The sequence below is a fragment of the Actinoplanes sp. NBRC 103695 genome (assembly GCF_030269485.1).
Classification (GTDB): Bacteria; Actinomycetota; Actinomycetes; order Mycobacteriales; family Micromonosporaceae; genus Actinoplanes.
The window spans coordinates 111176-168142 of record NZ_BSTL01000013.1 but is presented as its reverse complement, the minus strand read 5'-3'; the positions used below and the strand labels follow the sequence as shown (position 1 = coordinate 168142).

Annotated in this window: 48 protein-coding genes, 4 tRNA genes and 2 pseudogenes (2 of these 54 only partly in view); 28 read left to right on the top strand and 26 right to left on the bottom strand. The window is 72.4% G+C overall.

Annotated elements, in window-relative coordinates; all coding sequences use genetic code 11:
* On the bottom strand, positions 1–712 hold the 5' end (the start) of the coding sequence (locus QSK31_RS24270) for an NPCBM/NEW2 domain-containing protein (RefSeq protein ID WP_285686594.1). The gene continues 1778 nt to the left of window position 1, outside the view; the window shows 712 of its 2490 coding nt (coding positions 1–712); its start codon is at positions 710–712; its stop codon lies beyond the left edge, outside the window.
* Between the two features lie 143 nt (positions 713–855).
* On the bottom strand, positions 856–2184 hold the full coding sequence (locus tag QSK31_RS24265; RefSeq protein ID WP_285686593.1) for a DUF1996 domain-containing protein: 1329 nt from the start codon (positions 2182–2184) through the stop codon (positions 856–858).
* 192 nt (positions 2185–2376) lie between these two features.
* On the opposite strand from QSK31_RS24265, the gene QSK31_RS24260 reads away from it, so the two are divergent.
* A complete protein-coding gene (locus tag QSK31_RS24260) occupies positions 2377–4110 on the top strand; it encodes an AfsR/SARP family transcriptional regulator (protein ID WP_285686592.1) in 1734 nt (577 codons plus the stop codon).
* A gap of 68 nt (positions 4111–4178) precedes the next feature.
* Here the strand turns inward: QSK31_RS24260 and QSK31_RS24255 are convergent, their stop codons facing one another.
* Entirely contained in the window at positions 4179–6305 is a 2127-nt protein-coding gene (locus QSK31_RS24255) for a PKD domain-containing protein (protein ID WP_285686591.1), read from the bottom strand.
* Between the two features lie 70 nt (positions 6306–6375).
* Positions 6376–7542: a glycosyltransferase family 4 protein gene (locus QSK31_RS24250; protein ID WP_285686590.1), complete on the bottom strand. Its 1167-nt coding sequence runs from the start codon at positions 7540–7542 to the stop codon at positions 6376–6378.
* An 89-nt stretch (positions 7543–7631) separates the two neighbouring features.
* Here QSK31_RS24250 and QSK31_RS24245 point away from each other — a divergent pair, with 89 nt between their 5' ends.
* Positions 7632–9017, top strand: coding sequence for a S28 family serine protease (locus QSK31_RS24245; protein ID WP_285686589.1), 1386 nt, complete (start codon positions 7632–7634; stop codon positions 9015–9017).
* Here QSK31_RS24245 and QSK31_RS24240 read toward each other — a convergent pair.
* From QSK31_RS24240 to QSK31_RS24225, 4 genes are all read right to left on the bottom strand, one after another.
* Complete coding sequence (locus tag QSK31_RS24240; RefSeq protein ID WP_285686588.1) at positions 9001–9660, bottom strand: response regulator transcription factor; 660 nt, start codon at positions 9658–9660, stop codon at positions 9001–9003. The two genes, QSK31_RS24245 and QSK31_RS24240, sit on opposite strands and share 17 nt — an antisense overlap.
* A 15-nt stretch (positions 9661–9675) precedes the next feature.
* A complete protein-coding gene (locus QSK31_RS24235; RefSeq protein WP_285686587.1) occupies positions 9676–10275 on the bottom strand; it encodes a helix-turn-helix transcriptional regulator in 600 nt (199 codons plus the stop codon).
* Positions 10275–11165 (bottom strand): hypothetical protein, encoded by an 891-nt coding sequence (locus QSK31_RS24230; protein ID WP_285686586.1) that lies wholly within the window; start codon positions 11163–11165, stop codon positions 10275–10277. The genes QSK31_RS24235 and QSK31_RS24230 overlap by 1 nt, the downstream gene beginning before the upstream one ends.
* Before the next feature lie 446 nt (positions 11166–11611).
* Positions 11612–12889, bottom strand: coding sequence for an AfsR/SARP family transcriptional regulator (locus QSK31_RS24225; protein ID WP_285686585.1), 1278 nt, complete (start codon positions 12887–12889; stop codon positions 11612–11614).
* Positions 12890–12960: 71 nt separating this feature from the next.
* Here QSK31_RS24225 and QSK31_RS24220 point away from each other — a divergent pair, with 71 nt between their 5' ends.
* The 6 genes from QSK31_RS24220 to QSK31_RS24195 all read left to right on the top strand — a co-directional run bounded on the left by QSK31_RS24220 (position 12961) and on the right by QSK31_RS24195 (position 20983).
* On the top strand, positions 12961–13617 hold the full coding sequence (locus QSK31_RS24220) for a response regulator transcription factor (RefSeq protein WP_285686735.1): 657 nt from the start codon (positions 12961–12963) through the stop codon (positions 13615–13617).
* Entirely contained in the window at positions 13614–14867 is a 1254-nt protein-coding gene (locus QSK31_RS24215; protein WP_285686584.1) for a sensor histidine kinase, read from the top strand. Before QSK31_RS24220 ends, QSK31_RS24215 begins: the two co-directional genes overlap by 4 nt.
* Positions 14868–14943: 76 nt before the next feature.
* A complete protein-coding gene (locus tag QSK31_RS24210) occupies positions 14944–16836 on the top strand; it encodes a fibronectin type III domain-containing protein (protein ID WP_285686583.1) in 1893 nt (630 codons plus the stop codon).
* Positions 16833–17774, top strand: coding sequence for an AAA family ATPase (locus QSK31_RS24205; protein WP_285686582.1), 942 nt, complete (start codon positions 16833–16835; stop codon positions 17772–17774). The genes QSK31_RS24210 and QSK31_RS24205 overlap by 4 nt, the downstream gene beginning before the upstream one ends.
* A gap of 3 nt (positions 17775–17777) precedes the next feature.
* Positions 17778–18884 (top strand): DUF58 domain-containing protein, encoded by a 1107-nt coding sequence (locus QSK31_RS24200; RefSeq protein WP_285686581.1) that lies wholly within the window; start codon positions 17778–17780, stop codon positions 18882–18884.
* Positions 18863–20983 carry a transglutaminase TgpA family protein gene (locus QSK31_RS24195; RefSeq protein WP_285686580.1) on the top strand — a complete coding sequence of 707 codons (2121 nt, stop codon included), beginning with the start codon at positions 18863–18865 and terminating at the stop codon, positions 20981–20983. Before QSK31_RS24200 ends, QSK31_RS24195 begins: the two co-directional genes overlap by 22 nt.
* On the opposite strand, the gene QSK31_RS24190 is transcribed toward QSK31_RS24195, so the two are convergent.
* Positions 20940–22190 carry a protein kinase domain-containing protein gene (locus tag QSK31_RS24190; RefSeq protein WP_285686579.1) on the bottom strand — a complete coding sequence of 417 codons (1251 nt, stop codon included), beginning with the start codon at positions 22188–22190 and terminating at the stop codon, positions 20940–20942. The genes QSK31_RS24195 and QSK31_RS24190 overlap by 44 nt on opposite strands.
* 130 nt (positions 22191–22320) lie before the next feature.
* Between QSK31_RS24190 and eccD the strand changes: the two genes are divergently transcribed.
* A complete protein-coding gene (gene eccD / locus QSK31_RS24185) occupies positions 22321–23640 on the top strand; it encodes a type VII secretion integral membrane protein EccD (protein WP_285686578.1) in 1320 nt (439 codons plus the stop codon).
* A gap of 1 nt (position 23641) precedes the next feature.
* Positions 23642–25048 carry a type VII secretion protein EccB gene (gene eccB, locus QSK31_RS24180; protein WP_285686577.1) on the top strand — a complete coding sequence of 469 codons (1407 nt, stop codon included), beginning with the start codon at positions 23642–23644 and terminating at the stop codon, positions 25046–25048.
* Between the two features lie 19 nt (positions 25049–25067).
* Here eccB and QSK31_RS24175 read toward each other — a convergent pair whose 3' ends face one another.
* Positions 25068–25889 (bottom strand): alpha/beta fold hydrolase, encoded by an 822-nt coding sequence (locus QSK31_RS24175; protein WP_285686576.1) that lies wholly within the window; start codon positions 25887–25889, stop codon positions 25068–25070.
* Positions 25890–25938: 49 nt separating this feature from the next.
* Here QSK31_RS24175 and QSK31_RS24170 point away from each other — a divergent pair, with 49 nt between their 5' ends.
* Positions 25939–26523 (top strand): nucleotidyltransferase family protein, encoded by a 585-nt coding sequence (locus QSK31_RS24170; protein ID WP_285686575.1) that lies wholly within the window; start codon positions 25939–25941, stop codon positions 26521–26523.
* 142 nt (positions 26524–26665) lie between these two features.
* Positions 26666–28564 (top strand): substrate-binding and GGDEF domain-containing protein, encoded by a 1899-nt coding sequence (locus QSK31_RS24165; protein ID WP_285686574.1) that lies wholly within the window; start codon positions 26666–26668, stop codon positions 28562–28564.
* Positions 28565–28570: 6 nt separating this feature from the next.
* Here QSK31_RS24165 and QSK31_RS24160 read toward each other — a convergent pair whose 3' ends face one another.
* Positions 28571–29236 (bottom strand): M15 family metallopeptidase, encoded by a 666-nt coding sequence (locus QSK31_RS24160; RefSeq protein ID WP_285686573.1) that lies wholly within the window; start codon positions 29234–29236, stop codon positions 28571–28573.
* Between the two features lie 78 nt (positions 29237–29314).
* Between QSK31_RS24160 and QSK31_RS24155 the strand changes: the two genes are divergently transcribed.
* Positions 29315–30142 carry a PhzF family phenazine biosynthesis protein gene (locus QSK31_RS24155; protein WP_285686572.1) on the top strand — a complete coding sequence of 276 codons (828 nt, stop codon included), beginning with the start codon at positions 29315–29317 and terminating at the stop codon, positions 30140–30142.
* A 569-nt stretch (positions 30143–30711) separates the two neighbouring features.
* Here the strand turns inward: QSK31_RS24155 and QSK31_RS24150 are convergent.
* On the bottom strand, positions 30712–31446 hold the full coding sequence (locus QSK31_RS24150; RefSeq protein ID WP_285686571.1) for a phosphotransferase enzyme family protein: 735 nt from the start codon (positions 31444–31446) through the stop codon (positions 30712–30714).
* Between the two features lie 23 nt (positions 31447–31469).
* On the opposite strand from QSK31_RS24150, the gene QSK31_RS24145 reads away from it, so the two are divergent.
* A complete protein-coding gene (locus tag QSK31_RS24145) occupies positions 31470–32213 on the top strand; it encodes an SAM-dependent methyltransferase (protein WP_285686570.1) in 744 nt (247 codons plus the stop codon).
* Positions 32214–32311: 98 nt separating this feature from the next.
* Here the strand turns inward: QSK31_RS24145 and QSK31_RS24140 are convergent, their stop codons facing one another.
* The gene (locus tag QSK31_RS24140) at positions 32312–33187 is read right to left on the bottom strand and encodes an alpha/beta fold hydrolase (protein WP_285686569.1); all 876 of its coding nucleotides are present in this window, start codon (positions 33185–33187) and stop codon (positions 32312–32314) included.
* A gap of 14 nt (positions 33188–33201) precedes the next feature.
* On the opposite strand from QSK31_RS24140, the gene QSK31_RS24135 reads away from it, so the two are divergent.
* On the top strand, positions 33202–33819 hold the full coding sequence (locus QSK31_RS24135; RefSeq protein ID WP_285686568.1) for a TetR/AcrR family transcriptional regulator: 618 nt from the start codon (positions 33202–33204) through the stop codon (positions 33817–33819).
* On the opposite strand, the gene QSK31_RS24130 is transcribed toward QSK31_RS24135, so the two are convergent.
* Positions 33813–34388, bottom strand: coding sequence for a dihydrofolate reductase family protein (locus QSK31_RS24130; protein WP_285686567.1), 576 nt, complete (start codon positions 34386–34388; stop codon positions 33813–33815). The genes QSK31_RS24135 and QSK31_RS24130 overlap by 7 nt on opposite strands.
* 226 nt (positions 34389–34614) lie before the next feature.
* Here QSK31_RS24130 and QSK31_RS24125 point away from each other — a divergent pair, with 226 nt between their 5' ends.
* Positions 34615–35061 carry an O-methyltransferase gene (locus QSK31_RS24125; protein WP_285686566.1) on the top strand — a complete coding sequence of 149 codons (447 nt, stop codon included), beginning with the start codon at positions 34615–34617 and terminating at the stop codon, positions 35059–35061.
* Here QSK31_RS24125 and QSK31_RS24120 read toward each other — a convergent pair.
* Genes QSK31_RS24120 through eccCa form a run of 3 tightly spaced genes read right to left on the bottom strand, consistent with a single transcriptional unit; the run spans position 35036 to position 40502 of the window.
* Positions 35036–36307, bottom strand: coding sequence for a hypothetical protein (locus tag QSK31_RS24120; RefSeq protein WP_285686565.1), 1272 nt, complete (start codon positions 36305–36307; stop codon positions 35036–35038). The genes QSK31_RS24125 and QSK31_RS24120 overlap by 26 nt on opposite strands.
* Positions 36294–36602 carry a hypothetical protein gene (locus tag QSK31_RS24115; RefSeq protein WP_285686564.1) on the bottom strand — a complete coding sequence of 103 codons (309 nt, stop codon included), beginning with the start codon at positions 36600–36602 and terminating at the stop codon, positions 36294–36296. The genes QSK31_RS24120 and QSK31_RS24115 overlap by 14 nt, the downstream gene beginning before the upstream one ends.
* Positions 36603–36629: 27 nt before the next feature.
* On the bottom strand, positions 36630–40502 hold the full coding sequence (gene eccCa / locus QSK31_RS24110) for a type VII secretion protein EccCa (protein ID WP_285686563.1): 3873 nt from the start codon (positions 40500–40502) through the stop codon (positions 36630–36632).
* Positions 40503–40630: 128 nt separating this feature from the next.
* On the opposite strand from eccCa, the gene QSK31_RS24105 reads away from it, so the two are divergent.
* Together QSK31_RS24105 and QSK31_RS24100 are read left to right on the top strand one after the other, a co-directional pair.
* The gene (locus QSK31_RS24105; RefSeq protein ID WP_285686562.1) at positions 40631–40975 is read left to right on the top strand and encodes a WXG100 family type VII secretion target; all 345 of its coding nucleotides are present in this window, start codon (positions 40631–40633) and stop codon (positions 40973–40975) included.
* Positions 40976–40977: 2 nt separating this feature from the next.
* The gene (locus QSK31_RS24100) at positions 40978–41283 is read left to right on the top strand and encodes a hypothetical protein (RefSeq protein WP_285686561.1); all 306 of its coding nucleotides are present in this window, start codon (positions 40978–40980) and stop codon (positions 41281–41283) included.
* 4 nt (positions 41284–41287) lie between these two features.
* Here the strand turns inward: QSK31_RS24100 and QSK31_RS24095 are convergent, their stop codons facing one another.
* The 3 genes and pseudogenes from QSK31_RS24095 to QSK31_RS48860 form a co-directional block, all read right to left on the bottom strand.
* Positions 41288–41782 carry a hypothetical protein gene (locus QSK31_RS24095; RefSeq protein ID WP_285686560.1) on the bottom strand — a complete coding sequence of 165 codons (495 nt, stop codon included), beginning with the start codon at positions 41780–41782 and terminating at the stop codon, positions 41288–41290.
* A gap of 5 nt (positions 41783–41787) precedes the next feature.
* Positions 41788–42261, bottom strand: coding sequence for an MFS transporter (locus tag QSK31_RS24090; protein ID WP_285686559.1), 474 nt, complete (start codon positions 42259–42261; stop codon positions 41788–41790).
* Positions 42262–42325: 64 nt separating this feature from the next.
* Positions 42326–42466, bottom strand: a pseudogene (locus QSK31_RS48860) (hypothetical protein); the annotation flags it as partial.
* A gap of 240 nt (positions 42467–42706) precedes the next feature.
* On the opposite strand from QSK31_RS48860, the gene mycP reads away from it, so the two are divergent.
* Positions 42707–43921: a type VII secretion-associated serine protease mycosin gene (gene mycP / locus QSK31_RS24080; protein WP_285686557.1), complete on the top strand. Its 1215-nt coding sequence runs from the start codon at positions 42707–42709 to the stop codon at positions 43919–43921.
* Positions 43922–43938: 17 nt separating this feature from the next.
* Here the strand turns inward: mycP and katG are convergent, their stop codons facing one another.
* Both katG and QSK31_RS24070 read right to left on the bottom strand, forming a co-directional pair.
* Positions 43939–46203 carry a catalase/peroxidase HPI gene (gene katG / locus QSK31_RS24075; RefSeq protein ID WP_285686556.1) on the bottom strand — a complete coding sequence of 755 codons (2265 nt, stop codon included), beginning with the start codon at positions 46201–46203 and terminating at the stop codon, positions 43939–43941.
* Positions 46200–46691: a Fur family transcriptional regulator gene (locus tag QSK31_RS24070; protein ID WP_285686555.1), complete on the bottom strand. Its 492-nt coding sequence runs from the start codon at positions 46689–46691 to the stop codon at positions 46200–46202. Before QSK31_RS24070 ends, katG begins: the two co-directional genes overlap by 4 nt.
* A gap of 260 nt (positions 46692–46951) precedes the next feature.
* On the opposite strand from QSK31_RS24070, the gene QSK31_RS24065 reads away from it, so the two are divergent.
* Positions 46952–47686, top strand: a complete 735-nt coding sequence (locus QSK31_RS24065) for an FkbM family methyltransferase (protein WP_285686554.1) — start codon at positions 46952–46954, stop codon at positions 47684–47686.
* Positions 47687–47695: 9 nt separating this feature from the next.
* Positions 47696–48589 carry an HAD hydrolase family protein gene (locus tag QSK31_RS24060; protein ID WP_285686553.1) on the top strand — a complete coding sequence of 298 codons (894 nt, stop codon included), beginning with the start codon at positions 47696–47698 and terminating at the stop codon, positions 48587–48589.
* 192 nt (positions 48590–48781) lie between these two features.
* Here QSK31_RS24060 and QSK31_RS24055 read toward each other — a convergent pair.
* Positions 48782–48854: transfer RNA gene (locus tag QSK31_RS24055), tRNA-Gly, on the bottom strand.
* Between the two features lie 13 nt (positions 48855–48867).
* Positions 48868–49080, bottom strand: a complete 213-nt coding sequence (locus tag QSK31_RS24050) for a hypothetical protein (RefSeq protein ID WP_285686552.1) — start codon at positions 49078–49080, stop codon at positions 48868–48870.
* Positions 49081–49193: 113 nt separating this feature from the next.
* Here QSK31_RS24050 and QSK31_RS24045 point away from each other — a divergent pair.
* Positions 49194–50114, top strand: a pseudogene (locus QSK31_RS24045) (glycoside hydrolase family 5 protein); the annotation flags it as partial.
* A 15-nt stretch (positions 50115–50129) separates the two neighbouring features.
* Here QSK31_RS24045 and QSK31_RS24040 read toward each other — a convergent pair.
* Both QSK31_RS24040 and QSK31_RS24035 read right to left on the bottom strand, forming a co-directional pair.
* Positions 50130–51698, bottom strand: coding sequence for a VWA domain-containing protein (locus tag QSK31_RS24040; RefSeq protein ID WP_285686551.1), 1569 nt, complete (start codon positions 51696–51698; stop codon positions 50130–50132).
* A gap of 139 nt (positions 51699–51837) precedes the next feature.
* On the bottom strand, positions 51838–53010 hold the full coding sequence (locus QSK31_RS24035; RefSeq protein ID WP_285686550.1) for a GNAT family N-acetyltransferase: 1173 nt from the start codon (positions 53008–53010) through the stop codon (positions 51838–51840).
* Between the two features lie 399 nt (positions 53011–53409).
* On the opposite strand from QSK31_RS24035, the gene QSK31_RS24030 reads away from it, so the two are divergent.
* The 6 genes from QSK31_RS24030 to QSK31_RS24005 form a co-directional block, all read left to right on the top strand.
* A tRNA-Gly gene (locus QSK31_RS24030) sits at positions 53410–53482 on the top strand.
* A 40-nt stretch (positions 53483–53522) separates the two neighbouring features.
* Positions 53523–53593: transfer RNA gene (locus QSK31_RS24025), tRNA-Cys, on the top strand.
* Positions 53594–53609: 16 nt separating this feature from the next.
* A tRNA-Val gene (locus tag QSK31_RS24020) sits at positions 53610–53681 on the top strand.
* Positions 53682–53914: 233 nt separating this feature from the next.
* Positions 53915–55183: an ATP-binding protein gene (locus QSK31_RS24015; RefSeq protein WP_285686549.1), complete on the top strand. Its 1269-nt coding sequence runs from the start codon at positions 53915–53917 to the stop codon at positions 55181–55183.
* Between the two features lie 59 nt (positions 55184–55242).
* Positions 55243–55551 (top strand): hypothetical protein, encoded by a 309-nt coding sequence (locus QSK31_RS24010; RefSeq protein ID WP_285686548.1) that lies wholly within the window; start codon positions 55243–55245, stop codon positions 55549–55551.
* A gap of 934 nt (positions 55552–56485) precedes the next feature.
* Positions 56486–56967: the 5' portion of a hypothetical protein gene (locus QSK31_RS24005; protein ID WP_285686547.1), read on the top strand. Its footprint extends 382 nt past the window's final position; the window shows 482 of its 864 coding nt (coding positions 1–482); its start codon is at positions 56486–56488; its stop codon lies beyond the right edge, outside the window.

Genomic DNA, 56967 nt, shown 5'->3' with positions numbered 1-56967 from the left:
AGGGTGGGGCCAGGTCGTCGGTGAGGGTGCTCTCGGTGATGGTGGCGAGGTCGCCGACGACGGCGACCCGCCACGGGGTGCTCAGCGGTCCGGTCGCGGTGATCGTCGGGTCGGCCAGCCTGATCTGGTACGAGCCACCGCCCGCGTGCGTGAGCCGGCTGCCGTCGTAGCGGCCGTCCACGTCGGACTCGCTGAGCATGGCGTAGGTGTCGCCGATCCGGAACAGCGACGGGTATCCGTAGTCCGCGGCGGGTGCGGCCCCGGCCGTCGTCTGGATCCGGGTCTCCTCGTAGTTGGGGGAGTACGGCAGCAGCCATGCGCTCGCGTCCGGGGGGATGCTCCAGGAGGAGGCCTCGCCGGTGACCGTGCCGCCGTCCGGCAGCACGTACCGGTAAGCCGCGCCCTCGGCCGAGACCCGCACGACCACCTGGAGTTTCGCGCCGCCCGCGCCGGTGAAGTCGAAGGCCGACTCGCGCAGCGTGGTGTCGCGCTTGAGCTGCTTGCCCGTGGTCATCGTGTACTTCTCACGCACCGTGCGGTTGGTGCGCTTGGTGAAGGTGAGGCCGCTGCTGAGGTCGGCCGCCGTCGTGCGGATGCCGATCGGCGCGGGGGCGAGCGGGCCGACGCCGAAGCTCAGCCGTCCGCTGTCGAGGGTGAGCCGTGCCGCCCCGATCTCCCAATCGTGTGGTGTTGCTGCTGGAACGGAGGTCATGGGGAGGAGAAGGGCGGCGGTCAGCAGCACGTGCACAGGAAAAGCCTCCAACGATGTACGTCGATGACCATCCTCAGCCCCACCGCCGCCCTTGACAAGACTTAAGGCAGAGCTAGCCGTTGTGCGGACCGCCGCCCTGATTTCTAGTAGTTACCGGCCGAGTTACATTTTGCGTTCTGGACCACGCAGTTCTTCACGCGCTGGCCCAGAGCCGCGTTGTCCCACGCCATCCACGAGTCGCCGTGCATCGAGGACGCCATGCCGGAGGCCAGCTGGAAGCCGTCCGCGCTGCCCGCGGTGGGGTAGGCGATGAGGAACGACACCGACGGGATGGCCACCGGGAACTGGCCACCGCAGTTGCCGTACGCCACGTGTTCCTTGTGCGACGGGCTGTCCAGGTGGATGCCGTCCCAGCAGTCCGGGAAGACCAGCTGGAACATCAGCGTGGCGCCCGGCGCGCAACGCGGCCAGTTGCCGTCCGTGCTCCGGCCGATCTCGCCGCCCGGTCCGGCGCAGTAGAACGCGTTCACCGAACCGGCCGGGGTCGGTGTCTGCAGCCGGGCGTCGCCGGCGATGTACCGGAAGCCCTGCGGGAACGGCTTCGTCCGGGTCGGGTCGGCCAGCCGCGATCCGTAGTAGACCACCACGTCCTTGGGCTCGACCACCTGGCCGCGCTCGTAGAGGCTGGGGATCCAGTACGCCGACAGGTCCTGTCCCGGCCGGCAGGTGGTGCCGGCGTTCTGCAGGAGCGTCTGCGTCGTGGTGGCGGCGTTGGTGCTGGGGTTGCCGAGGAAGCTGTGCATGTGCGAGGCGCCCGGCATGTTCGGGAACACGATCGGGTCGTCCGGCCTGGAGTGGCTGTACGAGCAGGTGGCGTTGAACTCCGGCACGCGGACCGCGCCCGGCGGGATGGTCCGGTTGGGGATGGCGTCGAACTGGGCCAGCTGCTGCTGCCAGACGCCCTGGTCCATGACGACCCAGCCGGCGCCGCCGGGCTGGCCGTCGCCGAACGAGAACCAGTTGATGTTGACGAAGTCGCCGCCGCCGTTGCGCAGCAGCGCGAACACCGTCTGCGCGCCGGTCGGATGGCTGGCCACCGAGGTGCTCAGCGTGGTCCAGGCCTGCCAGCCGCCGGTGCCGGCGACCGTGAACTGGGTGAGCAGCGGGCCGGTGGCCGACCCGGTGCGCAGCTCGATCGAGCCGCCGCCGGGCACCGATGCGATCCGGGCCTGAATCGTCAGGCTGCCGGCCGCGCCGAGGTCGACGTTGTCGTACCGCATCCAGTCGCCGTTGGCGAGATAGGAGACGTTCTGGCCGCCGCCGGTGTCGGCGGTCTGCTCCAGCACGACGCCGGACTGTGCGGCGTACGCCTCGGCCTGGACCGTGCGGGTGGCCGCCGACGCCGGGGATGCGGCGGTGACCACGGTGACGCTGACGAGCAGGGAGATCGCCAGCAGGGCTGTTCTCTTCATTTTTACCTCCGCGGGAACGGGTGCCGGGAGTATCTCGCGTGGGGAAGCGCTTTCTCGCTGTCAATGCACGTCAATGTGCTGCATCTGCATAAAGATGGCTCTCAATGGTGAAGCGGTTACCCGGGCCAAAGCCTTCAGGTCGGGCGGCGGATGCCGATGTGAGCTGTACTCAGACCGCGGTTTGGAGGTCCCATGCGGGTACGTGTGCTCGGCCGGCTCGACGTGGCCGGAGACGACGGCGTCAGCCTGCCCGCCACCGGGCTGCCCCGCCGGGCCCGGCAGGTACTCAGCGTGCTCGCCGCCCGGTACGACCGGATCCAGTCCAAGGACGCGCTGGCCGACGCCGTCTGGGGCCGTGACCTGCCCGGCAACCACGTGGCCGCGCTCGAGCACTACGTCTCGGTGATCCGCCGCCGCCTCCAGCCCGACGGCAACGCCGCCACCCAGTTCATCGTCACCCGGGCCGGCGGATACCTCTTCGACACCGGCCGCGCCTGGCTCGACCTCGCCGACCTGCACCACCGGATCCGCGGGCTGGACCTCACCACCTCCGGCACGGCCGAGCGCCTCGGCCTCCAGCAGGAGATCTCCGCACTGGCGCACGAGCTGCCGTTCGCCGACGACCCGTACGCGGACTGGGCCGAACCGGTCCGCAACGAGGTCCGCGTCGCGCTGCAGAACGCCCACCTGGAGATCGCCGACGGGATCATGGACCGCGACCCCGCCCGGGCGCTGCGCCTTGCACTCGCCGCCATCGAACTGGACCCGTTCCTCGAGGCCGCCTACCAGACCGGCATGACCGCCGCCGCCGCGCTCGGCCGGCCGGACGACGCGCTGCGCCTCTACGAGCGCTGCCGCAAGGCCCTCGACGACGAACTGGGCGTCGCGCCGTCCGCCCGGACCGCCGAACTCCAGCGCAACGTGCTGCTCAGCCGGCAGTCCACACCAACGCCCGCGCCAGCGTCCTCGGCCTTCACCGAGGAGCCACGCAGCGCCCCGAATCCCGCCCCCGCGCCCCTCCGGCGCCACTTCCTCGGCCGGCCCGCCGAGATCGAGCTGCTGCTCAGCGATGACCACATCCCGGTCGTGCACCTGGTCGGGCCCAGCGGCGTGGGCAAGACCGCGCTGCTGGACGAGCTGCGCCGCCGGTCGCCCTCCCGGGTCGGCGTCGGGCACGGCTCGGCCTCGGCCGGTGCGCTACGGCTCACCTGGCTGCACAGCGCCCTCGCCGACCTGGGCGTCCGCGGCGTCGTACCGGCCACCGTCGAGGCGGCGATGACCGAACAGCGTCCGCTGCGCCGCGAGGAACTGGCCGCCGTCGCTGACGCGCTGTGCGGCCCGGAGCCGCTGCTGATCGCGGTCGACGACGCCCAGGCCCTGGACGAGGTGAGCGTGGCCGAGCTGGCCTGGCTGGGCGGGCACTGCGCGCGGCTGCGGGTGGTGCTGACGTACCGCTACCCGTCGGAGATCCGGGACCGGCCGATCGCCGGCCTGGGCAGCCCGCTGGTGCTCCGCCTGGGCCCGCTCACCGAGACCGACCTGGACCCGCTCGGCGAGAAGCTGAACGAACGGACCGGAGGCATCGCCGCGCTGGTCGCGGTCGCCGACCGGAGCCCCGAGGTGACCGCCGCGGTGGCCATGCAGGTGGCCCGCACCCGGACCGGCTGGATGCCCGAGCCCGGCTGGGAGGTGCTGCGGCTGTGCGCGGCGCTCGGCGAGCTCACCGTGGACGACCTGGCGCGGCTCACCGGTCGGCCGGTCATCGACGTGCTGGGCTGCATCGACGGGCTGGTGCACGCCCACCTGCTGGCGGAGGACGCCGACGGGCATGTGCGGCATCGCAGCTCGCTGATCCGCGACGCGGTGGCCGAGCAGGTGTCCAGTGCCTCCAGCCGGCATCTGCGCTCACAGCTGACGAGCGCCTAGTCCGGTCACAAAGAGAACGAACGTTCTTTCCGTCAGGTAAAGAACGTTCGTTCTCTTCATGAACCGCGTCAGTTGGTGACGGTCACCGGTGCGGCCAGGGCGATCGCTCCGGTCGAGGAGACCACGCTGACCGTGCGGATCGTGCCCGGCGCCGGGCCGGTCACCCGGACGCTCCACGCTCCGGCCGCGTCCACCGCGACCGCCGAGCCGATGGTCCGGCCGGTGAGCGTGCTGCCCAGGACCACCTGCACCCGCTGCCCGGCGAGCAGGCTGTTGGTGCCGGAGATCCGCCACTCGTTGTTACCGGTGCGGTAGCGGGTGGTGATGCCACCGATGAAGGCGTCCGCCGACGGCCGGACGACGATCTGGTCGGTCGCGATGCCGGCCGGGTTGCGGACCGTCAGCTCCAGCACGACCGGCGCGTTGTTGTAGACGAACGCCGCGTTCGGGCCGGGCGTGGCCGGCAGCGCCTGCACCGGGTAGGTGAAGGTCGGCCGGGCGCTGGTCGCCCCGGTCAGCGTCACCGCCGGGCCGGACACCTGCCGCCAGGAGTACGTCTCCACCGCGCGGGACCGGGTGCCGTCCAGGGCCACCGCACGTCCCCGCACCACCGTCTGGTCGACACCCGCGTCGGCCGTCGGCGCCTGCACGCCGATCACCTGGGTCGTCACCGTCACCGGTGGGCTCACGCCGCCCGGACCGGTCGCCACCAGGGTGAACGCGTAGGTGCCGACCGCGGTGGGCACGAACGACGCCGTCGCCTGGTCCGCGTTGGTGAGCGTCACCGCCGGGCCGGACACCTGCGTCCAGGCGTACGAGTCGATCTCGCCCGTGGACCCCGAACCGTCCAGCTGGACGTTCTGGCCGACCACCACCGGGTTGCCCGTGGTGCCCGCCGCGACCGGTCGGTCCGGCAGGAACAGGTGGCCGCTGCCGGTCACCGCCGCCGTCGCCGAGCCGCCGCCCGAGGAGCGCACGGTGATCGACGGCGGGGGCGCCTGCACGCCGGTGAACGGCGAGCCGGTGATCGGGCCGAAGCCGTCGACGGACAGCACGCCGGGGCTGGTGTCGCCGTCCGAGGAGGTGGCGGCGACCTGCAGCCTGCCGTTGTCCGCGTTGTACTGGACGTTCGTGACGCGCACGACGTCCACCAGCTTCGCGGTCTTGCGTGCCACCGGGCGGTCGCTGTTGTTGATCACCTCGATGGTCGCGCCGTCCGGCACCGAGCCGGTCACCGGGAAACGGCCGTAGTACCTGCCGTTCTGACCGCGCAGCCGGGTGCCGCGGAAGCCGAGCGCCGGGTTCGAGGCGACCTCGATGGCCTGGCCGGGCTCGCTGCTGGCGAAGACCTCGACGAAGCCGGTGCCGTCCGCGTCGGTGGTGTACGTGGCCTGGTCGATGTCGACGCCGGCGTTGGTCGCGTACCGGCCCTGGACGCTGAACAGATCGGAGAAGCCGAGCTGGCCGATCACCGCCCCGGAGGCCGGGTCGAGCTGCTCGATCCGGATGAAGTTCGTGTTGTACGGGCTGCCGACGATCTTGTGGTCGACGCCCGGGTCGCCGATGTAGCCCGCCGGGGCGGCCGGCAGCACCGCCGGATCCCACTTCAGGAACGGGCCGATCCGGCTGTTGAAGGCCCCGCCGAAGGCCAGCGGCGTGGTCCCGATGTCCTCGGTCATGTTGACGCCCCGGTCGGTCGCCACGATGTCGTCGATGCCGTACGGGTGGGTGATCCGGAACCGGTCGCCCTCCGGCGCGGCGAAGCGGATGCGGACCCGGCCGAACACCATCTGGTCGCCGTCGATCACCTCCTCGCGGGCCCAGGCGCCCTCGAGGTCCATGCCGATGGTGGCGTTCACGCCGTTGGTCAGCGTCACGGTCGAGCCGGCCAGCTGGTAGAAGAACTCACCCGGGAAGTTGTCCGGATACGAGATCGGCGCATCCGGGTCCGGAACCTCGTCCAGGAGCACGGGGCACAGCGGGTCGTCGGAGACGCAGGCCTCCAGGCGTACGTTGTTGCTGTCCCGGTACCAGGCCGGGAAGCCGTGTTCGGCGGTCGGGCCGACCTGCACCAGCTTGCCCGTACGCGGGGTGGGTGGGGTGATGGCGACGGCGAAGGCGGTCGTGGCCACCGGGGCGATGACCGCCACCATGACACCGGCCGTGACGCCGAGGCGGCTGAGCGTTCTCCTCATGGGACTCCTATCGGGGTCAGCACAGAGGGGAAGAATCGGGCAGCCGCCAGTGGCCTGCCTCACGCTCGGCTTAAGTCCGGCTGAGCTCCGTCAGGAAACGGGTCCAGTGGGCGGAAACCGCCGGCATGGAGAAGGGCTCGCTGCTCTTCACCGCGCCGGCACCCATCTCGCGCAGCCGCTCCGGGTCCTCGATCAGCTCGCACAGCGCCGCGGCCAGGCCGTCCACGTCCTCCGCGGGCACCAGCCGGCCGTTCACCCCGTCCTCGACGACCTCCGCCGGCCCGGTCGGGCAGTCGAAGGCGACCGCCGGCAGGCCCGCGCTCATCGCCTCCAGGAGCACCATCGGCAACCCCTCGAAACGGGAGCTCAGCACGTAGAGGGAGGCGGCGGCGAGCTCCTTGTCCAGCTGCCGGGTGATGCCGGGCATGGTCACCGACCCGCCCAGCCCCAGCTCGTCCGCCCGGGCGATGAGCTGCTCGCGCATCGGCCCGTTGCCGAAGATCTTCAGCACCCAGTCCGGGTGCTTGGCGTGCACCGCCGCCCACGCCTCGACCAGCAGGTCGAAGCCCTTCTGCGGGGCGAACCGGCCGGCCGCCACCACCGTCTTCGCCTCCGGCGACGAGCCCGGCTCGGCGACCGGCGGGATCCCGTTCGGGATCCGCTCCAGCCGGACCCGGTCGCCCAGCGCGGCCCGCCAGTCGGCCAGGTCGTGCTCGGTCAGCACGGCGACGGCGTCCAGCCGCGGATAGGCCCGCACCAGCTCGGCGCGCAACGCCGGCTTGTAGGTGCCCAGGTTCATGTGGTCCTGGGCGATCCGGAGCAGCCGCCGCGGCGCGGTCCAGGCGGCCAGGAGATTGAGGCCCGGGCGCGTGGTGATCAGCACGCCGTCCTTCTGGCGCCGGAAATACCGGATGACCGCCAGGTCCAGCAGGGGATCCCAGCGCTTGAACCGGTAGTCCCGCCCGTGCGGGAACCGGTTGCGGAAGCGCCGCGTCTTGCGCCAGACACGCGAGTTGCCGCCCTGCGGGTCGGTGAACCGGGAGCCGTCGTCCCGCAGACCGGTCAGGGACACCAGCCGCACCCGCGGGTCGAGCGCGAAGACCGTCTTCTCCCGGGTGCGGAGAACGCTCGCGATCTCCACGTCGTGCTCGACGCACATGGCGTTCGCCTGGTTGATGACCGTGCGAATGGTGCCGCCGGCGCCGTAGGCGTTGTTGAGCACGTAGCGGATTTTCACGCGGCACACGATAGCCGTGCGGTGCACCCGCGGTTAACCGAACGCGGGATATGGTCAGGCATCGATATCCCAGGCACTCCGGGAGTGTGATGAGACGCACCGCTCTGCTGTCCACCCTGATTCTCTGCGCATCTTTGCTGGTCGGAGCCGCTCCGGCGCACGCCGCGGCGCCGCCGGACATTCTCGAACAACTGCGCCGCGTACCCGGTCTGACCGTCGTGTCCGAGGGGACGGCGCCGACCGGCTACCGATTCTTTAACCTCACGTTCACACAGGAGGTGGACCACCGGGACCAGGCCGCCGGAACCTTCCAGCAACGGATGACCCTGCTGCACCGCGGCGCCGACCGGCCCACGGTCCTGCACACCACCGGGTACGGCGTACCCACCGGCGCCTTCCGCAGCGAACCCACCCGGCTCATCGACGGCAACCAGCTCTCCGTCGAGCAACGGTTCTTCACGCCGTCCCGGCCCGAACCGGCCGACTGGACCGACCTGACCATCTGGCAGGCGGCCACCGACCACCACCGGATCGTGCTCGCCCTCAAGGCGGTCTACTCCCTGAAGTGGATCTCCACCGGGGCCAGCAAGGGCGGCATGACCTCGATCTACCACCGCCGGTTCTACCCGGCCGACGTCGACGGCACGGTGGCGTACGTGGCGCCGCAGGACGTCGACGAGCAGGAAGACTCGGCGTACGACAAGTTCTTCACCAGGGTCGGCACCGAATCCTGCCGCAAGGCGCTCGACGACATCCAGGTCGAGGCGCTGAAACGCCGGTCGGCACTGGTCGCGAAGTACGAGGCGTGGGCCGCCGCCAACAACCGGACCTTCACGATCGTGCACAGCGCGAACCGGGCGTTCGAGTTCATGGTGAACGGCACGACCTGGGCGTTCTGGCAGTACAGCGGGCTCAGCCAGTGCCCGCAGGTGCCACCGGTCAGCGCCACCGACGACACGCTGCTCAACTGGATCAACCAGGTCTACGGGCTGGACTCCAACACCGACCAGGGCATCACCGGCTACGTGCCGTACTACTACCAGGCGGCCACCGAGCTCGGCTACCCGGTGCCCAAGCTGCGCCACCTGGCCCGCTACCAGCAGTACCGGGGTGAGGACACTGCCAAGTCGTACGTGCCCTCCGCCTTGGCGCCGCGATTCCGTCCCGCCGCGATGGACGACATCGACCATTGGGTGCGGCGGTCGGGGCGCACGCTCCTCTTCGTGTACGGCCAGAACGACCCCTGGGGCGCCGAGCCGTTCGAGCTCGGGCGTGGCACCGTCGACTCGCTGTCGTTCACCGCGCCCGGCGCCAACCACGGTGCGTCCATCGCCGCCCTGGTGCCGGCCGAGGGAGCGACCGCCACGTCGGCCGTGCAGCGCTGGGCCGGAGTTTCCACTGTTCCCGCTTTGAAGACGTCCGCTGTGGACAGCTACAACCCGGCGCTGGACCGCCGGTTCAGCCTCCGCGGATGAGGTAGCCGACGCCTCGGACGGTGTGCAGCACGGCCGGCTTGCCGAGCTTGCGCCGCAGCTGGGCGACCAGCACGTCCAGCACGTTCGAGGCCGGCGGCACCATCTCGTCCCACGCCGCGGCGATCAGCTCGGCCCGCGGCACCGGCCGCCCGGCCGCCCGCACCAGACGTTCCAGGACCACGAACTCCTTCGCGGTCACCGTCAGCGGGCGGCCGTCGCGGCGTACCTCGTACCTCTCGGGGTCGATCTCCAAGCCCGCGTGCCGCAGAGCCGGCGCCGGACCGCCCCCCGCGCGCCGGCACAGGCTCCGCACCCGCACGACCAACTCGGCCACCGCGAACGGCTTGCTCAGATAGTCGTCGCCCCAGGCGAGACCCTCGACCCGGTCGCTGGTGCCGCCGCGTCCGGTCAGGAACAACACCGGAACCGTCCAGCCCGCCCGCCGCCGCCGCGCCACATAGTCCAGCGAGTCGCCGGCCGGCAACATCCGGTCGAACACCGCGCAGTCGTAGACGTTCGTACTCAACGCCAGATCGACCTCGGGCAGATCACCCGCGGTGTCCACAGCGAACCCGGCCCCGCGCAGCGAAGCGTCGACAGCGACCCGCAGATTGTCGTCGTCCTCGGTGACCAGAACTCGCACACGTCACATAGTGCCCTAAGCCGTGCGGGCGAGCAGACCCCGATCCGCCGCCTTCAGTCCGGCCTGGAAACGGCTGCGGGCGCCCAGCCGCGTCATGATCGCGGCCATCATCCGCCGGACCGTACGCACCGAGATCCCCAGCCGGGCCGCCGCCGTCTCATCGGTGCAGCCCGCCGACAGCAGCGCCAGCAACTCCTGCTCCCGCATGCTCAGCCCCGCCCCGTTGGTCACCTCGCACGGCGTCAGCGGCGCGGCGGACACCCACAACTGCTCGAAGAGCGCCACCACAGTGCCCACCACGCTGGGCAGACGCACCGTTGCCCCCGGCAGCATGGCCAGCGCGCCATCCACCACGGTCGCGTCGGTGGGAACATTGCCCACCGTCCGCACCTCGGCACCCGCCGGCGCGAGCCGCCCCATCCGCAACGCGAGCACCGGATTGCCCCGCACATCCTCCGGCAGCAGAATCCGGTAACGCACCCCGCGCCGCAGATTGTCATGGTCGATCCGCCGCAGCGGCGCACCAGGATCCGCGGCCCGCGCCACCAGCACCTCCCGGCAGGCGGTGGCCAGCGCCGCATCGACACCGGCATGCGGCATGACGTGGACGGTCATCAGAACTCTCCCCCGATCGGCAGTGAGGCGAGGACGGCGGGCCCATGCCGCCCGTCCAGCCGTTCCAGACGCACCCCTCGTCGGGTGCAGATGTCAGCGATGCGGCGGACGGCACGTTCCGCCGAGATCACGGCCGGCGCCGCCACCCGGACGACGCCACCGCCGTCCGCCCGGACCGCGACCGTGACGGCGGCGTCCCGCCCCTCCGCGAGCAACCGTTCGATCAGGTCCGGGACCGCCAGGCCCGTCGCTCGTAGAGTGATGTGGGTGATCGGGCCCGACCGCCAGTACCGCCAGGTCTCCCGCGACGGCCCGGCGTGCGCGATCCCGCTCACCACGGCCCGGACCTCCCGGCCCGACAACAGCGCGAAGCCGGTCGGCGCGGCCTTACGCAGCCGCCGGACCGCGTTGTCCAGCAGCACGCGAAGCTCGTCGTCGGTGGCATTGTCGGCGTCCCGGCGCGCGGTGATCGCCAGCCATCCGCCCGGCCGCGCCTGACGCGGCCCGAGATGCGCGACAAGCTGCAGGTCCAGTCGCGGTCCGTCGGCCTCGATCACCGGAAACCCGAAGGAGGACGTACGCGCGACTGCCGTCACGCCGTCCGCCCAGCCGAGCACGCCAGCCGAGGAGATGGCCGCGTCCCGTGGCAGCGGCACATGCTCGCCGTCCCACTGCCGCCGCCGCAGGACGAACCCGGCCCACCGAAGCGCCACAGTGGACAGCCACTCGCCGCGCAGCCGCAACGCGCTGACCGTGAGCGTCAGGGCGGCGGCCAGCCCCAGCCCGACGCCGGCGCCGAGGTCGTCCCGGCCGATCGCGGCGAAGCCGAGCACCAGAGCCACCTGCCAGACGGCGATCCGGAGAACCGGCAGCTTTTTGGCGCTGGGCACGCGCGGCGCGGTCTCTCGCGGGCTTGGCAGCTCGCGCTGCCGTGTGGTGACGCCCGGCCGTGGGGAGGCCGCCCGGTCGAGCGCGTCTGGCAGCTCTCGCTGCCGCTCGGTGGCTGCGTTCCCCGGCAGCCCCCGCTGCCGCTCCGCGGCGGCGATCCGCGGCCGCGAATCCGCGAATCCAAGTGGATCTTGGCCGCCGCCGCCTCCCCCGCCCCTGGCACTGGGTGGGTCCGAATGTAGGCGAGGGGTACGACGATTTTCGGCGTCTGTCCACAGGCGCGGCGAAAAGGTGGCGTCGGGAGCAGTCGCGGCCGGCTGGTGGACAGGCTCGGTCACGGCGGGCTGGTCCGTGAGCAGGCCGGGCTGGCCCGTGGGTGCGACGGCGGGCTCGGCCGGGCGGGCTGGTGCCGGCCGCCGGGCCGCCGTCACCACGAAGCGTGCTGTCGTCATACCGCCGCCCTCCGGTGCAGTGCCGGGTTGGTGGGTGTGTTGCGGAGCGGGGCCCGGCGGACGGCGGGTCTTCCGGTGAGCGGTCGCATGCCGGCCGGCCCCAGCGGGAGGTGGGTCGCGCCGTCCAGGTGGCCGGTCAGGGAACGTGCCGTGACCAGGGCCATGCTGCCGCTCGTCGCGGGGAGCAGCGGCCACACCTGTTCCCGGGTCTGGGCGTCGTCGAGGACCAGCAGGACGCGGCGCCGGCTGACTTCGGAGCGCCAGAGGGCCGCTCGTTCGTCGAGGTCGGCGGGGATGTCGCAGGGGCGCAGGCCGAGGCCGCGCAGGAGGCGCTCCAGCAGGGCGCCGGCGGGCTGTCGCAGGTGGATGAAGAACTGGCCGTCGGGGAAGTCCGCCGCCAGCCGGTGGGCGGCGTGCACGGCCAGTGCGGTCTTGCCGATGCCGGCGGGGCCGGAGAGCAGGACGATCGGCGCTGGTCCGGCGGCTGCCCGGCTGATGTGGGCGAGCTCCGCGGCGCGGCCGACCAGGCGGACGTCCCGGGGCAGTTCCCGGCGGACCAGTGACGGCGCGGCGGGGAAAGAGGCCGAGTAAGCGGTCAGCTGCGGGCCGGGCGCCACACCCAGTTCGGTACGCAGGATCGCGGCGGCCCGGCGGCTTGCCAGCAGGGCCTCGGTGCGCTGGCCGGCGGTGTGCAGGGCGCGGACCAGCAGGGCCCACGCCGGTTCGCGCAGGGGCGCCTCGGCGACGACCCCGCGCAGCGTACCGATGGCCTCTGCGGTGTCGCCCAGCTCGAGCCGCAGGGCGGCGAGCCGCTCGCTCAGCTCGAGCCGCAGCTCCTCCAGCACGTCGGCGGCCGTGGCGGCCGACTCGACGCCGCTGTACGGCCGGCCGCGCCAGAGGGCGAGGGCCTCCCGGATGAGGTCCGCGGCGGTGGACGGGTCGGCCGTGCGGGCGGCGGCGGCCAGGGAGCGGGCCTGGTCGGCGTCGAGCTCGCCGGGCAGGACCCGCAGGCGGTAGGCGTCGGCGCGGCGGGTGATGCGGTCGGCGCCGCCCAGCAGCCGGCGGAGCTGCCACACGTACGTCTTCAGGTTGGCGGCCGCCGACGCCGGCATGGCAGCTCCCGGCCAGGTGGCTTCGGCGAGCTGGTCCACGGTGACCCAGGCGTTAGGCTGCTGCACCAGCGTGGCCAGGACGGCAGCCGGTTTGCCCGCGCCGAGCTGGTGCACCGCCGTGGGGGTGTGCAGCTCGATCGGTCCGAGGGTGCGAATCAGCATGGGGCTACCATCCGCCTGCGTCCATGAAGTTCCGATGACACGGCCGTGCGGGGAGGCGTCTGGTGCGGGTGATGGTGGTCGAGGACGACGACGACCTGCGGCTTGCCGTGACGACCGAGCTGGCGGGCGCGGGCCTGGAGGTCGCTCAGGCGGCGGACATCGCCGCGGCCGACCTGGTCCTGGCCGATGGGCGGTTCGACTGTGTCGTGTTCGACCGGATGCTTCCGGACGGCGACGCGATCAACTACGTGCATCGGCGCCGGCAGGAGGGCTGGGCGGTGCCGGTGTTGTTCCTGACCGCGCGGGACACCATCGCCGACGTGGTGGCGGGCTTCGAGCACGGCGGCGACGACTATCTGGTGAAGCCGTTCGCGGTGGCCGAGATGACCGCGCGGGTGCTGACGCTGGGGCGGCGCGCCGGTTCGGGGCGGCCGTCGGTGTTGCGGCTGGCCGACCTGGAGCTGGACTCGGCACGCCGGCAGGTTCGCCGGGCCGGTGTGCTGCTCGGGCTGACCGGCAAGGAGTTCGCCGTGCTGGAGTTTCTGATGAGCCGGACGGGCCTGGCGGTGAGCCGCACCGACCTGATCGAGCACTGCTGGGATTCGAGCACCGATCCGATGTCCAACGTGGTCGACGTGGTGATCAAGCGGCTGCGCGGGAAGCTGGGCGAGCCGGAGCTGCTGCACACGGTGCGTGGGCGGGGTTACCGGATCGGCGGTGACGAGTGACCGGGGCTTCGGCGCTGGACCAGCTGCGCGGGCTGCCCGGCCGGCTGGTCCTGTGGGTGACGCTGTTCTGCGCGGTCGGCTACCTGGCCTGCGCGGCCCTCCTGGTCCGCTCGGACACCGCGGAGCGGGAACTGCGGATGGACGCGGAACTGAGCCGGGTCACCAGCAGCATGCAGCGGCTGATCGGGCAGAACGGCGACACTGTGGACACGTCGTTCGTCGGCGACGACCCGATGAGTCAGTCCTGTCCGGAGTTCGGGGTGTTTCCGGGACCGGCCGAGCAGTTCCCGCGGTACCTGAGCGACCGGGACTGCGTCCCGGCGCCGGACGAGCTGAAGGCTTCGCTGGCGGTGGCGGCGGTGGCCAGCGGACGGATCCAGTCCGGTTACCGGGTGGCCGACGACAAGCGGTACCGGGTGTGGGCGGAGCCGTTCCGGCTGCAGAACGGCAAGTACGCGGGTGCTGTCGTCGCGGTGTCGGATCCGTCCGGCCAGCTGGCCGGGCATCGTGGGTACACGCTGGTCGTGCTGATCGGCGGCTTCCTGGTGCTGGGCGCGGTCGGCGCGGCCTCCTTCCGGCTGGCGGTGCGCTCGATCCGGCCGGCCGCGGTCGCCCTGGAGCAGCAGGAGGTGCTGCTCGCCGACACCGCCCACGATCTGCGTACTCCGGTGGCGGCACTGCGCGCGCTGGCCGAGGCGGCGGTGGCGAACCCGGGGGAGCGCGCGGAACTGCTGCCCCGCACGGTCGACCTGGCCCGCCGGATGGGCACGATCATCGAGGGCGTGCTGATGCGTGCGCGCCTCGCCGCGGGGGTGGAGCCGCTCGCGATCGAGCCGGTGTGGCTGGACCAACTGGTCGCCGCCGTGGTCGAGGAGACGCCGGCGGGGGGTGCCACGGTCACCGTGACCACGGCGCCGACCAAGGTGAACGCCGATCCGACGCTGGTGCAGCGGGCCGTCGCGAACCTGTTGAACAACGCGCTGCGGCACGGCCGGGTGGAGGGGAAGCCCGCGGTCGTGCAGGTGACTGTGGCGGGTGGCCGGGTGATCGTGGCCGACCAGGGGCCGGGTATCGACCCGGCGCTGGCGAAGCAGACGTTCGACCGGTTCTCCAGTGCGGGCGGGTCCACCGGCCTGGGCCTGTCCATCGTGCGCTGGGTGGCTCAGGCGCACGGCGGCACGCTGCGGGTCTTCAACTCGGACGGCGGCGGGGCGATCTTCGAGATGTCGCTGCCCGCGGCCGGTGATTGACGGTTACGTATCCGTAATGGACCGATCATGTACGCCTTCTTCTATGCTCGCGAAGGTGACGAGAATGCTCGCAAAGATGACGCGCGCGCTCCGGCCGCAGCGGGGCGGGCGGCTGCCGCTGGCCCTGCTCGCCCTGGTCGTGGCGGGCGGGGTGACCGCCGCTGTCACGGATGCCTCGGCCTCCACCGGCGGCCTGCGTTTCGCCCAGGCCGGGCACTGGTTCGCCCAGTCGAACGGCAAGGGCGAGGGCAGCGTGTTCCGCGTCAACGGGTCCACCGGTGCGGTGGACGGCGAGGTCAAGCTGTACGCCATGGACGAGGCCGGCACCCAGGTCGTCCAGGGCGAGACCAGCGGCTATGTGATCGGCAAGAAGGACGGCGCCCGGTTCGGCAAGTCCACGCTGACGGTCGACGAGACCTTCCCGCTGCCGAGCGGCGAACGGGCGGTGCCGCTGGAGGTCAAGGGCGGGCCGTACCTGGTCTACCGCGAGCAGGGCCGGGTGGTGCGGATGGGCGGCGAGGACCCGGTCAGCATCGCGGTCGGCGCCGCTCTGGGCGACCCGGTGGCCACCTCGGACGGCACGCTCTGGCTGCTGCGCAAGGACACGAACGGGCTCTGCTACCTGAGGCCCGGCACCGAGGTCGTGAACTGCCGGGCGAACGCCCCGGCGGGTCACCTCGGCGCGTTGACCGTGGTGGGCCGGCAGGCCGTCTTCGTGGACACCGACAGCGACACGTTCACGTCGGTGGGCGAGGGCGGGCTGGGCCGTCCGGTGCGGATCGGCCGGGACCTGACCGCCGAGGCCAGGGTCGGGGCGGCCGACCTGGCCGGCCGGGTGGCCGTGGTCGAGCCGGGCGCCAACAACCGGCTGCATCTGCTGGACGCGTCCGGGCTGTCCGCCGGCCGGCTGTCGGCCGCGCCGCCGATCCCTCTGCCGGCCGGCGACTACGCGGCGCCCGCCGCGGGCCGCGACGCGGTGGTGCTGCTCGACCGGAGCAACAACAAGGTGCTGACCTTCGACCGGGACGGCCGCCAGCGCGGCACGCACCAGGTGCCGAAGGAGGGCAACCAGGACACCGAGCTCACCCGGGGCCAGGATCAGCGGGTCTACGTCGCCGGCGGCGCGGGCAAGCGCGTGCTGGTGATCGGCGAGAACGGGCGGGCGGACGCCGTGCCGCTGATCGGCAAGATCGACAAGAACGACGGGCCGCCGGTCCGGCCGCCCGCCGAGACCACGAACCAGCCCACCGGCGGAACGTCGACCGGTTCGCCGCGCCCGGCGTCCGACCCTCCGTCGCGCGGCTCCGGTGGCACGAATGCCGTGCCTCGGACGGAGGAGAGGACGCGGACACAGACGCCGTCGGGGACGTCCGGGGACGTCAGACCGCCCGCCAATCCGCCGTCCCCGCCGGGGCGCCCACCCGGACTGCGGGCCACGGCGTCGGGCAGCACCATCACGGTGAGCTGGAAGGCGGCGACCGCGAACGGCGCCACCGTGGGCGGGTACCGGGTGACCTGGTCGGGCGGGTCGAGCGGCAGCCGCACGGTCGGCGGCGGCAGCCGGCAGACCAAGCTGACCGGGCTGACCCGCGGCAAGACCTACCGGATCACGGTGGCCGCGCAGAACTCGGCCGGGCGCGGCACGGCCGCCTCGACCAGCATCAGGCTCCCTGCGCCGGCGGCGACCAGGTCGGTGACGGTCTCGCGGGGCGGACCGGCGGAGCACGGGGACGACTGCGTGGCGCCGGACTGCCGATTCATCAAGGTGGTGGTCCGCGGGTTCCCGCCGAACACCGACGTCGACATCGACGTCTTCAGCGAGGACTGGGGGGATTTCAACCCGGGGGCCCACCGCAACACCGACGACAAGGGCAATCTGACCGTGGACGACAGGTTTCCGTACAACGGGACGGGTGGCGCCGTCTGGGTGACAGCCAACGGCCTCGAGTCGAATCACGTGTCGTGGTGAGCGCCGGCGAGACCGCCGCGGCGATCGCGGCGAACGTGCGCGAGGTGATCAAGGGCAAGGACGAGCTGGTCCGGCTGGCCGTGGCCGGCCTGCTCGCCGAGGGGCACCTGCTCATCGAGGACGTGCCCGGCCTCGGCAAGACCACCCTGGCCCGGGCGATCGCGCGCAGCATCGGTGGCAGCTGGAGCCGCATCCAGTTCACCCCCGACCTGCTGCCCGGCGACATCACGGGGGTGACCGTCTACCGGCAGAAGGAGGAGAAGTTCGTCTTCCACCCGGGTGCGGTGTTCGCCAACGTGGTGGTGGCCGACGAGATCAACCGGGGCACGCCGAAAACCCAGTCGGCGCTGCTCGAGGTGCTCGAGGAGCAGCGGGTCACGGTGGACGGCGAGGCGCACCCGGTGCCGCGCCCGTTCCTGGTGGTGGCCACGCAGAACCCGATCGAGCTGGAGGGCACCTACCGCCTGCCGGAGGCGCAGCTGGACCGCTTCCTGATGCGGCTGTCGGTGGGCTACCCGGATAGAAAGTCCGAGGTGGGTGTGGTGCTGGGCAGCGCGGCCGGCGCGGGCCCCGACGACCTGTCGGCGGTCGTGGACACGGCCACACTGCAAAAGGCGATCGATGAGGTACGCGCTCAGCACGTCGACCCGGCGGTGGCGGACTACGCGGTCCGCCTCGCCGAGGCCACCCGGGAGCACGCCGCCCTGCGTTACGGCGCCAGCGTCCGGGGCAGCATCGCCCTGGTCCGGGCGGCCCGCGCGATCGCAGCGATCGACGGCCGCGGCTACGTGACGCCGGACGACGTGAAGGATGTGGCCGTCCCGGTGCTGGCGCATCGCCTGGTGCGCACCGCCGAGGCCGAGCTGAACCTGCGCGCCACCGACGGCATCGTCGCCGAGGTGCTGTCCGCGGTGCCGGTCCCGACCGCGAGTGCCTGACCCGTGCGTCTCACCGGCCGTGGCCTCGCGGTGTCCGTGGCCGCGGTGCTGCTGCTCGCCGCCGGGCTGTGGCTGCGTCTCGCGGTGCTGACCACGCTGGGCGCGGTCGCGGCCGCCGCGGTGCTGGCCGCGATCGCGCTTACCGTGCCGCAGCTCGCGGTCGAGGTGCACCGGGTGGTCCACCCGGACCGGGTCGAGCGGGGCCGACCGGCGCTGGCCCGCCTGCGGGTACGCAGCACCGGCAACCGCCGGCAGCCCGGTTTCCGCGCGGAGGACGCCGCCGGTGGCGAGCGCCGCCACGTGCGGCTGCCCGGGTTGTTGCCGGGCGTCGAGGTGACCCGCACCTACGAGCTGCCGACCGCGACGCGGGGCAAGCTGACCGTGGGACCTCTGACGTTGCACCGGGCCGACCCGTTCGACCTGGCCCGGCGCCGCCTGCCGGTCACGGCGACCGCCACCCTGTGGGTGCATCCGCGCCGGCACGCCGCCCGCGCGATGGTCGCCGGCGTGCCCCGGCATCATCATGAGGGGACACCGGACGCCGCGCTGCGCGGCTCGGTCGAGCAGCTCGACGTCCGCGAGTACGTGCCCGGCGACGAGGTCCGCCACCTGCACTGGAAGGCGACCGCGCGGACCGGCCGGCTGATGGTCCGGGACCTCGCCGACCCGCGCCGCGCCCGCACCACGGTGCTGCTGGACAACCGGCCGGGCGTGCTGACCCCGGCGTTCTTCGAGGAGGCGGTGGACCTGACCGCGTCGCTGCTGTGCGCGTCCGCCCGGGCGACACAGGACACCCGGCTGGTCACCTGGACCGGCCGCGATCTGGCGGTGCAGGGCGGCCCGCTGGCCACCCGGCGGTTGCTGGACGAGCTGAGCGAGGTGCGCCAGGACGCCGCCCGGCAGGACCCGGCGCTGCGCCCGGGCGGGGGATTGGTGCTGGTCACCGGCGGTGGCGCGGCGGTCGAGGCGGTGCTGGCCCGGCGGGCCGAGTTCGCCGCGGTGGTGGTGGTCGCGGTGGGCGGGTGGCTCGAGGTTCCTTCGGGCGTACGCGTTCTCCGCGCGCTCGGTGCGGCTCAGGCGGTGCGGCAGTGGAACGACTCGATCGGCTGACCTGGCGCGCGGCGGGCCCGGTGCTCGCCGCCGCCATCGCCGGGCTGCTCTTCGCGCCGGTGTTCGGGCTGGTGCCGCTGCTCGTCCCGGTGCTCGTGCCGGCGCTGACCGTGCTGGCCGTGACGATCCTGTGTGGAGTGCGGCCGAGCCTGGTCGACTGGCGCCCGCTACTGGCCTCACTGGCCGGTCTGCTGGCGGTGGCCGAGACGCTGCTGTCCGGCACGACGGCGTTCGGGCTGCCCACCGGGCGTACGGTCGCCGCCCTCGCCGACGGGACGACCCATTCCTGGCAGCTCGTGCTGGAGTCGACCTGGCCGGCGCGCCCCGAGCCGGACCTGCTGATCTTCGTTCCGCTGCTGGTCGTGGTGGCCGCCGTGTCGGGCGCGGAGCTCCGGCTGCGGCTGCGGGCCGCCCCGGCCGCGCTGCTGCCGAGCCTCGCCGTGGTGGTGCTGAGCCAGTTCTACGCCGTGCCGGGTCCGGGTCCGGCGGTGCTGGCCGCGCTCGCCTACGCGGTCGCGGCGGCGGTCACGCTGGCCACGGGCGCGACGCTGCTGAGGCTGGCGGCGTCCGGCGCGGTGAGCGTACTCATCGCGGGATTGACCTTGATCCTCCTGCCGGACGCGGAGCCGCGGTTCTCGTTGCGGGACGGCCGGCCCGCCGCGGTGGAACAGAGCGCGCCGGCCAACCCGCTGGACGAGATCGCCTACCGGCTCGAGCATCCCGAGGCCGAGGTGTTCCGGGTGACCGACGGGCCCGGCGCGGGTCTGTGGCCGCTGGTGGTGCTGGACGAGTTCGACGGGGTGAGCTGGAACGCGACCGAGGAGTACCGGCGGATGGGCACGCTGCTGCCGCCGGGACCGCAGGTGACGGTCCGGGCGACTCTGAAGCGGGCCCGGGTGACCGTCGCCGACACCGGCGGGCCGTGGCTGCCCACCCAGACGTGGCCGGCCTCGGTGGACGGGCCGGCGCCGCTGGTGATCCCGGACTACGGCATGCTGATGCGGCAGGACGCGCCGTCCGGGCCCACGGAGTACGAGCTGAGCTGGTGGCAGCCGGAGGTGGACTCGACGACGCTGCGTGAGGCGCCGATCGACCCGAACGCGCCGGGCGCCCTGAACGGGGTGGGCGAGCCGCCGGACTCGGTGGAGGAACTCCTCGCCACGGCGATGGGCGACGTGCGGGCGTCGTTCCAGGGCGCGCTGGTGCTGGAGAAGTACCTGCGGGACAACTACCACGCGGCGTCCGGCCCGGACCGGCCGACCGGGCACGGCTGGGCGCAGCTCAACAGGTTCCTGCTGATCACCCACAGCGGCACCAGCGAGCAGTTCGCCGCGGCGTACGTCGCGCTGGCCCGGATGGCCGGCATCCCGGCGCGGCTGGTGGTCGGCTTCCGCGCCCCCGCGCCCGAGGACGGCGTCGTGGTGGTCCGCAACCGCGACGTGCTGGCCTGGCCGGAGGTGGCCGTGCAGGGCGTCGGCTGGGTGCCGCTGGACCCGATCGCGTCGGCCGCCGGCGCCGCCACCGGTACCGGCCTGGCCGCCGAGGCGGCACGCGCCCGGGACGCGCTGCCGCGGCCGAAGGATCTGGTCGACGCGACGATCAGGCCGGTGAAGCCCGCCCCCGCGCCCGCCTCGGAGGGCACCGATCTGCCGTGGGCGGCGCTGATCGCGGTGCCGCTGATCGGGTGGCCGGTCGGCGTGCCGGCGCTGTGGACGGTGCGCTACTGGTGGCGGCGGCGGAGGACCGGCGCGGCCGCGGTGCTCGGCGCGTGGTCCGAGGTGCGGGACAGGCTGCGGGCGTACGGCGTCGAGGTCACGCCCGGCATGACGGTGCGGGACCTGAGCACCGCCGCCGGTCCGGTCAGCGACGACGGGACGACGGGGGAGATCCGTACCCTGGCCGGCATCGTCGACCAGGCGCTGTGGTCCGGCGATCAGCCGTCCGACGAGGACGTCGCGCAGTCCTGGACGTCGGTCCGCGTGGTGCGTCGCGGCCTGGCCCGGCAAGGCTGGGTGGCCCGGGTGCGCGCCCTGCTTGACCCGCGCCCGCTGCTCCCTACTGGCTACAGGTGGCGCCGCGGATCGCCTTGGGCAGGCTGACCCACGGGCCGCCGCTGTCGCTCGAGGCCCGCACCTCGAAGCAGTAGCGGCGCGCGGGATCCACCTCGAAGCGGTACTCGGTGGCCCGGCCCACCAGCTCGTCCGTCTTCGTGCCGTCGTCCGCCGCCGCGGTCACCGAATAGTCCAGGCCGGAGAGGCTGCTGGTCCAGGTCAGCTGGACCACGGTGCCCTGGTCGATCGGCGGGGCCAGTTCCAGGCGTACGGCCGGAGCGCTCGGCCCGGGCGCGGCGCTGGAGGCGGCGGCGGCCGGAGGCGGCATCGGCGGCATGGGTGTGTCCCGTGGCCGGTTCAGCACGAACAGCACCGCCGCCACTGCGAGCAGCGCGGACACGGCCACGGCGGCCAGTAGCGAGGGGCGCGGCAGACGGCTCGGCCGCTCCGGTCCGAACTCGATGATCGGCGCGCCGGCGGGTCGCGGTCCGTCGCCCTCCGGTCGGGCCAGCCGCCCGGCGACGTCGGACGGCCGCCGCTCGGGATCCTTCGCCAGCAGGTCGCGCACCAGCTCGGCCAGCCAGGCCGGCAGGTCGTCGCGCTCGATCGCCGGTGCGGTCTCGGTCAGTACGCGCAGCAGGTGGTCGCCCTCCGGCTCGCCGGGCCGGGCCGGGAACGGCGGCGTCCCGGCCAGCGCCAGATGCAGGATCGCGCCCAGGCCGTAGCGGTCCGCGCGCTCGTCCAGCACGCCGTCCCGGATCGTCTCCGGCGCCCGGAAGCCGGTGTCGTGCTCCGGCGGGTACGCCCGCCGCACCGCCACGCCGAAGTCGGTCAGCACCGGCTCGCCGGTCTCGCGGAACAGCACGTTGCCCGGGGTCACGCCGCCGTGCACCACGCCCGCGGCGGTCAGCGCCTCGGCGAGCGCCCCGGCCAGCGCGACCGTGTCCGCGACGGACAGCGGCCCGAACGCCTCGATCAGCTCCGGCAGCGACTGCGCGCACAACTCCCGGCGCAGCGCCGTGCGGCCGTCCGGCAGCTCCACGACCCGGTCCGCGGCCACGATCGGCGCGGTCGCGGTGGGCCCGGCGAGTTTGCGCAGCTCACCGTCCACCTCGGTGCGGGTACGCCGATCCAGCCGCCCCGGCAGCACCTTCAGCGCCCACGCCTGCCCGTCGTCGGCCCGCACCCCGGCCAGCACCGAGCCCGGCGGGTCGCCGAGCGGCACCAGCTCGCGGTACTCGTCGTCGATCGTCATGACACTCATCCTCGTGTCCGCTAGCGGCCGTTGACGTTCCATGACGGCGACGGCCCGCTCATCGTAGGAACGCGGACCACCGCACCTCAACGGCCCGGCAGGTTGCTGCCTCTTCGCAAAGGGATCTCCTATGGACACGACCGGCCTGGTCCGGGTGACCGTGGCGGCGCCGACCCGGCGGATCGACCTGGCGCTGCCGGACCGGGCGGCGGTCGCCGAGATGCTGCCCGGCCTGCTGCGCCGGGCGGCCGCGGCGGACGACATCCCGGACGGCGGCTGGGTGCTGCGCCGGCCGGACGGCACCCGGATCGACCCGGCGGGCACGCTCACCGGCCAGCACGTCCGGGACGGCGAGGTGCTGCACCTGGTGCCCGGGACGGTGGAGTGGCCGGAGCTGGAGTACGACGACCTGGTCGACGCGATCGCCACGGCCGCCGGTCGCGGCGGGCGGCTGTGGGGACCGCGGCACACCCGGATCGCCGGGCTGGCGGCCGCCGTTCCCGCGGTCGCGCTGATGCTTGCCGCCGCCGGTCAGGCCGGGGCCGGGCGGGCGGCGCTGCTGGTCGCGGTGGCCCTGCTGGCCGGCGGCACGGTGCTGGCCAGGGCCGGTGGCGACTCGGGCGCAGGGGCGGTGCTCGCCGCGTCGGCGTTGCCCGCCGCGTTCGTCGGCGGGGAGCTGACGATCGGCGGGCCGCTGCTCGGGGGATGCGCGGCGGTGCTGGTGGCGGCCACGGCCGGGGCGCTCGGGGTGGCCGACCGGGTGCCGGTCTTCGTCGCCGCGGCGACCTCCGCGCTGCTCGGCGGCTCGGCGGCCGGGTTCGTCCTGCTCGGGCTGGCCACGCCACCGGGGGCGGCCGCGGTCGTCGCGTCGGTGGTGTTCCTCTTCTCGCCGCTGCTCGGGCCGCTCGCCGTACGGCTCGGCCGGCTGCCCGCGCCCACGCTGCCCCGCACCGCCGCCGACCTGGTACGCGACGAGCCCCAGCCGCCGCGGTCGGTGGTGCGGTCGGCGGTGCTCCGGGCCGACGCGCTGCTCACCGGGATGCTGTGGGGCGGGGCGTTGACCGCGTCGGCCGCCGCCGTGCTGCTCGGCACCGCGCGCGGCGCGTCCACCGTGATCCTGCTGGCCGTGCTGGCGGCCGGCTTCGGCGTACGCGCCCGCATCTATCCCACCGTGCGCCACCGCCTGCCGCTGCTGATCGCCGCCGTGACCACCGCCGCGGCCCTGGCCACCGCCTGGCCGGCGCTGCACCCACCGGGGCGGGCCGTGCCGATCCTGCTCGCCCTGACCGCGCTGGCCGTGGCCGCCGGGCTGATCTACAGCCGCCGCCCGCCCGGCGCGGCCCCCGCCCGGTACGCCGAACTCCTCGAGGTCCTGCTGGTGCTGGCCTGCGTGCCGGTGCTGTGCGCGGTGCTGAACCTGTTCGGCCTGGTCCGCGGGCTGGGCGGCTGACATGGCCAGCCGTCGCGACCTGTTGCAGGCGCACCGCTTCCTCGGCCGGCGGGTGCATTCCGCGCTGGTGATCCACGAGACCGATCCGGAACAGCCGCCGTTGCGCCGCCCGGCGCTCGCCGCGTGGGGCAGCGTCGCGCTCGCCGTGATCGCGCTGGTCGCCGTCGGCGCGTACGGCTTCTTCCGGCCCGGCGGCAACACCGCCTGGCGAGACGGCAAATCGGTCATCGTGGTCAAGGAGACCGGCGCCCGCTACGTGTACGTCGACGCCGTGCTACATCCGGTGCTCAACTACACGTCCGCGCTGCTCGCGCTGGGCCGCAACGCGCCCACCCGGACGATCTCCCGCGAGTCGCTGGTCGGCGTCGCCCGCGGCCCGGCGATCGGCATACCGGACGTCCCGGACACGCTGCCGGCCCCGAAACAGCTGCTCACCGGCGGCTGGTCGCTCTGCTCGGAGCGTGTCTCGGACGGGGCCGGGACCGCGGTCGACCGGTCGGTGCTGCTGGCCGGGGCCGGACCGGCGGGCGCGCGGCCGCTCGGCGACGAGGCGCTGCTGGTGGACGTGCCCGCGTCCGGCGACCATTACCTGATCTGGCGCGGCCACCGGCATCTGATCCGCCAGAGCGACACGGTCACGGTCGGCCTCGCGCTGCGCGCCGAACCCCTGGCCCAGGTGGGGCACGCGCTGGTCGACATCCTCCCGGCCGGTGCCACGATCGCTTCTCTTCCGGTACGCGATGCCGGCCGCCCGTCGCACGCGGTGGCGAACCGCCCCGGCATCCTCATCGGGCAGTTGCTCGTGGCGGAGGCCGGCGGGCAGAGGCAGCACTATCTGGCCGAGGAGAACCGGCTGCGGGCGATCAGCGAACTCCAGTCCGCCATCCAGCTCGCCTCGCCGGGCACCGCCAAGGCCTACCCGGGCAACGAGCCGGCGCCGATCCCGCTCGCGGTGTCGGCGGCCGCGGCGGCCACTCTCTCCACGCCCGTCGACAGTGACGTGCCCGCGACGCGCCCGCGGTTCGCGTCCGCGAGCGGGCCGGTCTGTGTCACCTACGACGACGGCGCCGCGGTGCCGCGCCTTCAGGTGGGCGGGACACTGCCGGCCACCACGGTGCCGACGGCCGGGCGTACCGCCGAGGGGTTGCCTCTGGCCGACCGGGTGCACGTGCCGCCGGGGCGTGCGGTGCTCGCCGAGGTGCTGCCCAGCGCGGAGGCTCGCGCCGGCACCCTGATGCTGGTCACCGACCAGGGCCGGGCGTTCCCGCTGGCCGGGCCGGACGTGCCGGGCATGCTCGGCTATGGCACCGCCCGCCCGGTCCGGCTCCCGGCGAGCCTGGTGTCCCGGGTGCCGCTCGGCGCGGGCCTCGACCCGGCGCACGCCCGCGACCCTGTTTTCGCGGGTTAGCCCCGCTTTGCTTTCCGGGTCAGCCTGTCTTGCCGATCCGGGCCAGGGCCGCGTCGGCCAGGGCGCCGGGCGCCTCCTCCGGGACCCAGTGCCTGACTCCCGCCACGGTGACCAGCTCGTAGTCCCCGGTCACCCACTCGGCGCACAGCCGCGCGGCGGCCTCGCCGATCGCCGCGTCCTGGTCGCTCCAGACGAACGTGGTCGGCACCGAGACCTTGGGCAGCTCACCGCGCCCGCCGGCGGCCCGTGCCCGGTACCAGTTGATGCCGCCGGTCAGCCGGCCCGGGTCGCGCATCGCGTCGATGTAGAGCTCGGCCCGGTCGCCGATCGGCGCGAGCACCTGGCGCAGCCACGCGAAGTCGTCGGCGCGGACCGCGTCCTCGCCGTCCGGCGCGGCGAGCATGGCCTGGTAGCCGAAGCGTTCCCGCTGGCTCTCGTCGGTCCGCAACGCCTCGGCCATCGCGCCGATGTGCGGAACGGAGACCGCGGTCAGGGTGCGCACCCGCTGCGGGTGCAGCGCCGCGATCACCCAGGAAACGACGGCGCCCCAGTCGTGGCCGACCAGGTGGAACTCCCCGACACCCAGCTCGTCCAGGATCGCGAGGGCGTCGGACGCGGCCTCGACGACGGTGTACGCGGCCACGTCGGCCGGGCGGGCGCCCGGGGCGTAGCCGCGCTGGTCGTACGCGAAAGTGCGCAATCCGGCCGCGTGCAGCTCGGGCAGGATGAGCTCGAACTCCCGGTGGTCCTGCGGGAACCCGTGCAGCAGCAGCACCGGAGTGCCGTCCTCCGGTCCGCCGGCGGCCACGTCGAAGGTGAGTCCTCGTGCCTCGATTCGCATGATTCCACCCTAGAAGCCGCGGCCGGCCCGGACGGTGAACAATGCGTGGATGAGCACGCAGGCCGAGCGGCTGAGGGCAATCGTCACGGCGTCCCGCTGGATGACGCGGGTTCTCGCCACGGTGGCCGGGTCCGGCCTGCCCGACGCCTGGGTGGGTGCCGGCGCGCTGCGCGACCTGGTGTGGGGCGAGCTCTACGGTCCCGGTTTCGACCCTTCGACGGTACGCGACGTCGACGTCGTCTACTTCGACCCGCTCCACACCGAACGTGCCGACGACGATCGCGCGACGGCCCTGCTCGCCGGCCTCTGGCGCCGCCCGCCGTGGGAGGCCCGCAACCAGGCCGCCGTCCACCTCTGGTACCACCACAAGTTCGGCGGCTCGCCGACGCCACCGTTCCGGTCCGTGGCGGAGGCCGTCGCCACCTGGCCCGAGTACGCGACCGCCGTCGCCGTCCGCGCCACGCGCGAGGGCACGATCGACATCTGCGCGCCGCACGGCCTCGACGATCTGCTCGACGGCGTCTGGCGCCGCAATCCCGTCCGCGTCGACGTGAACCACTCCCGCGTTCGCCTGGCCCGCCACAGCCCCGAGACCCGCTGGCGCGGGGTCACGGTGATTCCGCCCGTCAGTTGATCGGGTTGCCAGTCGGATCTGTGGGTCTGTAGCGGTATCGTCTCCTCAGCGTCACGCTCGCGGAAGGGGCACAATGGACGAAAGTGGCGAAACTGTCCTTGGTGTTCTGTCCCCCTTCCTCGGTGGGTGGTATTTCGGTGGCGTGATCGAGGGGATCGCGCAGGTCGCATCCGACGCAGGCGCGGCAGTGGTGGCGGTGCAGACCCTGGACGCGGGCACCGATCAGCTGGAGCTGGCCGAGCCGCCGCACCCGCCGCACCCGCTGGCCTGGGACCATGCCGCCGGGTTCGTCGTGATCGTGAACGCGGCGAGCGTCAAGTACCTGAACGAGATCCAGGCCACCGGCCGGCCGGTCGTCGTGGTCAGCCACGAGTTCCCCGAGCTGGACTGCCCGACGGTGTTCCCGGACAACCGGGTCGGGGTGCGGGCCGCGGTCGAGCACCTGATCAGGCACGGACATCGGCGGATCGCGTTCGCCGGTTTCATGGGCGCTCTCGACCAGCGGGAACGCTGTGAGACCTACCGGCAGACGCTGATCGAGCACGGCATCACGCCGGACCCGGACCTGATCTTCGAGGCCCACGACAACCAGAAAGCGGGAGGCGAGGGCGCCGCCCGCGCGATGCTCGCCGCCGGGCTGCCGTCCACCGCGGTGCTGGCCGGCACCGACCTCAACGCGATCGGCATGATCCAGGTGCTCACCGCCGCCGGCTGCCGGCTCCCCGAGGACCAGGCCATCGTCGGCTTCGACGACCTCTCCGACTCGTCGTTCACCGAGCCGCGCCTCACCACCGTCCGGCAGTCGCTCTTCAAGGTCGGCGCCACCGCGGCCGAGGTGCTGCTGTCAGCGATCGACGGCACCGGCGGGGCGCCCGCGCGCCACGAGGTCGCGACGCACCTGGTGATCCGCGAGTCGTGCGGCTGCCCCGCGGACGAGTTCCCCGGCAGCCACGACGACGCGGTGCGCTCACCCGAGACGCTGCGCGCCCAGGGCCGCTCGCAGTACCGGGAGCGCACCCGGCTCCAGCTCGCCCTGAGCAGCCAGTACGACATCAGCCTCGACCTGCTGCGCAGCCACGAGGAGGATCCCCGCAAGCTGGGCTGGCTGCGCCGCACCCCGGCACGGGCCGGCTGCCTCGGACTGTGGACCGAGACGCCCGGCTCCGGTGACCAGCCCCTGGACATCGTCGGCCAGTTCCATCGCGCGTCGTCCCTGCCGGTCGGGTCGCTGCCGCCGGTCCGGGCCAGCGGTTTCCCGCCGGTGGCGATCCTGGACGCGGCCCGCGCCGAGCCCGGCTCGCTGACGTTCGTCGTACCGGTGAGGGTGGGCAACCGCGACTGGGGCTTGCTCGCGACGGTGGACTGCGTGGACCTGCAGGCGGCCACCGGGCGTGAGCCGATCAACCAATGGGCCGCGCTGCTCACGGTCGCGCTGGACTACCAGGCGGTGCTGCGGACCCTGCGCGAGCAGGAGGAACAGCTGCGCGCGAGCGCCCTGTACGACCACCTCACCGGGCTGCCGAACCGGGCGCACTTCGTCCAGCTGCTGGCCGCGGCGGTGGCGCCCGGGACGGAACGCCGGACCGACGTGGCCGTGCTCTTCGTCGACCTCGACGGGTTCAAGCTGATCAACGATACGTTCGGCCACGCCGTCGGCGACCAGATCCTGGTGGAGGTCGCCGAGCGGCTGCGCGCCGAACTCGGCGGCCACGGCACGGCGGCCCGCTTCGGCGGCGACGAGTTCCTGGTCCTGCTGGACGCTCTCGACGACGGCCACACCCCGACGACGATGGCCCAGCGGCTGCAATCGGCGCTCAACCGCCCGCACCGGCTGGCCGGGCAAAACCTGGTGGTCACCGCGAGCATCGGCGTCGCGCTGGCCCACGACGTGCCCGCCGCGGACGCGGAGTCGCTGGTCCGGGACGCGGACACGGCCATGTACTGGGCCAAGTCCCGGCGCACCGGCGGCCGAGCCGTGTTCGAGCCGAGCATGCACGACGAGATGGTGGCCCGGCTGCGCGCTTCGGACACGCCCGCCTGACGTCGCTCAGTTCGGGATCTCGAAATGCTGGTAGTCCTTGAGCGACTTCCAGTCCCCGCCCCACCGGAAGCCGCGCGCGGTGAACGCCTTCCAGACCCGGTCGCCGCGCCTGATCATCCCCGGGCGGACGTTCGCGCGGTTGGTGAACGCCTTGCCGGCCGGCGGCAACACGGTCCGGCCCTTGACGTACGGATTCTCCAGCGGATTGACGTCGATGGTCCTGCCGTACGAGTGAAGCGAGAACCCGCGCGTCGAGCCGGCGACCGGCCGGCAGTTGAACGCCGAGGTGTTGTCGGCGGCCATCGACGCGTTGTCGTCGGCACGGAAGCGGTCCACGCGGTGCATCTTCCTGACCGGGAACCGCATCGAATACAACGAGTGGAAGACGGTCACCATGGAGCGGGCCACATCCTTGTGGACGATCAGCTCGCCGCGGTGCCGGATCCGGTCGAAGCCCCAATGGGTCAGCTCCACCCGGCGCAGGTCCGAGATGCGCACCGGGCAGCCCGGCCGCCAGGAGACCCCGGTCATCGCCCTCGCCGTGGCGGCGTCGATGGTCCGGATCGAGGCCCGATAGCCGTCGTCGGCAGCGGCAGCGGCGGCGGAGGAGGCGGCGGAGGAGGCGGAGGAGGCGGAGGAGGAGGCGGCGGTCCCGGTCGCTGCGAGAATCACACCGGTCACCGCCGATGCGAACGAAGTAACGTAAAAGGGACGCACATCCCGATCCTGTCACATCCCCGGGGGTAGCCGATGTCCTTCTCCGATCAAGCTGTCGCGGTGGTCGACGCGTTCGTCACCGAGGCGCCCTTCTCCGGGAACCCGGCCGGAGTGCTGGTGCTGGACGCCTTTCCCGACGAATCGTGGATGCGGGGCGTCGCCAACGAACTGCACCAGTCCGAAACGGCGTTCGTCGTACCCGGGAACGGGCCTTTTTCTCTGCGCTGGTTCACCCCGACCACGGAGGTCGCGTTGTGCGGGCACGCCACTCTCGCCGCATCCCATTGGTTGTGGGAAAGCGGGCACGCCGACCCGGACCGCCCCGTCGAGTTCGACACGCTCGGCGGCCGGCTCTCCGCCCGCCGCCACTACGACGACATCCTCCTGGACTTCCCGGCCGTCCCGGCCCGGAGCTTCAGTCCGCCGGCCGGGCTCGCTCAGGCGCTCGGCCAGGTCGACACGGTGTGGACCGGAATCACCGACCACCCGGAGGTCGGCGAGCGCAACATCCTGGCCGTGCTGCCCGACGAGGACGCCGTGCGCCGCCTGGCGCCGGACCTGCGCGCGGTCGAGCAGCTGCCCGCCGGCGGCCTGATCGTGACGGCGCGGGGAGCCGGCGGCGACGATGTCGTCTCGCGGTACTTCGCGCCCGCGTACGGCATCCCCGAGGACCCGGTGACCGGCTCGGCGCACTGCACCGTCGGCCCGTACTGGAGCGCCCAGCTCGGCACCGAGTTCGGGGCGCGCCAGCTCTCACCCCGCGGTGGCCACCTCCATGTATCCACAGGCGACGGCCGGCGGGTCGAGCTCCGGGGCCGTGCGAGGACCACCCTCACCGGCACCCTCCACCGCACGCCCTGACAGGCCGCCAGCGCTTCGCCAGGCCCCGGGTGCCTGCTCGCCGTCGCTGCTTGCGCCCGGTGTGGGTCGGGCCCGGCTGCCAGGCCCCCGGGTGCCTGCTCGCCGTCAGTGCCGCCGCTTACGCTGGGCGTGGGGTCGGGCCCGGCTGCCAGGCCCCCCGGGTGCCTGCTCGCCGTCGCTGCCGCCGCTCGCGGTGGTAGCCGGGCACGAGGGTGGTAGCCCGGGGCGGCATTCCCCTCGTGGGCTGCGGGCCGGATCGTCGCGGGCTTGCCACTCGGGCGGGCAGTGGTAGGACCGGACGCTGTTCAGGATCGCGATACCGCTGCTGGCTGCCACGATCGCGGATGGTGGTAGCGCAGGACGGTATTCGAGGACGGATACCGCCAAGGGCTACCACTGGTGGCTGGGTCTACCACTCGCGCTGGGGTCTACCACTGCGTGCCCGGCTACCGCCGCGAGCGGCGGCAGCGACAGCAAGTAGGCACCCCCGCCGCCATGGCAGCCGGGCCCGACCCACGCCCAGCGAAAACGGCGGAAAGCTCGGCACCGCGGGCCCCAACCGGACCTCCTCAGAGCGGCCGGACCTCGGCGAGCCGCCTGACCGCGTACGCGTCGTCCCAGCAGACGGCGGCCTCCCAGGCGGCCGACGCCTGCGCGGCGATGTCGTGTGTGGCGCCGGCCAGGTCGGCGGCGTTGCCGGGGAGCACGAGGTCGAGGTCGGGGACGTCGACGTGCGACTCGTCCCAGTCGATCAGCGCGACCCTGTCCGCGGTCATCCGGATGTTGCCCGGGTTGGTGGGGTTGCCGTGCACGACGCACGTCTCACGGCCGGCGAGCCGCGCCCATGCCGCCCGGCATCGGGCGACGGCCTCGGCTGGCATCTCGCCGAGGTCGACCTTCGTCCCGGTGCCGGCGTGCAGGAGGTCGGTCGACGACCGCCAGCCGGGGCGCTGCGGCCGGCCGCGCGTCAGCCGGTGCAGCTCGCGGAGCGTGCCGGCCACCCGACGCCAGTCGGCGTCCGTCTCGGGCGGTCCACCGTCCAGGTAGGTCATCACCACCAGGCCGTCGGCGAACAGCCTGCCGTCGGTGGCCGGGATCGGCACCGGCACGGTCAGACCCGAACGGTCGAGGTGCTGGAGGAGCTCGGTCTCCCACGCGAGATCGGCGTCGCTCCGGGAACCGAGACGACCGACCGCGAGGCGCCCGCCGAGGCGCACGCTCCACACGTCGTTGGCGACGCCGCCGGTGAGCGGTTCGAGGCGAGTGACGTCGTCACCCCACCGGTCGAGCGCTTCCCACCCCACCGGACAGATCTTAGAGTGTCGGGGTGGAACCGCAGGCGCCCAGCACGGCACGCATGATCGACTACTGGCTCGGCGGGGTCCACCATCACCCGATCGATGTCGCGGCCGCCGGTGCGTTCGAGTCGGCGTACCGGCCGTGCGCCGACATCTTCCGGTCGTTGCGGGCCTTCTCCGGCCGCGCGGTGCGGCAGGCCGTCGGCGAGGGCGTCGGCCAGTTCCTGGTGTTCGGCGCCGGCGTTCCGACACAGGCCAACGTGCACGAGACCGCGCCGGGGGCTCGCGTGCTCTATACCGATCTCGACCCGCGGATCGTCGCCGTCGGACGCGAGCTGCTCGACGGGCTGGACAGCGTGGACTACGCGCTCGGCGATGTCACCGACCCGAACAGCATCGACCCGGCCGTCCTGGACCGCGTGCTGCCGGACCGGAAGCGGCAACCGCTCGGCGTGGTCCTGTTCGGACTTCCGGCGTTCTTCGACGACGCGACGCTCGCCGGGGCCCTCGACGCCCTGTACGACGCGGTCCCGGCCGGCAGCCGGCTGTTGTTCGACTTCGACGCCACCGAACTGGCCGGCCACCCGGAGGCGCTGGCGATGATGGGCCCGGCGTTCCATATGCGCGAGCCGGCCGCGTTCGCGCCGTTGCTGGGCCGGTGGACGCCGACCGCCGAGGGCATCGTGCCCGTCGCGCGCTGGCTGCCGGACGCCGACACCCCGGAGGACGTACCGGACGCCTTCTGGGGTGGCGTGGCCGTCAAGCAGGCGTGACGCCAGGCGGCGAGGAGCGCGTGACGCTACGCGGCGAGGAGCGCGTGACGCTACGCGGCGAGGAGCGCGTGACGCCAGGCGGCGAGGAGCGCGTGACGCTACGCGGCGAGGAACGCCTCGATGCGGTCCGACACCAGGGCCGGCGAGTGGGCGGGCAGGTCGTGTGACGCGCCCGGGACGATCTCGACGTGGGCGTGCGGCATGGCCCGGGTGAGGCGCGCCGCCACCTCGCCGGCCGGGTAGAGCACGCTGTGCTCGCCGAGCAGCACCAGGGTGGGTGTGGTGATCCGGCCGAGCTGGTCGTCGGTCAGCGCGTCGGGCAGGGGCAGCCGGCGGCGGAACGCCATGGTCAACGGCAGCAGCGGCATCAGCTCGTCCTCGCGCAGCGTCGCGTTGCGTACCGGCCCGGCCAGCCGGCGTCGCACCGGCGCGGGGGTGAGCCCGGCGAGCCCGCCGGCGAAGAGCCAGGCCCAGAACCGGGCGCCGAGGCGGCCGAGGCCGCCGGGGTCGAGCAGGGTGAGGCTGGCGGCGCGGCCGGGGAACTGCAGTTCGTGGTGGAGCAGTGTCCATCCGCCGTAGGACATGCCGACCAGGTGGACGCGCTCCTCGCCCAGCGCGGCAAGGGTCTCGGACAGCAGGGCGGCGGCGTCGTGCGCGCCGGTGACGGGCCGGGTCTGGCGGGCGGCGCCGGGTTCGCCGACCGGGTCGAGCGCGATGACCGGGTGCTGCCGGCCCAGCCGTTCGACGTAGCGGTACCAGGTGACCGCGCTGCCGCCGGCGCCGGGAACCAGCACGACCGGTGTGCCCCCGGTCCGGCCGGTCCGGTAGGCGACGGCCTCGCCGTAGCTGGTCGTGAGGGGTTCCGGGGTCGCAGGCCCGGGCCAGAGCCGGGTCATCGCATCGCGGTGGGCGGTGTGGAATCGTTGCCGGGCGCGGTCGCTGGTGAAGTCGCCGATTCGAGGAACAGGCTTCATGGTACGACCGTACCATGAAAGCGGAGAGGTGCGGTTTGCCGAAGCGGGTGGATCATGACGAGCGCAAACGGCACATCGCCGGCGCTCTCCTGCGCATCGCCGAGGAGCAGGGACTGCAGCACGCGAGCATGCGGCAGGTCGCCGCCGCCGCCGAGGTCTCCGTCCGCCTGGTGCAGTACTACTTCAACACCAAGGACGAGCTGCTGATCACCGCCGTCGGTTACCTCGCCGAGCAGTTGGGCGACCGCGTACGCGAAAGGTTGGTGGCCCTGGGCTCACCGCCTCCGCCGCGGGTGTTCGTCACCGAGACCCTGCTCGCCGTGCTGCCCCTCGACCCCGAGAGCGTCCGCCTGAGCCGCACCTTCGCGGCGTTCTACAGCCTGGGGCTCGCCGAGCCGGAGCTGACCCGGCACGGCGTCCCCCACCCGGACCGCCTCGAACGGCTGCTGGCCACCCAGCTCCGGGCCGCGGACCGCCCCGAGCCGGAGCTGACCGCCGCGGGCCTGCTCGCGCTGACCAACGGGCTCACCTCGAGCGTTCTCGGCGGGCAACGCGACGGGGCCGCCGCGGTCACCGTCCTGCGTTACCACCTGGACCTGGTGTTCGGCCCGGAAACGCCGGGCGGTCAGTGAAGGGTGGGCCGGTAGACGAGCTCCTGGATGTCCCGGTCCAGCGTCCGGTGCTCGATCAGCTCCAGGTCGAAGTCGGCCGCGCCCCGGAAGATCGGGGCCAGCCCGGTCCGGCCGGTGACGACCGGGAACAGGGTGACCTGTACCCGGTCGACCAGGCCGGCGGCCATCAGCGCCCGGTTCATCGACAGGCTGCCGTGCGAGCGCAACGGGACGTCGGACTCCTCCTTGAGCCGGGCGACGACGTCGACGGCGTCACCGTTCGCGACGGTGGCGTTCGGCCAGTCGAGGGGGCCGGTGAGCGTCGTCGACACCACCGTGGCCGGCGCGTTCCACATCTTGGTGACCCACGGGTCGCGTACCTCGGAATCCTCGGTGCTGCCGGCCAGCATGCCGGTGAACTCCCGGTAGGTGGTGGCCCCGAAGACCATCCGCTGTTCCGCGTCGTACTGGGCGAGGCGGTGGGCGAGCAGCTCGGGGCCCTGCTTGCCCCAGTAGCCGGTCCAGTCGCCGCCGGCGGCGCCGAAGCCGTCGAGGCTGGAGAAGACGTCGAAGGTGTAGGTGGCGGTCATGTCGTACTCCTGACGTGTGGGCGGTCGGTTCGTCTCTTACCTCCTCCACGAACGCCGCCGGCCCGATCCGACAAGGTCCGCCCGGAAAATACCTGCGGTGGGCGGCGCGGGGGAGCTGAACGGGACATCGGTGGACTCCCTGATGTGGAGAATGAGGACGCCCGAACGGTGCCCGCACATCGATAGCGGCAGATTGTTTGAACCTTGAAGCGAGGTAAGGACGGCGATGTACGAGTCCGAGGAACTGTGGCGCGACGTCGACCGATACTTCGTCGACACGCTCGTGGGTGAGGACGACGCGCTGGTGGCGGCCCGCGCCGGGGTTGCCGGGTGGGTCGAGGTGGTCGTCGGGCCGGCGGCCGCGTCGGCGCGCAGGTTGGCCGAGGGCGGCGCCGACGCGTACGACTTCGTGTTCATCGACGCCGACAAGCCGAGCAACCCGGCCTACCTGGAGGCCTCGCTGCGGCTGAGCCGGCCGGGCACGGTCATCGTGATCGACAACGTGGTCCGCAACGGCGCCGTGGCCGACCCGGACAGCACCGACGAGCGGGTCCGCGGTGTCCGGGCCGTGCACGACATGATCGCGGCGGATCCCCGGCTGGAGGCCACCGCCCTGCAGACGGTCGGGTCGAAGGGCTGGGACGGGTTCACGCTGATCCGGGTCGGCGGCTGAACGGCGACGGCGGGCGTTCGGCCTGCCACAGGTCTTCGCGCAGCGGTTCCGGCTCGGTGGACGCGGCCGTGGCGCCGGTGAGGAACTCGGGTGTCTCGGCCATCGTGCCGGTGCGCCCGCGCAGCGCCGGGGGGACGCCGGGCACGTCCTGGATCGGGCGGGCCCGGTGGGCGCTGGCCTCGTCGCCGGGTTTCGGGTCGGAGCCGTGGCCGCCGCCGGCGCCGTTCATCCCGCCGCCGAAGAGGGGCGGGATCAGCCCTCGGCCGGTGGCGCCACCGGCCGAGGTCCGAGTCGCGGCCTGACCCGCGGCAGTCCCGCCACCGCCGCCGGCCGTCGGGGCCGCCCCGGTGAGCGTCCGCCCGGCCCGCGGAATCATGCCGAGACCGCCACCGAGGCCCGCCGGTGAAAGGCCCCCGAGGCCCCCGGAACCTGAAGGCCCTCCGGAGAGGGAAGGGCTGAAGGACGAGCCGGCCGGTGACAGGGACGGCAGGGATCCGGCGAGGCTGGGCGACGGCGAATAAGGGGCGAGCGGGCCCGCACCCACGGGATCCGGCGACGGGAGATCACCGGCGCCGGCGGGGGAGGGAGCGGCGACGGCCGGGGAACCGGCGCTGGGCGAGGCCCCACCGGCAGCGGGCGAGGCTCCACCCGCGTCGGGGGAGGCGCCGCCGGCGGCCGGGGCGTCCGCGGCGGCCATGGTGGACTCGCCGCCGCCCCCGTCAGCGGCCGGCCCGTCCCACGGCGTACCCGAGGAGGAGCCGGACACCCGCGAAGCCGCCTCCGCGAACCGCTGATCGAGCTCCCGCAGCATCGCGGCCGCCCTTTCCACGATCCCCGTCAGGGCCTCTTCCACCGCCGCGGCGTCGATCCCGACGACGCCGAGCTGCCCGACGGCCTGGACGAACACGTTCCACAGCTCGCGAATCCCGTCGACCGTGGTCCGCACCGCCGTGGCGAGATCGGCGACCACGGTGGGCAGATCCGCCGCCGCGAGCGTCTCCTGCCAGCCGCGCACGGTGGTGGCGCTGGTCTCCAGCCGCTCGGTGCAGGTCGCGCCGACGTCGTCCGGCCACTCCAGGTCGACCGCCGCCGACGTCTCCCGCAGCTGGTCGGAGGTGCCCGCAAGCCCGTCCGTCACGGCCTGCCACGCGCCGCGGCTGCGTTCCAGCACGGGCACGTGCGCCATCTGCGCCTCGGCCTGCCGGTAGATCTCCTGCATCGCGGTGACCAGCTCAGGCACGCCCATCGTGCACCCCCCGCATGAAGCCTTCGGCCGAGGCGTTCGCCTGGTGGTAGATCCCGGCGCCCTGCCGGACCACCGACGCGTACGCCGGAACCCCGGCCGACGCGTCGGTGAGGAACGCGATGAGCTCGTCCGCGACCCGCCCGACCGCCTCGCTGAACGCCTGGCAACCGGGCATCGGGTCGCCGCAGACCAGCGCGGCCGTCTTCGCCTCGCCGGCCGCGTCCAGGGCGGCCTTGGCCGGCGCCGGGTCGAGCCGCCCGGCGATCTCCGTCAACCGCCCGGTGTCCGCTTCCATGAAATTCGCCATGTCGTCGCGCCTCTCCTAAACAGGGTGCCAAGCGAGTTGAACCATCCGGGGCGGCTCGCCCCGGGCGAGCAGCCGGCCGCGTCCGGGCGGCAGGTTCTCCGGCCGCAGCCCGCCGAGCAGGGGGCCTTCGCCGCGGTCGCCGCTGAGCATGATCCCGGGCGATCCGATGTCGCGGAGCCGCGCCAGGAACGGCTCGAACAGCGCCCGCCCGGCCCCGCCGCTGCGCCGGGTGACGACCACATGCAGGCCGAGCTCGCGGCCCTGGGGCAGGAACTCGAGCAGCGGCTGCAGCGGGTTGTCCATCGTGCTGACCACCAGGTCGTAGTCATCGATCAGCACGAACAGCTCCGGCCCGCGCCACCACGACCGTTTGCGCAGCTGGTCGGGGGTCACGTCGGGGCCGGGCGCGCGCTCCCGCATCGCCTTGGCCGTCTCGTCCATCAGCCGCCGGGTGCCGGTGCCGTCGGCGCCGTGGCCGAGCAGATGCGATGCGGGCACTTCGCCGAGCATGCCGCGCCGGTGGTCGATCATGACGATCAGTGCCTGTTCGGGGGTGTGCCCGGCGACGAGCCGCCGCGCGAGCAGCCGCAGGAACCCGGTCTTGCCGGATTTCCCGTCGCCGATCAGCATCAGGTGCGGGTCGGCGGCGAAGTCGACGCGGGCCGGCCCGAGGTCCTGTTCGTCGAGGCCGATCGGCAGGGCCAGGCCGTCGTCGGCCGCCGGCAGGGCGGTCTCCGGGACCAGAGCCGGGAGCAGGCGTACGCGCGGAGCACGCTCCCGCGGCCACTGCTCGGCGACGGCCTGCACGAGTGCGGCGGTGGCGTCCCGCAGCCCGGCCTCGGCGCGGACACCGTCGATCCGGGGGAGTGCCAGGTGCATCTGGTGCTTGGTCGGCGCGACGCCCCGCCCCGGCGCCCGGTCGGGGACTCGCTGGGCGGCGGTCCGGTCCACCGTGGTGTCGACCGGGTCGCCGAGCCGCAGCTCGATCCGGGTGCCGAAGAGGTCGCGCAGGGCCGGTCGCATCTCGAACGAGCGGGCGCACGAGACGGCCAGGTGCACCCCGTACGCCAGCCCGCGCGCGGCCAGGTCGGCGAACCGGTCCTCCAGGTCCTCGTACTCCTTGCGCAGGGTCTGCCAGCCGTCCACGACCAGGAACACGTCGCCGTACTCCTGGTCGGCGTGCGCACCGGCCGAGCGTGCGGCGCGGTACGCGGCGATCCCGTCGATCTCGTTCTCGGCGAACCACCGTTCGCGCTGGTTGAGCAGCGTGATCACCTGCGCGACGGTGCGCCGGACGGCGCCCGCGTTCTGCCGGTGCGCGATCCCGCCGACGTGCGGCAGCCCGCGCAGCGCGGTGAGCCCGCCGCCGCCGAAGTCGAGGCAGTAGAACTGCACGTCGCGCGGCGAGTGGCTGAGCGCCAGCGAGGCCATGACGGTTCGCAGCGCGGTGCTCTTGCCGCTGCGGGGCCCGCCGGTGACGACGACGTGCCCGGCGCCCGCGGACAGGTCCAGCTGGTACGGGTCTCGCCGCTGATCGAGCGGCTTGTCCACGATGCCGACGGCGACGTGCAACGGCATCGCGGGCGGGCCGAACATGTCCAGCGTGGGCGGTTCGGCGAGCGGCGGCAGCCACACCTGGTGTGCCGGCGCGCCGTGCCCGTCGAGGCGCCCGACCAGGATGTCGAGCAGGCTGTCACCGCTCTCCGGGTCCGGTTCGGGCGCGGCCGGGGCGATCCGGGGCGGCTGGTACGCGGTGGTCCAGTCGAGCAGGTCGAGGTCGGCGTCGGGCGCGTTGTCGGCGAAGGCGGGGCCGGGCCGGGCGTGCACACCCGACACGTACGCCGACCGGAACCGCACCAGCGGCTCGTCCCCGTTCTGGAAGTAGCCGTGCCCCGGCGCGCGGGGCAGCTGGAACGCGTCGGCCACCCCGATCACCGCCCGGCTCTCCATGGCCGAGAAGGTGCGCAGCCCGATCCGGTAGGACAGGTGCCCGTCCAGCCCGCGCAGCCGGCCCTCCTCGAGCCGCTGACTGGCCAGCAGCAGGTGCACGCCGAGCGAACGCCCGAGCCGCCCGATCTGCACGAACGTGTCGATGAACTCGGGCTTGAAGGACAGCAGCTCACTGAACTCGTCGCAGACGACCAGCAGCGTCGGCACCTCGGGCAGCGGCGCGCCGGCCGCCCGGGCGCGCTCGTAGTCCCGCAACGACGCGAAGTTGCCGGCCGCCGCGAGCAGTTCCTGCCGCCGGATCAATTCCCCGTTCAGCGCGTCGGTCATCCGGTCGACCAGCGACAGCGCGTTCTCCAGGTTGGTGATCACCGCGCTGGTGTGCGGGAGGGCGTCCATCCGGGCGAAGGTCGCGCCGCCCTTGAAGTCGATCAGCGCGAAGTTCAGCTCGCTGGGCGAATGGGTCACCGCGAGCGCGAGCACCAGCGTCCGCAGCAGTTCCGACTTGCCCGATCCGGTCGCTCCGATCAGCAGGCCGTGCGGGCCCATGCCGTCCTGTGCCGACTCCTTCAGGTCCAATTCGATGGGTACGCCGTCCGCGCCGACGCCGAACCGCACGCGCAGCCGGTCCCGTGGCGGCCGCGGCCGCCAGCCCAGTTCCGGCCGGTGAGCTCGCGGATCGCCGAGCCCGAGCAGGTCGGCCAGGCCCAGGTCGGCGGAGAGGGCCTGATCGCCGCCGGTGGCCGCGCCGCCGAGCCGCAGCGGCGCGAGCTGCCGGGCCAGTCCTTCGGCGGCGGTCGTGGCCAGCCCGTCGGCGACGCCCAGGACGGTGCGACCGTCCACTCCGGCCACGGCCAGCTCACCGGTGGGGGAGACGTCCAGGACGAGCGTCCCGCGGTCCAGGCCGCGCAGCGGCGCCGCGCTGAGGTCGAGCACCACCACGCCCTCGAGCCCGCCGAGCAGTTCGGTGCCGGCGCCGTCGCGGACCACGACCAGCTGCGGGCCGGCGGCCGGGTGCCGTCCGTCCGGGTCGAACCGCGGCCGGTCGGCGAGCATCGTGCCGAGCAACTGGCCCAGCGCGTCCGGGTCGGGGGCGACCAGCCGGACCGGACCGGCCGCGTCGTTGACGGTCGGGTGCCCGGCGTGCGGCAGCCACTTCACCCAGTCCCAGTGGCGCAGCCGGTCCGGCGGCGCGCACACCGCGATCCGTACGTCGTCCGGGGCGTGCATCGTGACCAGCTGGCCGATCATGGCCCGGACCAGCGCGGCGGCCCAGTCCCGGTCGCCCTGGACGTGCACCCGGGCGAAGCCGGTCAGCGGCATCGCCAGGGGCAGCCCGGGCACCGCCGCGTGTGCCCGGATGAACCGCCGCAACGCCAGCGCGGACAACGGCTCCAGCTGCTCCAGCGGCTTGGTGCTGGGCGAGATCAGGGTGGTCGACGGTGACTGCGGGCCGGTGCCCACCCGTACCACCGCGAAGTCCTCGTCGTCGGCGCGCCGCTCCCACAGCCGGGGTCCGGCGGCCATCGCCCACAGCGTGTCCGGCGCCGGGTGCAGGAACGCCGTCGCCGCCCGCTGCCGCTCGATGTCGCGGCGCATCCGGCTCCGGTGCTGGGCCAGCCGGCGCAGGTAGCGGCGCCGCGCATGGCCCATCGAGGCGCTGCTCGGCCCGCTGCCGCGGAACACCGTGACCAGCACCATCGCCAGTACGCCGACGGCGATCACGCCGTAGATCAGCAGCCGCGAGCTGCCGTTCGACGAGCCGGACGAGGTCAGCAGCACCACGGCCAGGATGCCGACCATCGGCAGCACGTAGAGGGCCTGCGTCCACTGCCGTTCGCCGGGCGGCGGGATCTCCGGCGGAGCCTCCAGCCGGAGGTCGCCGGAGGGCGGTTCGGGTGCCGGTCGCCGGGCCGGTCGCCGCACGATGACGGTTGTCATGCACCGATCGTCGCCGCGGGGCGGGGCGCCGGACGCGCGCTGGCAGGAAGGTGACGACCGGCGGCCGCGCGCCTCGGCACCCACCTAGCTTCGATCCGTACACACCGGCAACCGAAGGGAAGAGGGCCGTGGGGGCTGAGGACGAACAGATTCATGGCGTAGTCGACACCATGGGCAGCGCCGCCCAGATGGCGAGCTCGGTCTCGGACGCGATCAACGGGCACCACACCGCGCTGATGACCGAGGTCGCGAACCTGCGCGGCCAGTGGGAGGGCACCGCGCGGGGGGCGTTCGAGGGCGTGGCGGGGGAGATCTCCGATGCCATCGTCGGGCTGCGCGACGCGCTCACGGACCTGGGGGTCGGCGTCGGTCAGTCGGCCGACGGCTACCTGGGCGCCAACGACGACGTGACCAGCACGGTGAACCGTGTCGACGTTCCGGCCTTCGAGGGCCGCACGACCGTGAGGAGCTGACCGTGGAGGTCAAGGCTAATTTCCAGGTCCTGCAGGAGCTGGCCGATCTGATCAAGGTGACGGGCAACCGGATCGAGGGCGAGCGGGACGCGTGGGGCTCGAAGTCCAAGCAGACCGAGGCGGACTGGCTGGACACCGCCGGTGGCGCGTTCACCGGGGTCAGCAACGCGTGGTCGGGCCTGGTCCAGGTCCAGGAGGATGTGCTGCGCAAGCTGGACATCGCGGTGCAGGACGCGATCCGCATCTACATGGAGGCGAAGGCCCGGGCGCAGGCCCAGGTGGAGAGCACCAGCCTGGGTGCCCGCTGATCGCTCAGCCGCGGCCTGGCCGGAGGGGAACGTCCCGGCCGGCCAGGATGCGGGCGCCCGCCTTGACCTTGGCGTCGGTCGGGTCGTCCAGGTTCCAGAGGCGGGCCAGTCGTTCGGCGTCGTCCCAGTCGTAGCCGGCGCCGAAGTAGGCGGCCAGCTCGGGGTCGTCCGGCATCGGCACGCCCGCCTCGGCCTCCGGGGAGCGGCGGGCGGCGCTGGGAGCGCCGGGTGCGCTGGGTGCGGGCGGTGGCGCGGACTCGGCGGCGCCGGGCACCACCGGTGGCGGCGCGATCTCGCCCTGGATGAAGCCGTGCATCTGCACCAGGCCGACGAGCAGCCCCGCGCTCAGCAGGACGCCGCTGGTCGAATGCACGAGGAACCGCCGGCGCCGGTAGATCTGGGCCAGCAGCTGGACGCGTGCATAAACAGCACCCGGGTGGGGCGCGAGGTACTCGTGGTCCTCCATCGCCCGGCGGAGCCGCTGCTCGTCGTGCTTCACGCCTCTTAGACGGGTGTCACGCCGGGTTTGTGCACCGCAGCCTCGGTGGGATTCGGTCTCAATCTGGCAAAAACCCAGGCAGCCGGTGTGAAGACGACGGCCGCCAGGATCATGGCCACCGGGATCGAGGTCCGCGTGGCGAGCAGGCCGAGCGGCGGGCCGCCGGCCACCTGACCGATCGCGTCGGCCTGGCTGGCCAGCGACAACGTGGTGGCCCGCACCCGGGACCCGACGTTGCGGTTGAGCCACGCGTTGCTGATCGGGGCGGCGATGGACCGGGCCGCGTCGCGCAGCCACATCGCCGCCAGCACCGGCCACAGCGAGCCGAGCAACGCGAAACCGACATACCCCGCGACCTGGGCGAGGACCAGCCCCGCCATCAGGCCGGCCGGGTGCACGGCGTTGATCCGCCGCGCAGCGAACCGGTTGGCGGCCAGGTTGGTGATCAGCGCCAGCGCGGTGCTGATCAGCGCGAACACGGTGAACCACAGCGCCGGAGATGAACGTCCAGCCGACGCCCCAGATGACGTTGCCCAGCACGATCGGCCAGAACGCCGGGAACGCCGCCTGCACCAGGATGCCGGCGCCCACCACCAGGGCGCCGATCAGCACGGACAGCCGCCGCGAGTACAGGTCGGCGACGATGCCGGTGGGCACCTCGGCCAGGAAGCAGGTCGCCTCCATCACGGTGCCGACCACGATCAGCTCGAACGGGCTCAGGTGCGCGGTCTGCACCTGGTAGACGAGCAGCAGCGTGAAGGCCATCCGGTGCAGCAGCGACCAGGTCCCCTCGAACCAGAGGTACGCCGCGGCGGGCCGGATCGGGTGGCGGCCGATGATGTTCATCGAGCCGGACCCTAATGTCCCTGACCGCATCCGGTCAGCGAATTAATCCGCTGCCGGCCACGCGTGACGATGCCGTACATGGGTCATCTTCTGCTCGCCGCCCTGCTGGCGCTGGCGGCGCCGGTCGTGCAGGCGCCGCTCGGACAGGCGCCGCCGGCCGGGGCCTGCTCGAGGCCGGCGCCGGCGCATCCGGTGGTCACCGCGCTGCCGTGGCCGCAGCTGAGCCTGGACCCGGCCGCGGTGTGGCCGTTCAGCACCGGCAAGGGCGTCACGGTCGCGGTGGTCGACTCCGGCGTCGACTCCGACCACCCTCAGCTGCGGCCGCGCGGCGCGGTCCTGCGCGGCCAGGACTTCCACCTGGTCGGCGACCTGCCGGGCACGTTCGACTGCGACTCGCACGGCACGGCGGTGGCCAGCGTCATCGCGGCCCGGTCGGCGCGCGGGGTGGGTTTCGCGGGTCTCGCGCCCGGGTCGACGATTCTGCCGGTACGGGTGAGCGACCGCGGTGTCACCGATCGCGGCGACGTGGAGATGATCGACCCGAAGGTGCTCGCCCGCGGCATCTGGTACGCGGCCGACCACGGCGCCAAGGTGATGAACCTGTCCCTGGCCGGGTCGGCCGACGACCGGTGGATCCGGGACGCCGTGGCCTACGCCGTGCAGCGCGACGTGCTCGTGGTGGCCGCCGCGGGCAACGGCCAGCAGGGCCTCACGCCGCAACGGTCCTATCCCGCCGGGTACGACGGGGTGCTCGGGGTCGGCGCGGTGGACGAGAGCGGCCGGCGGCTCCCCGGCTCGCAGATCGGCCCGCAGGTCGACCTGGTCGCCCCCGGCGGCAACGTGCTCGCCGCCACCCGGGCCGGCGGCCACCAGTACTGGCAGGGCACCAGCTTCGCGGCGCCGTTCGTCGCGGCCACCGCCGCGCTGGTCCGCTCGGCCTGGCCGGAGCTGACCGCGCCCCAGGTGACCGAGCGCATCCTGGCGACGGCCACTCCCGCCCCCGGCGGCCGCGGCAGCCAGGAGTACGGAGCCGGCCTGGTCAACCCGTTCCGTGCGGTCACCGACGGCCTGGTCACCACGCCGGCGGCAGCCGTACCGCCGGCGGCGTCCCCCAGCCCGTCCGCGCCGGTGAACCGTCCGCCCGCCGTACCCATCCTCCTGACCGCCGTGGTCGCCTGCCTCGCGCTGCTGCTGGCCCGTTCCCTGGCGACCCGCCGCGGCTGGAACGCACGCCGGGCGGCCCCCATCGGGGACCGCCCGGCCGTGGTCGACGTTCCGGAGAGGCTCTTCTAGCCCTTGATGAGGCTCTGCTAGCCCTTTTGGAGGCTCTGCTGGCCCTTGATGTCGAACCGGTCGTTGTCCATGACCTTCGTCCACGCCGCGACGAAGTCGTGCACGAACTTCTCCCGGGCGTCCTCGCTGGCGTAGACCTCGGCGAGGGCCCGGAGCTGCGAGTTCGAACCGAAGATCAGGTCGGCCGCGGTGGCCGTCCACTTCAGCTCGCCGGTCGTGACGTCGCTGATCTCGTACACGTGCTCCTCGTTCTTCGACGCCTGCCACTTCGTGCCCGGGGCGAGCAGGTTGGCGAAGAAGTCGTTGCTGAGCACGCCGGGACGGTCGGTGAGGACGCCGTGGGTGGCGCCGCCGACGTTGTTGCCGAGCGCGCGCAGGCCGCCGACCAGGACGGTCATCTCCGGCGCGGTCAGGTCGAGCATGTAGGCGCGCTCGACCAGCAGCACCTCCGGCTGGTCCTTCTCGCCCGTCCGCAGGTAGTTGCGGAAACCGTCGGCGCGCGGCTCCAGGAACTGGAACGACTCGACGTCGGTCTGCTCCTGCGTGGCGTCCGTGCGGCCCGCGTGGAACGGCACCGTCACCTCGACGCCGGCGTCCCGCGCCGCCTTCTCCACCGCGGCCGAACCGGCCAGCACGATGAGGTCGGCGAGCGAGACCTGCGCGCCGCCGGCCGCGTTGAACTCCTGCTGGATGCCCTCGAGCGCGGACAACACGGTTGCGAGCTGCTCCGGCTGGTTGACCTCCCAGCCGCGCTGCGGCTCGAGACGCACCCGGGCGCCGTTGGCGCCGCCACGCTTGTCGGTGGACCGGAAGCTCGCGGCCGACGCCCACGCGGTGGACACCAGCTGGGCGGTGCTCAGGCCGGACTCCAGAACCTTCGCCTTCAGGGCGGCGACGTCGGCGTCGGACACCAGGTCACCCTGGACGGCCGGAACCGGGTCCTGCCACAGCTGCGGCTCGGCGACCCAGGGGCCCAGGAAGCGGCTGACCGGGCCCATGTCCCGGTGCAGCAGCTTGTACCAGGCCTTGGCGAACGCCAGCGCGAACTCGTCCGGGTTCTCCAGGAAACGACGCGAGATCTTCTCGTACGCCGGGTCGACGCGCAGCGACAGGTCGGTGGTGAGCATCGTCGGCTTGTGCTTCTTCGCCGGGTCGTGGGCGTCGGGGATGATCTCCTCGGAGTCCTTCGCCACCCACTGCTTCGCGCCACCCGGGCTGGTCGTGAGCTCCCATTCGTACCCGAAAAGGATCTCGAAGAAGCGGTTGCTCCACTGCGTCGGCTTGTCGGTCCAGGTGACCTCCAGACCGCTGGTGATGGTGTCGCCGCCCTTGCCGCTGCCGTGCGTGCTGAGCCAGCCCAGGCCCTGCGTCTCCAGTGGCGCGCCCTCGGGCTCGGGGCCCACGTGGCCGTCGGCGACACCGGCGCCGTGCGTCTTGCCGAAGGTGTGGCCGCCGGCGATCAGCGCGACGGTCTCCTCGTCGTTCATCGCCATCCGACCGAAGGTCTCCCGGATGAAGTGCGCCGCCGCCAGCGGGTTGGCGTTGCCGCGCGGACCCTCCGGGTTGACGTAGATCAGGCCCATCTCGGTGGCGCCGACGCCCGGCGCCATGTCCTTCTCCGAGATGTAGCGGTCGCCCAGCCAGACGTCCTCGGTGCCCCAGGAGACCTCCTCCGGCTCCCAGACGTCGACGCGGCCGAAGCCGAAGCCGAAGGTCTTGAAGCCCATCGACTCCAGGGCCACGTTGCCGCCCAGCACCAGCAGGTCGGCCCACGAGATCTTCTGGCCGTACTTGGCCTTGACCGGCCACAGCAGGCGGCGGGCCTTGTCCAGGTTGGCGTTGTCCGGCCAGCTGTTCAGCGGCGCGAACCGCTGCCCGCCGTCACCGGCGCCGCCGCGGCCGTCGTAGGTCCGGTACGTGCCGGCGGCGTGCCAGCTCATCCGGATCATCAGGCCGCCGTAGTGCCCGAAGTCGGCCGGCCACCAGTCCTGCGAGGTGGTCAGCACCTCGGAGATGTCCCGCTTGAGCGCCTCGACGTCGAGCTTGGCGAACTCCTTGGCGTACTCGAAGTCCTCGCCCAGGGGGTTGCCCTTCGACGAGTGGGCGTGCAGCACCGAGAGGTCGAGCTGGTTGGGCCACCAGTCCTGGTTCGTGCGCGGACGGCCGCCGGTCTTCGGTGTCGGCGAGTCGATCGCCGGGTTCTCGCTCTCACTGCCGGTCGCGGTCACGGAGTCGTGCGCGACCGGGCAACCGGAGGCCTTCGGGTCCTGGGTGTCGCTCATTCGCTTCCTTCCTCGATGGTGCGTTCTCGTCGCGCAGTCGTTTTCGTCGTGCGGTCGTTTTTCGTCGTACGGTCGGGGGTCGTGCAGTCGGGGCAGGTGCCCCAGTAGACGACCTCCGCCTCGTCGATCACGAAGCCGTGGTCGTCGGAGGCGGTGAGACAGGGGGTGTGGCCGGCGGCGCACTCGACGTCGGCGATGGCGCCGCAGGAGCGGCACACGATGTGGTGGTGGTTGTCGCCCACCCGGGACTCGTAGCGGGCGGTAGCCCCGGCGGGCTGGATGCGGCGCACCAGCCCGGCATCGGTCAGAGCGCGCAAAACGTCGTAGATTGCCTGGTGGGAGACGGTGGGGTGGTGGGCACGCACCAGCGCGATCACCCTGTCGGTGTCGACGTGCGGGTGCTCCCGGAGGGCGTGCAGCACTGCCACTCTCGGCCGCGTCACGCGTAACGAGGCCGCCCGCAACCGCGTCTCGTAGTCGGACGTCACTGGATCAAGATAGTCCGCTTGTCTGGAACAATTCAAGTTTTCGTGCCGAGTCGCCCCCGGCTGTGTCCACCGCCCGCCCCGCGGTCCCCCGGCCCGGACATTTCGGGCGGGATGTCCTCGCAGTCGTCCTTTGAGGATTGGATCAACCCTGCCCTTTCGGTCAGACTTTGCGACTTCCTCAAGATCGGGCACACGCCTGTGCACTTCTTGTGGCATTCTCGCGCTCGCTATCTGCCGACCCCCAGCGCCGGAGATCAATGATGCTCACTATCACCCGCCATGGCATCACCAGCCAGTTCGACACCTCGCCCTGGCCGGACGAGACCCCCAGCCTCTACCGTCCGTTCCTGCAGGGCGTGTACTACGAGCAGGGCTTCCTCGACCACATCCGCGCGCTCGATCTGCACGGCGTGTACGTCGACGCCGGCTCCTGCCTGGGCACCCACACGGTGTGGTTCGGCGTCTACTGCCCGTCGACCTACGTCCACGCGTTCGACCCGCGCGAGCGCTGCGCCCGCTGGACGCAGATGAACGTGGACGCCAACGACCTGGGTGCCAAGACCACGGTCCACAATGTCGGCCTGGGCGCCCGCCCGGGCTCCGCCAGCGCCGACCTGGACGGCATCGTCGAGAACTTCGAGGTCCTGCCGCTCGACAAGATCGTCAAGGGCAAGGTCGCCGTCATCAAGATCGACGTCGAGGGCATGGAGGTGGAGGTCCTCAACGGGGCACGCCGCATCCTGCGCGAGAGCCGCCCGCACGTCTTCGCCGAGGCCTTCAACAAGGACGAGTTCGAGAAGATCAAGGTGGCGCTGGCCCCCTACGGCTACAAGGCCACCGGCAAGGTCTTCAACAGCACCCCGACGTACGAGTTCGTCCCCATCGGCAACCCGCGCGAGCTCGCCCTCAAGCGCGCCGCCCACAAGCTCCCCAAGCCGCTCTTCAACCTGCTCAAGAGCGTTCGCAACGCGGTGCGCGGTAACAAGAAGAAGTAGCCACCGCCGATGGAGGCGGTGGTCACCGACCTCGACGGCACGGTGATCCGGGCCGACGGGACGGTCAGCGAGCTCACCCTGCACGCCGCGCGGGCGCTGCGGGACAGGGGCGTGCCGCTGATCGCCGCCACCGCCCGCACCCCCTTCGGCGTCGAGGCGCTGCCGACGCTGGCGCCCGTGCTGACCTCCGCCGTCTGCTGCAGCGGCGCGGTCGGATACGCCCCCGGCAGCCGGGACCTGCCGCGGGCCGACTGGTTGCCGGGGGCCGACCGGTTGCCGCGGGACCTGCCGCGGGCCGACTGGTTGCCGGGGGCCGACCGGTTGCCGCGGGACCTGCTGTGGGCCGACCGGTTGCCGCGGGACCTGGTCGCTGACCTCGTCGCGCACCTGGGTGCCGGCGCCGGGCTGGCGCTTTTCGACGGGCGCGGGTGGGCCATGACGGCGACCTACACGGCGATCCGCGGTGGCGGCCACCGGGGCCCCCAGGCTGTCGTGGCGCAGCGGGCTCTCCTCGAGGTGGACGCCTGCTCGATGGTGATCTGCCATCCCGAGCTGACCGCGCCGGAGATCGTCGCCGCCCTGCGCGGCGAGGGGTTCGGACCCGGCCGCGTCACCCTCACCTACGCCGAGCACCGGTTCGTCCAGGCGACCGCGCCGGCCGTCGACAAGGCCAGCGGCGTGCTGCGCGCCCTGCGGGCGGCCGGCGCGGCCCCGGAGCACACGATCGCCTTCGGCGACATGCCGATCGACGTGGCCATGTTCGCGGTGGTCGGCCATTCCGTCGCCATGGCCGACGCCCCCGCCGAGGTGCTCGCCGCGGCGACGCTGCGGACCGGGAGCGTCGAGGACGACGGCTTCGCACACGCGCTCGTCCGACTCGGCGTGGTCCCCGGCCCGGCGTAGCCGTCGGCCCGGCGTGGTCCCCGGCCCGGCGTAGCCGTCGGCCCGGCGTAGCCGCCGACCGGGGGCTCGCCTCGCCGAATCGATGCGCTCAGGGCGGTGCCCCACTGTCGTCGATGTGCGCTGGAACGGCGCTGCCCACAACCGGAGCCGCACGGGGCAATGCCACCGACATCCCGGTGAAGTGATCGAGAGAGCGGACGACGGGATTCGAACCCGCGACCCTCACCTTGGCAAGGTGATGCGCTACCAGCTGCGCTACGTCCGCGACAGCCAGAACTTTACCGCAACGGCCGGGGTGGCCGGACGACGGCCACCTGGGTCTCGCGGTCGTACGGCACCGACGACGCCGTGGCGACGATGACGTCCGCGCGTTCCCAGGGACGGGCGTCGATGAGGAACGGCACCTCCTCGTCCTCCCACTCCTGCCAGAGCCGCTGCCCTTCCTCCTCGGTGCGGCCGAGCTCGGCGATGTCGCGGCGGACGCTGGACAAGATTGGTAAACCTCCTTAATAATCGACCGATGTCGATCCGTATGGTCACCTCGGCCGTGGTAGGACTGGCCATGGCCTTCTTCACCGCCGTGCCGGCCGAGGCCGCCGACCCGAGCCCGGTCGAGCAGAACGGCCGGCTCACAGTCTGCGGCCGCCAGCTCTGCAACGCCCAGGGCAAAGCCGTCCAACTGCGGGGCATGAGCACCCACGGCCTCCAGTGGTACGCGAACTGCGTCACCGACGCCTCGCTCGACGTGCTCGCCGACGACTGGAACGCCGACGTCCTGCGGATCTCGATGTACATCCAGGAGGGCGGCTACGAGACCGACCCGGCCGGGTTCACCGCCAAGGTCGACGACATCATCGAGAAGGCCACCGCCCGCGGCCTCTACGCCATCGTCGACTGGCACATGCTCGACCCCGGCGACCCGAACTTCAACCTGGCCCGGGCCAAGACCTTCTTCCAGCAGATCGCGTCCCGGCACAGGGACAAGACCAATGTTCTGTACGAGATCGCGAACGAGCCCAGCGAGGTGCACTGGTCGGCGATCAAGTCGTACGCGGACCAGCTGATCCCGGTGATCCGCGCGCAGGACCCGGACGGCATCGTGCTCGTCGGCACCGAGGACTGGTCGTCGCTGGGCGCCTCCGGCGACGGCGAGGGCGTGTCCCGCATCCTGGCGAACCCGGTCCGGTTCGACAACGTCATGTACACGTTCCACTTCTACGCGGCGTCACACGACTCCTGGTACCTGGACACCCTCAGCGACGGCATCGCGAACCTGCCGATGTTCGTCACCGAGTTCGGCACGCAGGAGTACACCGGCGACGGCCCGGACGACTTCACTCGGGCGCAGCAGTACCTCGACCTGCTGGCGCGGCACAAGGTCAGCTGGGTGAACTGGAACTACTCCGACGACGAGCGTTCCGGCGCCGTCTTCACCGAGGGCGTCTGCGCCGGCGGCCGCTACACCAGCCTGAAACCGGCCGGGGCCTGGGTGCGCGACCGCATCCGTACCCCCGACGATTTCTAATGGCGCAGTCCACTTCTAATGGCGCAGTCCACCGGCCGCCACGTGGATGAACACCGCCGACACCTCGTCCGCCGAGCGCAGCACGTCGACGTACCCGGCAACCGGCTTGACCGCGTTCTCCACCACCTTCGCCTCGCCCGCGTCACCGAAGGTGACGACGCTCAACAGCACCGGTCGCTTCGGGTCCATCGCCGCGCCCAGCCGGTCGGCGAGCTGCGCCGCGCTGAGTGAGTTCTCGTCCGACTCGTTCTTGCCGTCGGTGAAGACCAGGACCTGATCGGGTACGCCGGACCGATACGAATTCCGTGCCGACAGGTATGCGGCCAGGATCGTGTCGTACAGCCCCGTCCCGGTCGACTGGGCCTCGAGCCCGCCGACCGACGCCCGCAACGACCGCCGGTGGGTGTCGGTCAACGCGCCCATCGCCAGCAGCTGCTTGTAGTCGCGCCGCCCGTCCAACTCGCTGCCGAACACCCACAACCCCATCCGGGAGTCGTCCGGCAGCAGCCCGCCGACCGCCTGCACACCCTGCTTGACCAGGGCGATCCGGGACCGGCCCGAGCCCGGGGTGTCGGCCGCCATCGAACCGGACACGTCCACCGCGACCAGCAGGTCGGTGCGGCGGTCGGCCTGGTACCAGGTGGCGAACACGTGATCCACGTTGTGCGCGCCGAGAACCCCGAGCGGCTTCGCGGCCGGTGCCGGCAGCGATCCGAGCGCCGCCTGAGCCTGGCCCGGCGTGCGCAGCCCCGCATCGGTCACCTGACGGGTGGCGGCGGTCAGCCTGATCCGGAGCCGCTCCAGCGCCGCCGCCCGGCCCGGGTCGGTGAGCGCCTGGGTCAGCGGATACCACGTGTACCGCAGCATCGGGGCGTGATCGGTGCCCGGCAGCACCGCCGGTTTACCGCCGGCAGTCCGGAGCGCCTTCGTCAACGCGTACTCGGGAACGACGCCCACCTCGCCCCGCACCTCCGGCATCGCGGTCTCGGAGCCCGCGACGATCCGGGTCTTGCTCCGCGCCTTGGAGAGCCAGAGCGCCGACGCGTCCATGTCCTTCGCCAGCCACACCGCCTCGGCCGGCGCGCCCGCCCCCAGCATCCCGTCGCCGGAGCTCTGCGGGTCGCGGATGACCAGCCGCACGCCGGCGTCCCGGTCGACCGCCTGCGCCAAGCCCAGCCAGCTGTTCCCGATCCGGGCGGCGGTGGCGGCGTCGGTGACCATGTAGAACGGGCTGACCGCCAGCGTCGACCCGGCGCCGGCGAGGGGTGCCTGCGCGAGGTTGAGCCGGCCCGCCGACCCCACCCAGGCCGCGTCGTCCGGGATCCAGGCGTCGGCGCCGACCTGCTCGGCCTTCGCGATCGCGTCCCGGCCGTCCGCCACGGTCACTTCCACGCGTACGCACTCAGCACCCTCATCCAGTGACGACCGGAGAGCGTTCAGCACCGGTGCGAACGAGGAAGCCGCCACCACCCGCACCGGCGTCGCGCAGCCCAGCCGAGCCGCGCTCCCGGTGCGTTCCGGTTCGCCGCCGACCGCCGCGAGCGCGCCCGCCACCGCCAGACCCGCGACCGCCGCCACCCCCACGGCTGGAAGAATCCACCGATCGGCGCCACGCCCCGAACGATGCTTGGCCATGTCGTGTATGCCCGTTCCCTTGTCAGCCCGCCAGCCGTCAATGCGCTCCGATCATGGACGCCTTCGGAGCGTGCTGACAAGGGGTCTTTCAGAAGTCGGCGAACAGGTAGGGCATCTTGCGCGGAAACATGCTCCGCAGCACGTCAATGGCCGAATTCTCGATCACGCCCAGCCCCCGGGCAACCACGTCGACCGGATCCAGCACGCCGTACACCAGAGCGCTGAGCCCAGCCACCGAAAGCCGCGCCCGCGACACCCCACCGTGAGTGACGCTCAGCCGGCCGCCCTCACCCACCAGCCGGTGCACACCCCCGACGAACTCGTCGTCGACCACCTCGACCGTCACGTCCCCGTCCCCGCTCCCGATGCCGGTCAGCCCACGCATGTCCAGCACCCGAGCCATCGGCCCGCCATGCGTGGGGAAGTCCACCAGCCCGCTCACCGACACTTCCAGATCGGTGCCCCACAGCTCAGGCACGACGTCAGTCCCCGCGGTGAGCGAGACCCGCCGCACCTGATCAACGTGCCGGCCGAGAAACTCGAGCACCAGAGCCCGCCCCATGGGCCCCGTGGCAAGCAGATCGCGGCCCTTCAGCTCATCCCCGAAGTTCGTGATCTCGTACGCCAGGGCCCCACTGACCTCGCCGTCGACTGTCCTTGCAAGCGCCACCCAGACCTTGTCCTCCCGAGACTCGGAGGTGCGCAGTTCGTCGAAGAGGGCAAACCCATGCGTCGCGGCACAGACTCGCCGCAGCAGGCCGACATAGTCGTCAAAGCCCTCACTGAAGCGCACCCGCTCGACGTGGCCCGGCAGCTCAACCCGCGGAAGCCCACCCGGCGCGAAACTGATGCGCCGCTGCCTAGGCATCCCGACATATCCGAACCGTCCGTAGAACGACGGCCGGAACGGGTAAAGGGTGCTGACCACGGCGCCCTGGTCCCGCATCTGGCGCAGCAGCTGCCAGAGCAACTCCCGCACATACCCCTTGCGCCGGCTCCCAGGATCGGAGGCGACGGAGGAGACACCGGCCATGTCGAGGACCTGTCCCCGTACGTTCTGCACCATCGGATAGGCGCCGACACATGCTCGCGCGCTGCCGTCCTCCTCGGCGACGAGCGTCGTCACATGCTCGAAGTAGCGCATCCGCCGCCGATACTTCTCCCGCAACGCCTCGAACTCGACGGTCGGCTCGAACGCGTACGCGGTCAGTGGGAAGACTAGATCGGCTCGCTCGGCCGCCGAGACCTGACGGATCTTCATGATGCCCATCTAAGCGCTCCCCAGACCGCCCGCGCTGTCTCGCGCCTTCCTCTCGTTCCTGTCCGTGCTGCCTCGCGCCTTCGTCCCGTTTCCTGTCCGCGCTGCCTCGCGCCTTCCTCCCGTTTCCTGTCCGCGCTGCCTCGCGCCTTCCTCCCGTTTCCTGTCCGCGCTGCCTTGCGCCCTCCTCCTGCCTGCTCGTGGTCCAGCTCAGGGGCCGCGCTCAGCTCGTCAACTCACCTGGTCGCATCGCCTTCTCCCACCTTGCGCCGCGGCCGCGCATGATCGCTCCGTTCCCGCTGGTCGAACGGCGTACGACGCGCCGGAGGTACCCCGGTTTGGCATGGGGTGAGGGAACCGGCTAAAGTTCGTATCCGTCAGCGGGGAACGTCCCGGGGACAAGCGGACGTAGCGCAGCTGGTAGCGCATCACCTTGCCAAGGTGAGGGTCGCGGGTTCGAATCCCGTCGTCCGCTCGGAGAGACCGCCACAGCAAGACCATGCGGGGGTCAACTCGGTGGAGTGGCCGAGAGGCGAGGCAACGGCCTGCAAAGCCGTCTACACGGGTTCAAATCCCGTCTCCACCTCGGCAGAAATGCCAGCGGGCGATTGGCGCAGCGGGAGCGCGCTTCCTTGACACGGAAGAGGTCACTGGTTCGATCCCAGTATCGCCCACTCTGCTAGCTCCGGGGGCCGAGCCCCCGGACACCCCGCGATCTATGGGTTGCGCCGGCCGGGCATCTGCCCGGCCGTTTTGCTTTCCATTCGTTTCGCTCCGCTGTCGAGGTCCCGTCGTGCCGTTCCGTGCCCTGCTTGTCGATCTTTCAGCAGGCGCGGATACTGCGTTCGGCAGACTAGGCGTGCCGCGATTAGAAGACTAGACATTCTGCGTTTGGTAGAGTAGGCGGATGGTCGAGTACCGGCGCCGCGTGCTGGATGACACGTTGGATGAGCTTCAGCCGCACCTGCGTGCGCTGTCCATCCACGGGCCGAAGGGCGTGGGTAAGACGGCGACGGCGATGCAGCGCGCCGTGTCGGTTGTAGATCTGAGTCTTCCTGCCCAGCGCGAGATCCTGGCGGCCGATCCCTCCGTTTTGACGCGTCTGCCCGGCCCGGTGCTGGTGGACGAATGGCAGCGGCTGCCGGAGGTTTGGGACCAGGTTCGACACGCGGTCGACGCCGGTTCCCCGCCTGGTCATTTCATCGTCGCCGGCAGTTCCGCACCCCGGGGTGCGGTGATCCACTCGGGTGCTGGTCGCATCGTTCCGATGCGGATGCGCCCGCTGAGCATGGCGGAACGGGGCGTTGAGACGCCGACCGTGAGCTTGGCTGCGTTCCTGGCCGGTGGCCGCGACATCGACGGCACCACCGAGTTCCGACTGACCGACTACGTAGAAGAGATCATCGCATCGGGCTTTCCTGCCATCCGCGGATTGCCGCCTCGCGTCCGCAGGGCCGAGTTGGATGCGTATGTCGACAACGTGGTGCAGCGGGAGTTCCCCGAGCAGGGCTACCCGGTGCGCCGCCCGGCTGTGTTGCGCGCATGGCTCGCCGCCTATGCAGCCGCGACGTCGTCGTCGACGGCCTACTCGAAGATCCTTGACGCGGCTACCGGCGGCCTGGCCAATAAGCCGGCCAAGGAGACCACGCTTTCGTACCGCGACGCCCTGTCGTCACTGTGGCTGCTCGACGAGATACCACCATGGATCCCCGGTCGTAACCACCTTGACCGGCTGGGCCAATCCCCTAAGCATCACCTCGCCGACCCGGCGCTGGCCGCGCGGCTGCTCGGGCTCGATGGCGCTGCGCTTCTACGTGCCGAGCAGGGCAGCGTCAACCTGTCTGAGGGCACGGTCCTCGGCGCTCTCTTCGAACATCTTGTGGCGCTCAGCATCCACACCTACGCCGAGGCAAGCGAGGCACGCGTCAGCCACCTACGGACCCGCGGCAACGATCACGAAGTGGACCTGATCGTCCAGCACGCGGACGGCAGAGTTCTGGGTGTTGAGGTCAAGCTGGCCGATCGCGTCGAGGACGCCGATGTCAGACATCTGCATTGGCTGCGCGACCGGATCGGCGATGACCTGATCGACGCCATCGTCATCTACGCCGGCGAGCGCGCCTATCGCCGGCGCGACGGAGTTGCCGTCGTCCCGTTGGCACTACTCGGCCCGTGATGCGGACGGCGAGCACGGTACCCCGGGGATTCGCTCCGGGGCCGAGCTCCAGATGCCCCGTGTCTTCGCTGTTGTTACCGGATTGGGCTAAGCCTCGCCTGGATGGCGGCGAGGGCCTCGGCAAATTCCGACGTCTCGCGTCGGTCGTCGGCTTCGATGATGGACGGGGGTTGTCCGTCTGGGCCGGTGTCGACCTGGAGGTTGGCCACGCCGAGGAAGTAGATGTTGCCGTCGTCGCTGGGTTGGGTCTTCCCGAGACGTTCTACCTAGATGGTGGGGTGTTGACGGCGGAGTTCGTCGAGAGCGCGTCGTCCAGCGGTCCGCCGGTGCGGTCGGCCGACTGCCAATCGAGGGTCGGGAACGGCTGACTGTGCACGGTGTCAGCATGGCATCACCGGGCCGCCAAGCCCGTCCTGTTCATACCAGGCGAGCCATCGGTGCACCGTCTGCCGGGACGAACCGGGCTGCGACATCCGTGACCGTCGACCCAGCACGCACATCCAGGACTGCTTGATACCGGTATCCCGTCTCGCTGATCTCCACCAACACTCGGCGGAGTGTCACGCACGTAGAGGGTTGAGGCCGTAGAGAGTGACTGACGCCAGCGCGCACTGAATCTAGCCGCGATCCGGTGGACGGCAGGTCGAATGGCAACCGCACTATCGTGTCGTCCGGAGGCATGCCGCCCGGCAACTCACGGAGAGCTGTAGCCAGGCGCGCGGGCGGCACACACCACATCGGGTGCGTCAGGCTCGGCGTGCTCGATCTCGTAACGGCACTCGCTGCAACCTCTATCGGCGTGGTGCTCCCGCCAGTCGTGTCGGCACTCGTCGCAAACGCCGTAGTAGCCACGGCCCGCGCGCCGCTGCCTGAGATCACGGAATCGGTCGGCCAACCACGTCATCGGCCCCATTCCGCCACGGTACCGAGCCGCCGGTCGTAAGCCGCTCGTTTCCGCTCACGCCACTTCGGGAATGCCGGCTCGGTCGTATTTGCAGACGCGCGAACCTGCCGTCCTCATCTAGCCGCTGAGTGCGCGCGTCACCCTGGCGGCGCTCACGCTGCTGTGGCCGGACGAGCGGCAGGCTACCGACTGGCGCTCCTCCACCACGGTCGGCGGTTTGCTGCCAGCGCCGGGACAGCAGTCGGCACCCATGGCAGATCTGCCGAGTCATGTGTTGCCCCAGGAGGGCCGCGCTCGATCTTGAACACCGCCCCTGACGTTGATCAACGTGCGCCAGCCTTTCGGCGTGGATCGAATGGCATCTCGGATGTGGTCGCCGGACGCCGATGGTTGAGCTCATGCGGATGTGGCGGTGGTGTCTCGGTGTCGCGGCAGTTCTGCTTCTCGTCTCAGTATGTTCGGCTGGGCCTGACCAGGCGTCGCCGCGGCCGCTGACCGAACCCGAGCGCGCTCTGCTGCACCGGGCCGAGGAGAGGGCGATCGCGGGATGCATGCGCCGGCATGGCTTCGAGTACACAGTCGCCGCGCCTGGCCCCGCGGCACCGGAGTTCCCGTACGGCAATGATGATCCGGCCTGGGCCGCAGAGCACGGCTTCGGTGTCGCCCATGCCGGGAAGGTGCTCGCGGACCGGCGCCGGGCGGATCCGAACTACCGCTACGCGGTGGCCCTGACCGCCGGGCGTCGTGAGGCGTATCAGACGGCCCTTGACGGCGGTCGCGCCGCGTCGATGGCGGTGCCGCTGCCGGACGGCGGAACACTGTACCAGAACGCGGACGGTTGCGTGGCGGAGGCGCAGCGCGGACTCTACGGCGACCTGAG

Bases quoted from the DNA above. Each gene is read 5' to 3' on its own strand.
- QSK31_RS24260 (WP_285686592.1), top strand. From the start codon at position 2,377: ATGCGGGTACGTGTGCTCGGCCGGCTCGACGTGGCCGGAGACGACGGC.
- eccCa (WP_285686563.1), bottom strand. From the start codon at position 40,502: ATGACAACCGTCATCGTGCGGCGACCGGCCCGGCGACCGGCACCCGAA.
- QSK31_RS24190 (WP_285686579.1), bottom strand. From the start codon at position 22,190: ATGACGATCGACGACGAGTACCGCGAGCTGGTGCCGCTCGGCGACCCG.
- QSK31_RS24120 (WP_285686565.1), bottom strand. From the start codon at position 36,307: ATGGGCGTGCCTGAGCTGGTCACCGCGATGCAGGAGATCTACCGGCAG.
- QSK31_RS24235 (WP_285686587.1), bottom strand. From the start codon at position 10,275: ATGACCGTCCACGTCATGCCGCATGCCGGTGTCGATGCGGCGCTGGCC.
- QSK31_RS24140 (WP_285686569.1), bottom strand. From the start codon at position 33,187: ATGAAGCCTGTTCCTCGAATCGGCGACTTCACCAGCGACCGCGCCCGG.
- QSK31_RS24065 (WP_285686554.1), top strand. From the start codon at position 46,952: ATGCTCACTATCACCCGCCATGGCATCACCAGCCAGTTCGACACCTCG.
- QSK31_RS24155 (WP_285686572.1), top strand. From the start codon at position 29,315: ATGTCCTTCTCCGATCAAGCTGTCGCGGTGGTCGACGCGTTCGTCACC.
- QSK31_RS24060 (WP_285686553.1), top strand. From the start codon at position 47,696: ATGGAGGCGGTGGTCACCGACCTCGACGGCACGGTGATCCGGGCCGAC.
- QSK31_RS24225 (WP_285686585.1), bottom strand. From the start codon at position 12,889: ATGCTGATTCGCACCCTCGGACCGATCGAGCTGCACACCCCCACGGCG.
- eccD (WP_285686578.1), top strand. From the start codon at position 22,321: ATGGACACGACCGGCCTGGTCCGGGTGACCGTGGCGGCGCCGACCCGG.
- QSK31_RS24210 (WP_285686583.1), top strand. From the start codon at position 14,944: ATGACGCGCGCGCTCCGGCCGCAGCGGGGCGGGCGGCTGCCGCTGGCC.
- QSK31_RS24245 (WP_285686589.1), top strand. From the start codon at position 7,632: ATGAGACGCACCGCTCTGCTGTCCACCCTGATTCTCTGCGCATCTTTG.
- QSK31_RS24135 (WP_285686568.1), top strand. From the start codon at position 33,202: ATGAAAGCGGAGAGGTGCGGTTTGCCGAAGCGGGTGGATCATGACGAG.
- QSK31_RS24220 (WP_285686735.1), top strand. From the start codon at position 12,961: ATGGTGGTCGAGGACGACGACGACCTGCGGCTTGCCGTGACGACCGAG.
- QSK31_RS24265 (WP_285686593.1), bottom strand. From the start codon at position 2,184: ATGAAGAGAACAGCCCTGCTGGCGATCTCCCTGCTCGTCAGCGTCACC.
- QSK31_RS24170 (WP_285686575.1), top strand. From the start codon at position 25,939: ATGAGCACGCAGGCCGAGCGGCTGAGGGCAATCGTCACGGCGTCCCGC.
- QSK31_RS24130 (WP_285686567.1), bottom strand. From the start codon at position 34,388: ATGACCGCCACCTACACCTTCGACGTCTTCTCCAGCCTCGACGGCTTC.
- QSK31_RS24255 (WP_285686591.1), bottom strand. From the start codon at position 6,305: ATGAGGAGAACGCTCAGCCGCCTCGGCGTCACGGCCGGTGTCATGGTG.
- eccB (WP_285686577.1), top strand. From the start codon at position 23,642: ATGGCCAGCCGTCGCGACCTGTTGCAGGCGCACCGCTTCCTCGGCCGG.
- QSK31_RS24015 (WP_285686549.1), top strand. From the start codon at position 53,915: ATGGTCGAGTACCGGCGCCGCGTGCTGGATGACACGTTGGATGAGCTT.
- QSK31_RS24115 (WP_285686564.1), bottom strand. From the start codon at position 36,602: ATGGAAGCGGACACCGGGCGGTTGACGGAGATCGCCGGGCGGCTCGAC.
- mycP (WP_285686557.1), top strand. From the start codon at position 42,707: ATGGGTCATCTTCTGCTCGCCGCCCTGCTGGCGCTGGCGGCGCCGGTC.
- QSK31_RS24175 (WP_285686576.1), bottom strand. From the start codon at position 25,889: ATGCGAATCGAGGCACGAGGACTCACCTTCGACGTGGCCGCCGGCGGA.
- QSK31_RS24035 (WP_285686550.1), bottom strand. From the start codon at position 53,010: ATGAAGATCCGTCAGGTCTCGGCGGCCGAGCGAGCCGATCTAGTCTTC.
- katG (WP_285686556.1), bottom strand. From the start codon at position 46,203: ATGAGCGACACCCAGGACCCGAAGGCCTCCGGTTGCCCGGTCGCGCAC.
- QSK31_RS24125 (WP_285686566.1), top strand. From the start codon at position 34,615: ATGTACGAGTCCGAGGAACTGTGGCGCGACGTCGACCGATACTTCGTC.